The organism is Arthrobacter sp. GMC3 (assembly GCF_002929305.1).
Taxonomy (GTDB): Bacteria; Actinomycetota; Actinomycetes; order Actinomycetales; family Micrococcaceae; genus Specibacter.
This window is the reverse complement of sequence record NZ_PJIO01000021.1, coordinates 1-53,050: the sequence shown is the minus strand read 5'-3', so window position 1 is coordinate 53,050 and position 53,050 is coordinate 1. Positions and strand designations below refer to the sequence as shown.

The 53,050-nt window shown below is 62.2% G+C and carries 48 protein-coding genes; 12 read left to right on the top strand and 36 right to left on the bottom strand.

Translation table 11 applies throughout. The features are described from left to right. The first annotated feature begins 120 nt into the window (after nt 1–120). Complete coding sequence (locus CXQ94_RS20260; RefSeq protein WP_104092403.1) at nt 121–891, top strand: DUF4191 domain-containing protein; 771 nt, start codon at nt 121–123, stop codon at nt 889–891. Nucleotides 892–1,041: 150 nt separating this feature from the next. On the opposite strand, the gene CXQ94_RS20255 is transcribed toward CXQ94_RS20260, so the two are convergent. Then, nucleotides 1,042–1,479, bottom strand: coding sequence for an RDD family protein (locus tag CXQ94_RS20255; RefSeq protein ID WP_104092402.1), 438 nt, complete (start codon nt 1,477–1,479; stop codon nt 1,042–1,044). A 181-nt stretch (nt 1,480–1,660) separates the two neighbouring features. Here CXQ94_RS20255 and glnA point away from each other — a divergent pair, with 181 nt between their 5' ends. Continuing rightward, nucleotides 1,661–3,085, top strand: coding sequence for a type I glutamate--ammonia ligase (gene glnA / locus CXQ94_RS20250; RefSeq protein ID WP_104092401.1), 1,425 nt, complete (start codon nt 1,661–1,663; stop codon nt 3,083–3,085). A 138-nt stretch (nt 3,086–3,223) separates the two neighbouring features. Here the strand turns inward: glnA and CXQ94_RS20245 are convergent, their stop codons facing one another. From CXQ94_RS20245 to CXQ94_RS22740, 5 genes are all read right to left on the bottom strand, one after another. Then, nucleotides 3,224–3,685 carry an anthrone oxygenase family protein gene (locus CXQ94_RS20245; RefSeq protein WP_104092400.1) on the bottom strand — a complete coding sequence of 154 codons (462 nt, stop codon included), beginning with the start codon at nt 3,683–3,685 and terminating at the stop codon, nt 3,224–3,226. Nucleotides 3,686–3,694: 9 nt separating this feature from the next. Beyond that, nucleotides 3,695–3,895, bottom strand: a complete 201-nt coding sequence (locus CXQ94_RS20240) for a transcriptional regulator (RefSeq protein ID WP_104092399.1) — start codon at nt 3,893–3,895, stop codon at nt 3,695–3,697. A gap of 71 nt (nt 3,896–3,966) precedes the next feature. Continuing rightward, nucleotides 3,967–4,503: a GNAT family N-acetyltransferase gene (locus tag CXQ94_RS20235; protein ID WP_104092398.1), complete on the bottom strand. Its 537-nt coding sequence runs from the start codon at nt 4,501–4,503 to the stop codon at nt 3,967–3,969. A 31-nt stretch (nt 4,504–4,534) separates the two neighbouring features. After that, complete coding sequence (locus CXQ94_RS20230; protein WP_104092397.1) at nt 4,535–5,446, bottom strand: glutaminase; 912 nt, start codon at nt 5,444–5,446, stop codon at nt 4,535–4,537. A gap of 109 nt (nt 5,447–5,555) precedes the next feature. Next, on the bottom strand, nt 5,556–5,714 hold the full coding sequence (locus CXQ94_RS22740; RefSeq protein WP_181034323.1) for a hypothetical protein: 159 nt from the start codon (nt 5,712–5,714) through the stop codon (nt 5,556–5,558). 272 nt (nt 5,715–5,986) lie between these two features. Between CXQ94_RS22740 and CXQ94_RS20225 the strand changes: the two genes are divergently transcribed. After that, nucleotides 5,987–7,468 (top strand): arylsulfatase, encoded by a 1,482-nt coding sequence (locus tag CXQ94_RS20225; RefSeq protein WP_104092396.1) that lies wholly within the window; start codon nt 5,987–5,989, stop codon nt 7,466–7,468. Here CXQ94_RS20225 and CXQ94_RS20220 read toward each other — a convergent pair. Then, nucleotides 7,465–10,515 carry a bifunctional [glutamine synthetase] adenylyltransferase/[glutamine synthetase]-adenylyl-L-tyrosine phosphorylase gene (locus CXQ94_RS20220; RefSeq protein ID WP_104092395.1) on the bottom strand — a complete coding sequence of 1,017 codons (3,051 nt, stop codon included), beginning with the start codon at nt 10,513–10,515 and terminating at the stop codon, nt 7,465–7,467. The two genes, CXQ94_RS20225 and CXQ94_RS20220, sit on opposite strands and share 4 nt — an antisense overlap. An 8-nt stretch (nt 10,516–10,523) precedes the next feature. Beyond that, nucleotides 10,524–11,864, bottom strand: coding sequence for a glutamine synthetase family protein (locus tag CXQ94_RS20215; RefSeq protein ID WP_104092394.1), 1,341 nt, complete (start codon nt 11,862–11,864; stop codon nt 10,524–10,526). 166 nt (nt 11,865–12,030) lie between these two features. On the opposite strand from CXQ94_RS20215, the gene panB reads away from it, so the two are divergent. Continuing rightward, nucleotides 12,031–12,933, top strand: coding sequence for a 3-methyl-2-oxobutanoate hydroxymethyltransferase (gene panB / locus CXQ94_RS20210; protein WP_104092393.1), 903 nt, complete (start codon nt 12,031–12,033; stop codon nt 12,931–12,933). 82 nt (nt 12,934–13,015) lie between these two features. Here the strand turns inward: panB and CXQ94_RS22300 are convergent, their stop codons facing one another. Next, nucleotides 13,016–13,186 (bottom strand): SPOR domain-containing protein, encoded by a 171-nt coding sequence (locus CXQ94_RS22300; RefSeq protein ID WP_146070379.1) that lies wholly within the window; start codon nt 13,184–13,186, stop codon nt 13,016–13,018. A 127-nt stretch (nt 13,187–13,313) separates the two neighbouring features. Here CXQ94_RS22300 and map point away from each other — a divergent pair, with 127 nt between their 5' ends. The 3 genes from map (at nt 13,314) to CXQ94_RS20195 (ending at nt 15,817) form a co-directional block, all read left to right on the top strand. Next, entirely contained in the window at nt 13,314–14,192 is an 879-nt protein-coding gene (gene map / locus CXQ94_RS20205) for a type I methionyl aminopeptidase (protein WP_104092392.1), read from the top strand. Nucleotides 14,193–14,259: 67 nt separating this feature from the next. Beyond that, a complete protein-coding gene (ppgK, locus tag CXQ94_RS20200; protein WP_104092391.1) occupies nt 14,260–15,054 on the top strand; it encodes a polyphosphate--glucose phosphotransferase in 795 nt (264 codons plus the stop codon). A gap of 4 nt (nt 15,055–15,058) precedes the next feature. Continuing rightward, the gene (locus CXQ94_RS20195) at nt 15,059–15,817 is read left to right on the top strand and encodes an SDR family oxidoreductase (RefSeq protein ID WP_104092390.1); all 759 of its coding nucleotides are present in this window, start codon (nt 15,059–15,061) and stop codon (nt 15,815–15,817) included. A gap of 23 nt (nt 15,818–15,840) precedes the next feature. Here CXQ94_RS20195 and nrdR read toward each other — a convergent pair whose 3' ends face one another. From nrdR to dinB, 26 genes are all read right to left on the bottom strand, one after another. Further along, a complete protein-coding gene (gene nrdR / locus CXQ94_RS20190; RefSeq protein WP_104092389.1) occupies nt 15,841–16,341 on the bottom strand; it encodes a transcriptional regulator NrdR in 501 nt (166 codons plus the stop codon). A gap of 32 nt (nt 16,342–16,373) precedes the next feature. Continuing rightward, nucleotides 16,374–17,738 carry a histidinol dehydrogenase gene (gene hisD / locus CXQ94_RS20185; protein WP_104092409.1) on the bottom strand — a complete coding sequence of 455 codons (1,365 nt, stop codon included), beginning with the start codon at nt 17,736–17,738 and terminating at the stop codon, nt 16,374–16,376. 95 nt (nt 17,739–17,833) lie between these two features. Continuing rightward, complete coding sequence (locus tag CXQ94_RS20180; protein WP_104092388.1) at nt 17,834–18,412, bottom strand: hypothetical protein; 579 nt, start codon at nt 18,410–18,412, stop codon at nt 17,834–17,836. A 38-nt stretch (nt 18,413–18,450) separates the two neighbouring features. Beyond that, on the bottom strand, nt 18,451–22,020 hold the full coding sequence (gene dnaE / locus CXQ94_RS20175) for a DNA polymerase III subunit alpha (protein WP_104092387.1): 3,570 nt from the start codon (nt 22,018–22,020) through the stop codon (nt 18,451–18,453). A gap of 320 nt (nt 22,021–22,340) precedes the next feature. After that, nucleotides 22,341–23,264, bottom strand: a complete 924-nt coding sequence (locus CXQ94_RS20170; protein WP_104092386.1) for an RluA family pseudouridine synthase — start codon at nt 23,262–23,264, stop codon at nt 22,341–22,343. Next, complete coding sequence (gene lspA / locus CXQ94_RS20165) at nt 23,257–23,784, bottom strand: signal peptidase II (RefSeq protein WP_258067275.1); 528 nt, start codon at nt 23,782–23,784, stop codon at nt 23,257–23,259. Before lspA ends, CXQ94_RS20170 begins: the two co-directional genes overlap by 8 nt. Nucleotides 23,785–23,992: 208 nt before the next feature. Beyond that, nucleotides 23,993–24,664, bottom strand: a complete 672-nt coding sequence (locus CXQ94_RS20160) for a DivIVA domain-containing protein (RefSeq protein WP_104092384.1) — start codon at nt 24,662–24,664, stop codon at nt 23,993–23,995. 147 nt (nt 24,665–24,811) lie between these two features. Beyond that, nucleotides 24,812–25,102, bottom strand: a complete 291-nt coding sequence (locus CXQ94_RS20155) for a YggT family protein (RefSeq protein WP_104092408.1) — start codon at nt 25,100–25,102, stop codon at nt 24,812–24,814. A 153-nt stretch (nt 25,103–25,255) separates the two neighbouring features. Further along, nucleotides 25,256–25,783: a cell division protein SepF gene (locus CXQ94_RS20150; protein WP_104092383.1), complete on the bottom strand. Its 528-nt coding sequence runs from the start codon at nt 25,781–25,783 to the stop codon at nt 25,256–25,258. A gap of 73 nt (nt 25,784–25,856) precedes the next feature. Next, nucleotides 25,857–26,609: a YggS family pyridoxal phosphate-dependent enzyme gene (locus CXQ94_RS20145; RefSeq protein WP_104092382.1), complete on the bottom strand. Its 753-nt coding sequence runs from the start codon at nt 26,607–26,609 to the stop codon at nt 25,857–25,859. 19 nt (nt 26,610–26,628) lie between these two features. Further along, a complete protein-coding gene (locus tag CXQ94_RS20140; RefSeq protein WP_258067273.1) occupies nt 26,629–27,360 on the bottom strand; it encodes a polyphenol oxidase family protein in 732 nt (243 codons plus the stop codon). A 69-nt stretch (nt 27,361–27,429) separates the two neighbouring features. Continuing rightward, nucleotides 27,430–28,605 carry a cell division protein FtsZ gene (gene ftsZ, locus CXQ94_RS20135; RefSeq protein ID WP_104092380.1) on the bottom strand — a complete coding sequence of 392 codons (1,176 nt, stop codon included), beginning with the start codon at nt 28,603–28,605 and terminating at the stop codon, nt 27,430–27,432. A 237-nt stretch (nt 28,606–28,842) separates the two neighbouring features. Then, entirely contained in the window at nt 28,843–30,057 is a 1,215-nt protein-coding gene (locus CXQ94_RS20130) for a cell division protein FtsQ/DivIB (RefSeq protein ID WP_104092379.1), read from the bottom strand. After that, entirely contained in the window at nt 30,050–31,537 is a 1,488-nt protein-coding gene (gene murC, locus CXQ94_RS20125) for a UDP-N-acetylmuramate--L-alanine ligase (protein ID WP_104092378.1), read from the bottom strand. The genes CXQ94_RS20130 and murC overlap by 8 nt, the downstream gene beginning before the upstream one ends. Beyond that, nucleotides 31,534–32,658, bottom strand: coding sequence for an undecaprenyldiphospho-muramoylpentapeptide beta-N-acetylglucosaminyltransferase (gene murG / locus CXQ94_RS20120; protein WP_104092377.1), 1,125 nt, complete (start codon nt 32,656–32,658; stop codon nt 31,534–31,536). The genes murC and murG overlap by 4 nt, the downstream gene beginning before the upstream one ends. After that, nucleotides 32,655–33,971 carry a putative lipid II flippase FtsW gene (gene ftsW / locus CXQ94_RS20115; RefSeq protein WP_258067272.1) on the bottom strand — a complete coding sequence of 439 codons (1,317 nt, stop codon included), beginning with the start codon at nt 33,969–33,971 and terminating at the stop codon, nt 32,655–32,657. Before ftsW ends, murG begins: the two co-directional genes overlap by 4 nt. Beyond that, on the bottom strand, nt 33,971–35,518 hold the full coding sequence (gene murD / locus CXQ94_RS20110; protein ID WP_258067271.1) for a UDP-N-acetylmuramoyl-L-alanine--D-glutamate ligase: 1,548 nt from the start codon (nt 35,516–35,518) through the stop codon (nt 33,971–33,973). Before murD ends, ftsW begins: the two co-directional genes overlap by 1 nt. Continuing rightward, nucleotides 35,515–36,627, bottom strand: coding sequence for a phospho-N-acetylmuramoyl-pentapeptide-transferase (gene mraY, locus CXQ94_RS20105; protein ID WP_104092375.1), 1,113 nt, complete (start codon nt 36,625–36,627; stop codon nt 35,515–35,517). The genes murD and mraY overlap by 4 nt, the downstream gene beginning before the upstream one ends. After that, nucleotides 36,624–38,135 carry a UDP-N-acetylmuramoyl-tripeptide--D-alanyl-D-alanine ligase gene (gene murF / locus CXQ94_RS20100; protein ID WP_104092374.1) on the bottom strand — a complete coding sequence of 504 codons (1,512 nt, stop codon included), beginning with the start codon at nt 38,133–38,135 and terminating at the stop codon, nt 36,624–36,626. The genes mraY and murF overlap by 4 nt, the downstream gene beginning before the upstream one ends. A gap of 6 nt (nt 38,136–38,141) precedes the next feature. Continuing rightward, on the bottom strand, nt 38,142–39,809 hold the full coding sequence (locus CXQ94_RS20095) for a UDP-N-acetylmuramoyl-L-alanyl-D-glutamate--2,6-diaminopimelate ligase (RefSeq protein ID WP_104092373.1): 1,668 nt from the start codon (nt 39,807–39,809) through the stop codon (nt 38,142–38,144). Between the two features lie 30 nt (nt 39,810–39,839). Further along, nucleotides 39,840–41,645 carry a penicillin-binding protein 2 gene (locus CXQ94_RS20090; protein WP_306418921.1) on the bottom strand — a complete coding sequence of 602 codons (1,806 nt, stop codon included), beginning with the start codon at nt 41,643–41,645 and terminating at the stop codon, nt 39,840–39,842. A 66-nt stretch (nt 41,646–41,711) separates the two neighbouring features. After that, nucleotides 41,712–42,371, bottom strand: coding sequence for a hypothetical protein (locus CXQ94_RS20085; protein ID WP_104092372.1), 660 nt, complete (start codon nt 42,369–42,371; stop codon nt 41,712–41,714). Next, the gene (rsmH, locus tag CXQ94_RS20080; RefSeq protein WP_104092371.1) at nt 42,368–43,366 is read right to left on the bottom strand and encodes a 16S rRNA (cytosine(1402)-N(4))-methyltransferase RsmH; all 999 of its coding nucleotides are present in this window, start codon (nt 43,364–43,366) and stop codon (nt 42,368–42,370) included. Before rsmH ends, CXQ94_RS20085 begins: the two co-directional genes overlap by 4 nt. Nucleotides 43,367–43,570: 204 nt before the next feature. Further along, nucleotides 43,571–44,008 (bottom strand): division/cell wall cluster transcriptional repressor MraZ, encoded by a 438-nt coding sequence (gene mraZ, locus CXQ94_RS20075; protein WP_104092370.1) that lies wholly within the window; start codon nt 44,006–44,008, stop codon nt 43,571–43,573. A 515-nt stretch (nt 44,009–44,523) separates the two neighbouring features. Continuing rightward, entirely contained in the window at nt 44,524–44,889 is a 366-nt protein-coding gene (locus CXQ94_RS20070) for a DUF3040 domain-containing protein (RefSeq protein ID WP_104092369.1), read from the bottom strand. Nucleotides 44,890–45,154: 265 nt separating this feature from the next. Beyond that, nucleotides 45,155–46,360 (bottom strand): DNA polymerase IV, encoded by a 1,206-nt coding sequence (dinB, locus tag CXQ94_RS20065; RefSeq protein WP_258067274.1) that lies wholly within the window; start codon nt 46,358–46,360, stop codon nt 45,155–45,157. Between the two features lie 219 nt (nt 46,361–46,579). On the opposite strand from dinB, the gene CXQ94_RS20060 reads away from it, so the two are divergent. Continuing rightward, complete coding sequence (locus tag CXQ94_RS20060; RefSeq protein ID WP_258067270.1) at nt 46,580–47,140, top strand: hypothetical protein; 561 nt, start codon at nt 46,580–46,582, stop codon at nt 47,138–47,140. A gap of 97 nt (nt 47,141–47,237) precedes the next feature. After that, nucleotides 47,238–48,341 (top strand): polyprenyl synthetase family protein, encoded by a 1,104-nt coding sequence (locus CXQ94_RS20055; protein WP_104092368.1) that lies wholly within the window; start codon nt 47,238–47,240, stop codon nt 48,339–48,341. Nucleotides 48,342–48,458: 117 nt separating this feature from the next. On the opposite strand, the gene CXQ94_RS20050 is transcribed toward CXQ94_RS20055, so the two are convergent. Beyond that, nucleotides 48,459–48,812 carry an Rv2175c family DNA-binding protein gene (locus CXQ94_RS20050; protein WP_104092367.1) on the bottom strand — a complete coding sequence of 118 codons (354 nt, stop codon included), beginning with the start codon at nt 48,810–48,812 and terminating at the stop codon, nt 48,459–48,461. A gap of 276 nt (nt 48,813–49,088) precedes the next feature. Here CXQ94_RS20050 and CXQ94_RS20045 point away from each other — a divergent pair, with 276 nt between their 5' ends. The 3 genes from CXQ94_RS20045 to CXQ94_RS20035 all read left to right on the top strand — a co-directional run. Continuing rightward, entirely contained in the window at nt 49,089–50,270 is a 1,182-nt protein-coding gene (locus CXQ94_RS20045) for a LysM peptidoglycan-binding domain-containing protein (RefSeq protein ID WP_104092366.1), read from the top strand. 80 nt (nt 50,271–50,350) lie between these two features. Continuing rightward, the gene (locus CXQ94_RS20040) at nt 50,351–52,498 is read left to right on the top strand and encodes a Stk1 family PASTA domain-containing Ser/Thr kinase (RefSeq protein ID WP_104092365.1); all 2,148 of its coding nucleotides are present in this window, start codon (nt 50,351–50,353) and stop codon (nt 52,496–52,498) included. A gap of 159 nt (nt 52,499–52,657) precedes the next feature. Then, nucleotides 52,658–53,050, top strand: a 393-nt coding sequence (locus tag CXQ94_RS20035; RefSeq protein ID WP_146070378.1) for a hypothetical protein, incomplete at its 3' end; no start/stop codon positions are given.

Sequence of the window (53,050 nt, the reverse complement as noted above, 5' to 3'; positions counted from 1 at the left end):
CCCCGAACACCTCGCCCACATCGCCGACGGCATCGAAGACGCCGGCCACACCCGCCAAGAAGCAGCATCCCTGATTGCAACGCAGTAATTCCCTCCAACACCCGCTAGAATTGAAGTACTATGGCCAAAACCACTGACTCCGGGCACCTCGACGCTGACAAACCCAAGCGCTCACTCTTTTCACGCACCCCTAAGGCCGACAAGCCGAAGAAGGTCAAAAAGCCGAGCCGCATCAAGCAAATGGTGGACATCTTCAAGATGACCCGCCGCCACGACCCCATGGTCCTGTGGCTGATGCTTGGCGCTTTCTTTGGTTTGATCCTTGTCGCCTTGCTGGTGACACTGCTGGTATCCCCCGGCAACTGGATCACCGGCTTGCTCTTGGGCATCCCGCTGGGTCTGTTGGGTGCATTGCTGATCATGTCACGCCGCGCCGAGCGTGCGGCATACGCCCAGATTGAGGGCAAGCCCGGTGCCGCAGGTGCCGCCTTGAGCTCACTGAAGCGTGGCTGGATCTTTGACGAGCAGCCTGCAGCCGTGAATCCGCGCACCCAGGATGTGGTGTTCCGCGCCATCGGTAAGCCTGGCATTGTCCTGGTGACCGAGGGTCCGTCCACTCGCGTCAAGGGTCTGGTTGATTCCGAGCGTCGCCGCCTGAACCGTATTCTGCCCAACGTTACTGTCACCGTCATTGAGACTGGCAAGGGTGAGGGTCAGACCTCCATTGCCAAGGTCACCAAGAAGATGAACAAGCTCAAGGGGGAACTGACCAAGGTTGAGGTCAGCGCCGTCAACAAGCGCATTTCCTCCATGGGAAACAAACTGCCCATCCCCAAGGGCATCGACCCGTACAAAGCACGCCCGGACCGCAAGGCCTCACGCGGCCGCTAACCTCTTCTTAGACAAATAATGCCCGGCGGGATTCTTCCCGCCGGGCATTATTGTTTGACTTCACGACTTCGGCTGGCGTTCGCGTAATCGGCTGGCCGTAGAGCGCCGTCCTTTTGCGCTAGCGCCGGCCGTTCCCGCGATGGGGGCGAATTAGCGCCGTACCAGAACCGTCTTCATGGCCTTGTCATGCAAACCACGATGGTCGGCGTCGACAATGATGGCCGGGATCAGCAGGCACAGGAGCACGGCGCGAACAACGCCCGCGAGCAGGCCGGCCGGCCCGCCGTCGAGCCTTTGAACCTGCAGGCCCATGATCCGGTGCCCGATGCTGTACCCAAGGGTACCCACCAGCACCATTTGTTCGGCGGCGAAGATAGCCAAAATGGCGGTGGGATTCGCGTTGAAAAATGCGATGGCGATCAGGTAGCTGAGCCCCCAGTCAAAGCAGATGGCCAGGATGCGCCGCCCTGCCCTGCCCATGGAACCACGCCCGGATTCGGGTAGCCCCAACCGCTCGCCGGGATATTTGGATATATTGGAAGTGTCTGGCCCGCTGAGCCAGGACCCTATGTCTTTACGATCTACCACGCGTCAAGCCTACCGGTGGAGTATGAAAGTTCCCCCACCGGGGCAAATCAGTGGCACTTGTAACGTGCCGGAAACATTTCTGACATTCTCGAGTAATGGCGTCGACATAGTCTTTATTGAGTTGCAGATGTACCCAAGGCCACGAACCCCCGGCCGGAATCCCGAGCGCCAAGGAGCGTAGATGTTCAAGAACGCGGAAGAAGTCCTCCAGTTCATCAAGGACGAAGATGTAAAGTTCGTCGATATTCGATTCACCGACCTGCCCGGCGTCCAGCAGCACTTCAACGTGCCCGCCAAGACCGTGGACCTTGACTTCTTCGTCAACGGCCAGCTCTTTGACGGTTCCTCCATCCGCGGCTTCCAGGGCATCGCCGAATCAGATATGCAGCTGATCCCGGATCCCACCACCGCATTCGTTGACACGTTCCGCAAGGAGAAGACGCTTGCGCTGAACTTCTCGATCGTGAACCCCCGTACGGGTGACCCGTACCACCGCGACCCGCGCGGCGTTGCCGAAAAGGCCGAGGCTTACTTGGCCTCCACTGGCATTGCCGACACCGCATTCTTCGGTGCCGAAGCCGAATTCTTCGTCTTCGACAACGTCCAGTACGAGTCCTCCCCGCAGGGATCTTTCTACAAGATCGACTCCGAAGAGGCCTACTGGAACACCGGCCGCAAGGAAGAGGGCGGAAACCTCGGCTACAAGACCCCCATCAAGGGCGGTTACTTCCCGGTTGCCCCGATCGACCACCAGGCAGATCTGCGCGACGCCATGTGCATCGAGCTGGACAAGGCCGGTCTTGAGGTTGAGCGCTCCCACCATGAGGTTGGCGCAGCTGGCCAGGCCGAGATCAACTACAAGTTCAACACGCTGGTTCACTCAGCCGATGACCTGCAGAAGTTCAAGTACGTCATCAAGAACACCGCCTGGGCCTGGGGCAAGTCTGTAACGTTCATGCCCAAGCCGGTTTTCGGCGACAACGGCTCGGGCATGCACTGCCACCAGTCGCTGTGGAGCAATGGCGACCCCTTGTTCTACGACGAGAAGGGTTACGCCGGCCTGTCCGACATGGCCCGCTGGTACATTGGCGGCCTGCTCAAGCACGCCGACGCCGTGCTGGCCTTCACCAACCCGACGGTGAACTCCTACCGCCGCCTGGTCAAGGGCTTCGAGGCACCGGTGAACATGGTGTACTCGCAGGGTAACCGCTCCGCCGGTATCCGCATCCCGATCACCGGTTCCAACCCGAAGGCCAAGCGCCTTGAGTTCCGCGCACCGGACCCCTCCTCCAACCCGTACCTGGCTTTCTCGGCCCAGCTGATGGCTGGCCTTGACGGCATCAAGAACCGGATCGAACCCCCGGCTCCCATCGACAAGGACCTGTACGAGCTGCCTCCGGAGGAAGCCAAGGACATCCCCAAGGCTCCCGAGTCACTGGAAGCTGCCCTGATTGCCCTGGAGAACGACAACGAGTTCCTGCAGGCCGGTGGCGTGTTCACCCAGGATCTGATCGACACCTGGATCGACTACAAGCGCGAATACGAGATCAAGCCGCTCTCACTGCGCCCGAACCCGTATGAGTTCGAGCTCTACTACGGCTGCTAGTCCCCACGCCCTCCCAAGATTCAGCCGCTGGCGCGACTGATTCTTGGGTCCCTCGGGCGCGTGGGCCCGGCTTGAACTGACGACGACGGCGGTATCTTGGTGAGTTTTTATGCTGACCCAGGTGCCGCCGTCGTTTGTTTAAAGCACGACGGCGGCGAGGTAGCAGGCGAACGCGATCAGTGCCGCGGAGGATCGGAAGACATCGATCAGCTCCCAGCGGCGAACAAGCTGCTTCCAATTGCCCGGTGGCGCGTCCGCATCCCAGTCATTGACCTTGATATTGATGGGCACGGTTCCCAGGAACGACAGCAGCACGAACGCGATCAGTGCCGCGCTTCCTGCCCAGCGGAACGCGGACCCTTCCCCGGTGCCGCCGGAAATCAGCACCGCGGCGCCCAGCAAAACGGTTGGCACCATGATCGAGGGCACCACAATGCGTAGCCGCCGCACCAGCGCCTGTCTGGCTCGAATACTCGCCGCATCCCCGACCAGCGCACCCAATGCCGGGTGCACCCCGTAGCGGACGATGAACTCCTCCCCCGCCAAAACACCTGCGAAGAATAGCCCGGCAAATTGCAGCCACGAGAATCCTGAACTCATGACCGCCTGCTACCGTTTCCCGTATTTCTTGTGGACGGCCTGTTTGCTCACGCCCAGGCAGAGCGCGATCGCCTCCCACGACAGGCCGGCTGCCCTGGCTCTGGCCACCATCTCGGATTCGGTCCTAGCCAGTTCCTTGCGTAGCTCAGCCACCGCGTAGAGCGCTTCGGCAGGGCCTTTGCCGTCCATTGAGCCAATAAGTGTTTTCATCTCAACACCTCCTGGCGTCAACAATAGTTGACCCTGGCAACTGCGTCAATGAAAGTTGACCGCGATAGGGGCTAGAACGCCCGGTACATGATGTCCTGCGGACCGGACCGTCCACCCAGAAATGTCCCACTCTTGGCGAAACCAGCACGCTCATAGGCACGCCGTCCCACGCCATTGCGCTCGTTCACACCCAAAACCACGCCTTCCGCGTCTAGCTTCAGTGAGTCCGCCAGCTGGCGGGCAAGCGCCACGGCTGCGACTGTGGCCCGCCCACCAAAGCCCATTCCCTGGTAGCGATGATCGACGAGGAATCCACGCAACAACACGGCGCTTTCGTCATCTCTCCACCCCGTCTCGGTGGCCGCTTGGACGTGCAGCACCCCCATGCCGACCACTGCCGCGCCGCCGTCTGTGGCCACTTCGATCGCAAAGGGATGACGCAGGGGATCTGGCAAGGCACGTTCCAGCAAGTTCTCCGGGAAACCAACAAAGTCCTCTTGCCCCGGGGCCAGCTCCAGGGCTAGCACGCCGGCAAGCAGTTCCTCGCGTCGCTCGATCGCGGCAGTCTTGATCGGAACTAAACGCAACTCAGGCGAATTATCTGTCATGGATTAAGCCTACCGGGGCCGCCGCAAGGAATCAGAAGATGGACCAGCCGGTCCTCGTGGTGAACTCGCTCAGGGCAGCAGTTCCGGCAAGGGAGTTGCCGTTGGTATCGAGGGAAGGGCCCCATACTGTGACGGCGCAGCGGCCGGGGACAATAGCCATGATGCCGCCGCCCACGCCACTCTTGCCGGGCAGGCCTACCCTGTAGGCGAACTCCCCAGCAGCATCGTAGGTGCCGCAGGTGAGCATGACGGTGTTGACTCGCTTGCTTTGATTGGGGGAAAGGAAGGGCGCACCGTCGACGGAGACGCCGTCACGGGAAAGGAAGCGAGAGGCCTTGGCCAGATCTTCGCAACTCATTTCAAGAGCGCACTGGTTGAAATAATTCTCCAGCACCAGCTCTACCGGGTTTTCCAGGTTGCCATAGCTGGCCATGAAATGCGCCATGGCGGCGTTGCGGTGTCCATGTTCGGCTTCCGAGGCCGCAACAACAGCATCAATGTCAACGGAAGGGTTGCCGGATTCTTTCCGCAGCAGTCCCCCTACGGCGGCGGCAGCATCCCCCGTGAGGGACAGGAGACGATCAGTCACCACAAGCGCGCCAGCGTTGATGAATGGGTTTCGCGGAATGCCTTTGTCTGCTTCGAGCTGCACCATGGAGTTGAACGGCGTTCCCGATGGTTCCCGCGAGACGCGCGTCCAGATTGAGTCGTAGTCATAGGACATCACCAGGGCTAGGGAGAATACCTTGGAAATACTTTGGATGGAGAATGGTTTCTGCCAGTCGCCCGCACCGTACACGGCGCCGTCGGCCATTGCCACGCACATGCCGAAATTATCGGCGGACACCTTGCCCAGGCTTGGAATGTAGGAGGCCACTTTCCCTTCGCCCGACAACGGCGAAACCAAGGCGACAATTTCTTCCACGGTGCCCTGAATATCCATAACGTCCAATCCCCTGCCGTGACGGCAGCTTGCCGCCCGCATCAATCTACCCGAGCGTGCCAGGTTCCTAGGAAATCGGCCAGCGATAAGTCGCGCCGGCGATTGAGAATCAGTCGGTTTCGGGGCCCCAGCAGTATTGGCACTCGTCGTCGCAGAGCAGGCCGCCATGGGGTTCAACCACCTCAATGACGCGTGCAGCACCCAGATGCGGCGGGGCAAGGCGGCCGGTCCTGGCACCAACTGCGGCGGGGGCTAACGTTTGTGACATGTTCCTCGGTCTCCTTTGACTCATGGACATGGAATGCCGCAGGGGCACTCCTCTACGGTCAAGCCAAGTGACGCTGCCCCGCCGTCGTCAACGGGGCCTGAATCAACCCTAATGTGATGTGCGCCTCATGGATGCTGGCTGACCCAACAAGAAATCCGTCACGTATTTGTGCAATGTTCTAACACGTTCGGGGCCCGGGCTCGCGGGTCCGGGCGGTAGGCTGAGACCGTTCGCGGCCGGAGGCTGCGCCGGAGCAGGAGAAAGTGGAGGCAATGGGCAGGCCCAATGTGATCTTGATTTGTGCAGACGAGTGGCGTGGGGACGCCTTGGGCGCGGAGGGGCACCCCCATGTGCAAACGCCGCATCTAGACGAAATGGCGTCCAAGGGATCCCGGTTCCGGCACGCCTATTCCGCCACACCCACGTGCGTTCCGGCGCGGGTTGCGCTGTTCACGGGCCAATCACAAGAGCGTCACGGGCGGGTGGGCTATGAGGAAGGTGTCCCGTTCGACGCCGTCCATCCGGTGACCCTGCAAGGCGAGTTTCGACGCGCGGGCTATCAGACACAGGCCATCGGCAAGATGCACGTTTATCCCGAACGAAGCCGGGTGGGTTTCGACGACGTGCTCCTCCACGACGGGTTTTTGCACTATGCCCGCAAGGAGCACAAACTCAATTTCAAATACTTCGACGACTACGTCCCGTGGCTGCGCCGCCAACCCGGGGTCGCCGCCGACGAGGAGTATTTTGACCACGGCGCCGGGTGTAACTCCACGGTTGCCCGTCCGTGGGACAAGGCTGAGCGCCTCCATCCGACGTCGTGGGCGGGCACGCAGGCAATCGAATGGCTCTACCGGCGCGACCCTACGGTGCCGTTCTTCTTGTACCTCTCCTTCCACCGCCCACACCCGCCCTACGATCCACCGGCGTGGGCCATGGAGATGTACCTGGATCTGCCTGCCTTCAAGCGCCGCCTGGGCGATTGGGAACACCACTATGAGTCCGTGCGCACCAACGGCAACCACCAGCTGGCCTTCGGCACCCTATCCGAGGCCGTCACGCACCGAGCCCGGGCCGGCTACTTCGGCCTGATGACGCACATCGATCTGCAGCTCATGCGCCTGGTTGAGGCACTGAATGAGTTTGACCTCACCGAAAACACCCTCCTGGCTTTCACCTCAGACCACGGCGAAATGCTCGGTGACCACGACTTCTACCGCAAGGCCGTAGGTTATGAGGGCTCGGCCCGGGTTCCCCTGATCATCACGCCTGCGCCCAACGATCCAGCAGCCATCCACGGTGCCGTCGTGGATGAGGTGGTGGAACTTCGCGACGTCATGCCCACCCTCTTGGACCTGGCCGGATTGCCCGTCCCCGAGTCCTGCGACGGGAAATCTCTGACCAGGTTTGTGCGCTGGGACGGGGCTGTCGCAGAGCAGGAACCCTGGAGGGAGTGGCTACACGGCGAGCACGTGTACTTTGGCCAATCACTGCAATGGGTTACGGACGGTCATGTGAAATACCTGTGGGCATCCGAGTGGGGAACCGAAGAGCTCTTCAATCTCGACACGGACCCGCAGGAAATGCACAACCTGGCGCCCCTGCCCGAACATGCCCGGCTCCTGGCCCTCTGGAAGGGCCGCCTCATCGCGGATCTGACAGACCGCGAAGAGGGTTTCGTCCGGGACGGGGAGCTGGTCACCGGGGCGAAAGTTGTCACCATGCTCTCTCAGGCCAGGGCACTGGTGCCTTAGCCGTAAAAGTGCTTTTCAAAAACCGCCCTGGCCCGGCGGGTGAGCCCCAGGTAATCGTCCTCGAAGGCGGCGGCATGACCCGGTTCGTAGCCGCACCAACGGGCCACGGCTTCCAAATCGCGCCGCGAGGACGGCAACAGATCCGAGGGTTTGCCCGTCCAGATGACGTTGGCGTTGCGGATCTTTGACGCCAGGCACCAGGCGGACTCCAACAACTGTGCTTCCTCGGTTCCAATGAATTCCAGTTCCGTGGCGGCGTGGAGGGCCGGCAAGGTTTCGGTGGTCCGCAACGCCTCGTGATTGTGCGCATGCTGGAGCTGCCACAGCTGAACCAGCCATTCGACGTCGCTCAGTCCCCCGCGTCCGAGTTTGACGTGTCGAGAAGGGTCAGCCCCGCGGGGAAGCCGCTCCGATTCCATCCTGGCCTTAATCCGTTTGATCTCCCTGAGATCGGCCTCAGCCACCACTGTGGGGTAGCGGACGGGATCAATCATGTCCACAAAAGCTGCCGCGAGGTCGTCGGAGCCGGCCATGGGGCGGGCCCGCAGCAGCGCCTGTGACTCCCAGGGCGAGGACCACCGTGCGTAGTACTCCCGGTATGCTTCCAGGGACCGAACGATGGGCCCGTTTTTGCCCTCGGGGCGCAGATCGGCGTCGACGGCGAGTACCCGTTCGGCCTGGATGGCCGGGCGAACCGGTTGCGTCAGCATGGCGGTCAATTTGGCAACGATCGAACGGGCCTGCTGCTGTGCCGCCCCGTCGTCGGCACCTTCAACGGCCCGGTGGACGAAGAGGACGTCCGCGTCGGAGCCGTAGCCGATTTCCCGCCCGCCTTGCCGACCCATGGCCACCACCAGGACGCGGGTCAGAGCGGCTTCCCCGGCATAAACGTCGGCCTCTGCCACCAGAAGTGCGCCCAGAACGGCTGCCCTGTCGGCGTCGCTAAGGGCCGCCGAAACCTGGTGCTGATCCAGCAGGCCCGAACAGTCGGCGATGGCAGTACGAAGGATTTCCCGTTGCCGGATCAGCCGGATGAGCCGGATCGCCTCGGAGGGTTCGGGATGACGCGACATCTTGGATTGAATCTCGGCCCACTGCGCGTCAAAGGACAAGGGGATCAATTCCTTGTCGTTGCCAAACCAGGCGGTGGCCTCCGGGGAAACGGCCAGTAAATCGGTGACCAGGCGCGAACTTGAAAGTACATGGCACAGCCGTTCCGCCGCCGCCTGATGGTCCCGCAACATGCCCAGGTACCAGTGCGAGGTGCCTAGCGCCTCGCTGACCCGGCGAAAGGCGAGCAGGCCCGCATCGGGGTCAACGCCGTCGGCCAGCCAGCCCAGCAACACCGGCAACAGCTGGCGTTGCAACGCCGCACGGCGGCTCACTCCAGCCGTCAGCGCCTCAATGTGGCGCTGCGCCCCGGCAGTGTCGCGGTAGCCCAGGGCGGCCAGGCGTGCGCGGGCCGTATCGGTGGCCAGGGCCATGTCCTCGGCGCTCAGGTGCGCCGCCGTCTCCAGGATGGGCCGGTAGAAGATGCGTTCGTGGAGCGTGCTGACACGGCGCTTGACCTGCGCCCAGTCATCCCAGAGGGACTGCGCGCTGGGACGCTTCAATGCCATCGGGCCCGCGACGGCCCGAGCCAGTGCCCTCAATTGTTCCGGGGCGGTGGGCATCAAGTGGGTGCGGCGCATCTGTACCAGCTGGATTCGGTGCTCCAGAACCCGCAAATACCGGTACGACTCATCGAGGTGGGCTGCGTCAGTGCGGCCAATGTAACCGGCCTTAGTCAGCGCCGCGATGGCCGCCGTGGTGGCTTTCACCCTCAGGGATTCATCATTTTTCGCGTGCACCAACTGCAGCAGTTGGACCGTGAATTCGACGTCGCGCAGGCCACCTTTGCCCAACTTGATCTGCCGGCCTGCTTCGGCGGATTTGATGTTGGCGGTGACACGCCTGCGCATGGCCTGCACGGACGTCACGAACCCCTCCCGCTCCGACGACGTCCAAATCAGGGGTGAAACAGCCTGTTCAAAACGCTCCCCCAGCTCATGGTCCCCGGCAATCACTCGCGCCTTCAAAAGCGCCTGGAACTCCCAGTCGTTGGCCCAGCGGTGGTAATAGCTCAGGTACGAATCCAGGGTCCGCACCAGTGGCCCGTCCTTGCCCTCGGGGCGCAGATTGGCGTCAACTTCCCACAATCCAGGCTCCCGCTCCGGCGCATAAATCGTTTGCGAGAGCGCAGCCGCCAGCGCATTGCCAACAGTCACCGCCTCGGCGTCGCCTCCGCGGCCATCACCCTCCTGCGCAGCTGCGGTTTCGATGACATACATGACGTCGACGTCGGAGATGTAGTTCAGCTCGCGGGCACCGCACTTGCCCATGCCAATGATGGCCAGCTTCACGTGCGCCACGTCTTGGGCAGAAAAGGTCTGCGCCACCTCGGCCCGCGCCACGGCCAGGGCACCCTCCAGGGCCGCCGCAGCCAGGTCCGCCAGTTCGGCGCCCACCAACGGCATGACGTCCTGCGGAGATGCCGCACACAGGTCCCTGATGGCCAGCTCGCACAGGTGCCGCCGGTACCGGGTGCGCAAGGCGATGCGCGCCTCACTCCCTGTCAGGGTGGCAAGCGGCATGCCCGACGCCGGATCCGCACCTACCGCCGCCAGCAGCGAGCAGCGCAGTGCCGCGGGATCGGCGGCGACAGGTTCGGGCGAGGCGGGCATGTCCAGGACATCGACATGCTCCGGGTGCCGGATCAAAAAGTCCACCAACGCCTCAGAGGCCCCCAGCAGCCTGAAAAGCGCCTCGTTGGATTCCGGGTTCCCGGTCGCCGGATCCGTACGCGTCAATTTTCCGTAGACCTCGGGAGCAGCGCTGAGCAACCGCACCAGGGACTGGACGGCGAGGTCAGGATCATTGGCGACCCGCAACGCTGCCAGCAGCTCGTTTTGGTCGATGCTGGCAAGCTCCCGAAAGCCCAGGAACCGCTCACTTTTTTCCAGGTCGGAGAATCCGTGTGTGATCAGGGTGCGGGTAAGGGAACTCATGGTGGGTGTTAGAGCACCCCTAGGTATCGGTTGATCTCGTAGGGGGTGACCTGGAGGCGGTATTCCTGCCATTCGGCACGCTTGTTGCGCAGGAAGTGTTCAAAGACCTGCTCGCCCAGAATTTCGGGCATGAGCTCTGACTCCTCCATGAGCCGAACGGCGTCGTGCAGGCTCGACGGCAGGGGGTCATGGCCCAGGGCCCGGCGTTCGGCGCTGCTGAGCGCACCAATGTCTTCCACCGCCGCCGGGGGCAACTCATAACCCTCTTCGATCCCCTTCAACCCGGCGCCCAACAACACGGCATAGGCGAGGTAGGGGTTGGCTGCGGAGTCGATGCCACGGTATTCCAGCCTGGCGGCCTGCCCCTTGCCCGGCTTGTAGAGGGGAACCCGCATCAGAGCCGACCGGTTGTTGTGCCCCCAGGACAGGTAGCTGGGGGCTTCCCCGCCGCCCCACAGGCGCTTGTAGGAGTTCACGAACTGGTTGGTGACGGCCGTGAACTCGGGGGCGTGTTTGAGGATGCCGGCCATGAATTGGCGTGCGGTCTTGGACAGCTGGTATTCGGCGCCGGGCTCGTGGAAGGCGTTGGTGTCCCCTTCAAAGAGGGAGAAATGGGTGTGCATGCCGGAGCCGGGGTGCTCGGAGAACGGTTTGGGCATGAACGTGGCATAGCTGCCCTGCTGGATGGCGACCTCGCGGATCACCGTGCGGAACGTCATGATGTTGTCCGCCGTTTGCAGGGCATCGGCGTAGCGCAGGTCAATCTCGTTTTGCCCGGGACCACCCTCATGGTGGCTGAACTCCACCGAGATGCCCACATCCTCGAGCATGGTTACGGCCGTCCGGCGGAAGTCCTGGGCCACGCCACCTGGCACGTGGTCAAAGTAGCCTGCCTGGTCCACGGGGATCGGCTTGCCATCGGGTCCTGGCTGGTCTGACTTCAGCAGGTAGAACTCGATCTCGGGGTGCGTGTAGCAGGTGAACCCCATGTCGGCAGCCTTGGCCAGGGTGCGCTTAAGGACGTTGCGGGGATCGGCTGCCGAGGGTTCGCCGTCGGGCGTCAGAACATCGCAAAACATGCGCGAGGTCTGCTCAGTTTTCCCGCGCCAGGGCAGGATCTGGAACGTGGACGGGTCAGGTTGGGCCAGCATGTCCGACTCAAACACACGGGCCAGGCCTTCGATGGCCGAGCCGTCGAATCCAAGGCCCTCCTCAAATGCGCCTTCCACCTCGGCCGGGGCCAACGCAACCGACTTCAGGCTGCCCACCACGTCCGTGAACCACAAGCGGACAAATCGCACGTCGCGCTCCTCGATGGTACGCAACACAAATTCCTGCTGACGGTCCACTCTTGGCCCCTTTTTTTCGTTGCCGCTGCGCTTACTCAAACAGCTTTTTCCCTGGCCCGCCGGCACCGGTTCTTACCGAAGTGTTGGGCCCCTACGTCCATACTCTACTAAGGACTTCTGGGACGCATTGACGAAATTCCCCACCGAGTCGTAATAAGCTCTATTCATGGCTCCCACTAGCTCCCCTGACTCTGCTGCGCCCGTTGCCAGCATGCCCGTTCACAGTGTTCCCGCCGAGGTGAGCGCGCCCTACGGTTCCGGCATTCCGGCAACGACCGCCAGGATCCGCACTCACCATCTGCAAGCAGCCAAGCTCAACGGGCAAAAGTTTGCCATGCTGACTGCTTACGACCAATACACGGCGCAAATCTTTGATGAGGCTGGCATCGAGGTCCTACTGGTGGGCGACTCCGCCTCCAACAACGTCCTGGGCAATGAGACCTCCCTGCCGATCACGCTCGATGAGATGATCATCTTTTCCCGTGCAGTCACCGCCGGGTCCAAGCGCGCACTGGTAGTGGCGGACCTGCCTTTTGGTAGCTATGAGCAGTCCCCCGAACAAGCCATCGCCTCCTCTGTCCGCCTGATGAAGGAAGGCCTGGTGCATGCGGTGAAGATGGAGGGCGGCGCCTACTACGCCCCCACCGTGCACGCACTCACTCAAGCCGGCATCCCCGTCATGGCCCATATTGGTTTCACCCCGCAAAGCGAACACATGCTCGGCGGCTACCGGGTCCAGGGCCGTGGCGACGCCGCCCAGTCAATGATTGACGACGCCGTCGCGCTGGCCGACGCCGGAGCTTTCTGTGTGCTGATGGAAATGGTGCCGGCAAGCACCGCCGTCGCCGTCGAGGCGGCCGTTTCGGTTCCGACGGTTGGCATTGGGGCCGGAAACTCCACCACCGGACAGGTGCTGGTATGGCAGGACATGGCCGGGCTGCGGACCGGGAAAATGGCCAAATTCGTCAAGCAATACGCCCAAATGCGCACCATCTTGGCCGACGCCGCCACCGAGTTTGGCGACGAGGTCCGTAAGGGCGTGTTCCCCGGGCCCGAGCACACCTTCTAATTCCCTCGTCCTCCCTAACCTCGCTTCGCTCGGCCAGGGAACCCTCGGACGCCTGGGCCCAGCACAGCAGAGTTGTAAGGCCCTAGTCTTCTTCCTCGTCTTGGGCGTCGGCGGCTTCGTTGTTGCGGCGCACCTGCTCGAGGGCGGCTTCGGCTTCTTCGCGAGTTTCATAGGGGCCAATAAGCTGGCGCCAACCTGACTGGGCGTCAACTTCAACCTCATGCGTTTGAACGTTGTACCAATACTGCGGCATGGTTTCTCCTTCAGCGGTTTGTGCAAGTACTTGCCATCTTAGGCCTCCCCCGCAGGTGTACTCATGGGGGGATCCGCGCTGGCCAGACTTTTGCGCAACGATGCTACAAAAGTTATAGGATGTGTGTATGTCTTCCACTGTTTCTTCCGCTCCGCTCGGCACCCTGGTACCCGGCATCGTGAGCCCGCATTTGCCCGTCCCGGCGTCGATCCCCCGTCCCGAGTACGTGGGCAAGGCCGGCCCGGCACCGTTTACCGGCTCGGAAGTGAAGGACGCGGAGACGTTGGAGAAGATCCGGATCTCGGCCAAAATTGCCGCCCAGGCCATCGTTGAGGTTGGCAAACACATAGTTCCCGGCGTCACCACCGACGCCCTGGATCGTATTGGACACGAGTTTTTGCTCGATCATCAGGCGTACCCGTCCACCTTGGGGTACCGGGGCTTCCCGAAGTCCTTGTGCTCCTCACTGAACGAGGTCATCTGCCATGGGATCCCCGATTCAACGGTTGTCCAAGACGGGGACATCATCAACATTGACATTACGGCGTTCAAGAACGGCGTCCACGGCGATACTAACTGGACTTTCACCGTGGGCGACGTCGACGAGGAGTCTCGTTTGCTGGTCGAACGGACCCAGGAATCACTCAACCGCGCCATCAAGGCTGTTGCGCCGGGCCGTGAAATCAACGTCATTGGCCGCACCATTGAGTCTTACGCCAAGCGTTTTGGCTACGGCGTGGTCAGGGACTTTACCGGCCACGGCGTGGGCGAGGCCTTCCACACCGGGCTGATTATTCCCCATTATGACGCCGCCCCGGCCTACAACACCGTGCTGGAAGAGGGCATGGTGTTCACGATCGAACCCATGCTCACTTTGGGTGGTGTGGACTGGGAGATGTGGGATGACGATTGGACTGTTGTCACCAAAGACCGCAAGCGGACCGCCCAGTTCGAGCACACCATGGTGGTCACCGCCAAGGGCGCCGAGGTCCTCACGCTCCCCTGACCGGCCACGCCCCGCGTTTCCTGACTTTTCCTCACTGCCTTCGCGTATCTATTGTTTGGAGTCTTGCATGTCTAAGAAGCACCCGCACCTGACCACCGTCATTGGCATCGATATCGGCGGCACAGGCATTAAGGGCGGAATCGTTGATCTGGCCACCGGCGAGGTCCGCGGAGACCGCTACAGGATCGACACGCCGCAGCCGTCAACCCCCCTGGCTGTTGCGAAAGTTGTCAAGGAAATTGTTGACGAGCTCATGACACGCGACCACGCTCCGGCGAAGGACGCACCGGTCGGCATCACCTTCCCCGCCATCATTTCCCATGGCATCGCCTACTCGGCCGCGAACGTTGACAAGTCTTGGATCAATGCCAATGTGGATGAGATCTTCAGCCAGGAGCTGGGCCGCGACGTGCAGGTCATGAACGACGCCGACGCGGCTGGGCTGGCAGAGGCCCGCTACGGCGCCGGTGAAGGCGTCAAGGGCACGGTGCTGGTCATTACCCTCGGTACCGGGATCGGCTCCGCGTTCATCTACGACGGGAAACTAATTCCCAACGCCGAACTTGGCCACCTGGAACTGGACGGCTTCGATGCCGAGTCCAAGGCCTCCGCCAGCGCCCGGGAACGCGATGACCTCAGCTGGGACGACTACGCCGTCCGCTTGCAGCGCTACTTCTCGCACGTGGAGTTCTTGTTCTCCCCGGAACTGTTCATCATTGGTGGCGGTATTTCCAAGCGCAGCGAGGACTACCTGCCGCAGCTTAAATTGCGCACCCCCATTGTCCCGGCCACGCTGGCCAACAATGCGGGCATTGTTGGCGGCGCACTCCAGGCTGCCATGCATTTCAAGCTGACCAAGTAAGCCCGTGAGCGGATCCCAACGGGCCCTGGCCATCGTCACCGGTGCCAGCCGCGGCATCGGCGCAGCCATAGCTGTCAGGGCCGCGGCGGCCGGGTATGCGGTACTCGTCAACTACTCGCTGGATGTGACTGGCGCCGCTAACGTTGTGGAAAGAATCAAGGCCGACGGCGGCACCGCCGTCGCCATCCAAGGCGATGTGAGTGATGCGGACGCCGTGTCCGGACTCTATGACGCCGCAGCAGAGTTGGGGACAGTGCGCGCCGTGGTGAACAATGCCGGCGTCACCGGGGATCTGATTGGGCCCCTGGTTGAGGTGCCCGCGGAGGTCATCAAGCGCGTCCTTGAGGTCAATGTGGCCGGTGTCGCCTACATGTGCCAGGAATCCGTGCGCCGGATGAGCACCCAGAACGGCGGTGCTGGCGGAAACATCATCAACATCTCCTCCACCGCCACCAAGGCAGGATCCCCCGGCACGTGGGTCCACTATGCGGCCTCCAAGGGAGCCGTCGACGTCTTGACTGTGGGTTTTGCCACCGAGGCAGCCGATCACGGCATCCGGGTAAACGCCGTGGCCCCGGGCAGCACCAACACCGGGTTGCACGCTGCCGCCGGCATGCCCGATCGCGTGGCCAGGCTCAACCATTTGATCCCGCTGGGACGCGGCGGCGAACCCGATGAGGTGGCGGCAGCTGTCATGTGGCTGCTCAGCGAGGAAGCCTCCTACGTGACTGGCATTGTGCTGCCTGTCTCTGGCGGGCGCTGAGCCAGCCCGGCACGGGACTGCGCCTAGCTGCGCGCGTTTTCGGCGGCGACGGGGCCCGCCTTTTTCTTGGCCTGTGACGGGTATTCGTTGCGGAGCAATTCGATGGAACGTTCAAAGTCTTCCAGGGAATCAAACGCCTGATAGACGCTGGCAAAGCGCAGGTAGGCCACCAGATCCAGTCGCTGCAGCGGATCCAGGATGGCCAGACCCACGTCGTTGGCATCGATTTCGGCCGCGCCACTGGCACGGATGGACTCTTCGACTTCCTGGGCCAGCTTGGCCAGGTCGTCATCGGTGACGGGACGGCCCTGGCAGGCCTTGCGTACGCCGCTGATGACCTTGCTGCGGCTGAACGGTTCGGCGACACCGGAACGTTTCGTCACCGAAAGGCTTGCCGTTTCCATGGTGCTAAACCGGCGTCCACACTCGGTGCACTGGCGCCGGCGGCGGATGGAGGAGCCGTCGTCGGACAGGCGGGAGTCAACTACCCGTGAGTCGGGATTGCGGCAAAACGGGCAGTACATCCAGGTCCCTTCCGGTAGCGGTTGTCTTCAGTCTAGGCGAAGCGGACAGCGACGGCGTCACCGTGCGCCGGGAGCCCCTCGGCCCTGGACAGGGTCACCACGTGGTCGGCAACTTGTGCCAATGCGGCTTTGTCGTAGTTGATCACTTGCACGGCGCGCAGGAACGTGGTCACGTTCAACCCGGACGAGAACGCGGCCGTGCCGCTGGTGGGCAGCACGTGGTTGGAACCGGCGCAGTAGTCGCCCAGGCTCACGGGGCTGTAGTCCCCCACAAAAATAGCACCGGCGTTAGTGATTTGCGCGGCCACCTCCGGGGCGTTCTCGGTGACAACTTCCAAGTGCTCGGCCGCATAGGCGTTGCACACTGCCACTCCCTGCGCCACGTCATCGACCAGGACAATCCCGGATTGCTGCCCCGACAGGGCCGTCTCGACGCGTTCACGGTGAGTGGTTGCAGCCACCTGGGTGCGAAGTTCAGCTTCGACGGCGGCTGCCAACTCCTCCGAGGCGGTCACCAGCACGGAGGCGGCATTGGGGTCATGCTCGGCCTGGCTGATGAGGTCAGCGGCCACAAAAACGGGGTTGGCGCTGTGATCGGCAAGCACGGCAATCTCTGTGGCACCGGCCTCGGAGTCTATGCCCACAACACCCTTCACCAGGCGCTTGGCCGTGGCGACGAAGATGTTGCCGGGACCGGTGACCACATCCACAGGTTCTAGTTCTGCACCGTCGCCGTTGACCGTGGTACCTGCCGGGACACCGTAGGCGAAGGCCGCGATGGCTTGCGCCCCACCCATGGCATATACCTCGTCAATGCCTAGAAGGGCCGCGGCGGCAAGCACGGTCAGATCGGGCAGTCCACCAAATTCCTTCTGCGGAGGGGATGCCAAGGCCACGGAACCGACACCAGCTGCCAGGGCAGGCACCACGTTCATGATCACTGAGGACGGGTAGGCGGCCAGCCCGCCGGGAACGTAAAGCCCTACGCGGCGCACAGGTATCCAGTGCTGGGAAACCACAGCACCGTTGGCGATGGGCAGGTCAACATCGGCAGGCCGCTGGGCAGCCGCAAATACCTTCGCCCGGGCGATGGATTCCTCCAGGGCAGCCCGGACGGCCGGGTCAAGAGATTCCAGAGCCTGTGCCAGGGCTTGCACGGGGACGCGCGGATGAACCTGGGTGACGCCGTCGAACTTTTGCGCCAAATCGCCCAGAGCGGCAAAGCCACGCCCCCGCACGTCGGCGATGATCTCGGCCACGGCGTTCTCGGCCGTCCTAACGGTGGAGACCGCTGTCCGTGGAACGGCGCTTTTGAGCTCCGCAAGGGTCAGGCTGCGCCCGCGCAGGTCAATCCGGGCGAGGGAAAACGCGGCGTCCTGCCCGGCCTCTGGGAGGATGGCAGGATCGGTGGTCACGGCAGATTCAAGGTTGCTCACAGTAAGCAAGTTTACAAGGTGTTGGTGACCTCGAGCACCGGCGCCGGTACGGCCTACTAGTTGCCGGAGGGGCTGGGGCGGGCCAGGTAAGCCACCAGTCGGTAGAGGAAGACCACCGCGGCAGTGACCAGGGGCCAGAACACCATGACCGAGGGTGAGCGCAGGGAAAACACGATGCTGGGATTGGCCATGTTGGCCGGCGGGGTGGCAAACAGGTCCCCGGCGAACACGCCTATGCGCCAGGCGATGACCGAGCCAAGGACGGCCCCGGCCATGGCGGCCAGGAAACGTGCGGTGGAGTGCTTGTCATAGTCCTGCTTGGCGGCTGCCCATAGCAACAACCCGGCGGTTACCAGGCCGGCCAGCACACCCAGCCCGGCGAGCACCATATCCCGGCCAAACCAGATGGTGTAGTCCTTGCCATCGCCGTAAAACGCCCCGCCGGGTGCTGCCAGCCACCAGGCAAGGCCTACGAGAACACCGGCAGCGGCGGTCAGGAGGAACCAACGCCGCCATGTGGCCGCCGGTGCCTGCGTCAGCTCTGCCGGGACGCTTTGCGCGTAGGCGTTGGGTGGGTACGTTCCCGCAGGGCCGGTCGTGGCTGGCGTGGCGCCCTGGGGCTGGATTTCACTCATTGTCCAACCTTAACGTCTCCGCACGGCAACAGCGCCACTCACCCTTCAAGGCAGGTTGGTCCCAGGAGGACTTTCAGGTCACCAAAGAGGGCAGGAGTCGGGTTAACCCGGTGGTGTAGCGGCAGTTTCATGACCTTCACGCTCCGGGTTCCGCTGAGGTGCATCTTGACCTCGGTGTTTCCCTTGTGAGTGTCCAGCACGTCCTTGAGCGCAATCAGCACCGGCTCGGTGGCCTTGTGTTCGGGCATGTGGATCACCAGCGGACCGGCCAGTCCCTCGCTGAGGTCAGGAACGGAAAGTTCCATGGCGTTGAGGGTGATGGCGCCGTCGTCGCGCTTTTGCAGGCGACCCTTGATCACCACAATGAGGTCCTCCGCCAGGATGGTGGCGATGGGTCCGTAGACCTGGCCAAAGAACATGACCTCAACCGAGCCGCCCAAGTCCTCAACCTCGCAACGGGCGTACGGGTTTCCGCTACTTTTGGCAATACGGCGCTGCAGGCTGGTGATCATCCCGGAGATGGTGATGATGTGGCCGTCTTGGGGGCCATCATCGGAGAGCACCTGGGTGATGGACATGTCCGCGTTCTGGCTCAGGATCCCTTCCAAGCCCTGCAACGGATGATCGGAAACGTACAGCCCCAGCATGTCGCGTTCAAAGGCGAGCTTGTCCTTCTTCTCCCACTCCGGCAGGTCAGGGATCTCGGTGATCAATGCGGAGTCGGGCTCGGCGTCGTCCCCGCCCAAGCCGGCAAACAGGTCAAACTGGCCCACGGCCTCGTTGCGCTTGAGCGTGATGACGGAATCGATGGCTTCTTCGTGAATCATGGCCAGGGCACGGCGGGCGTGGCCCAGCGAGTCGAAGGCACCAGCCTTGACCAGGGATTCGATGGTGCGCTTGTTGCACACCACGGCAGGGACCTTCATCAAGAAGTCGGAGAAGTTCTCAAAGTTCCCCTTCTCCGCACGGGATTCCACCAGCGCGTTGACCACGTTGGAGCCAACATTGCGGATGGCGCCCATGCCGAAGCGGATGTCCTTGCCCACAGGGGTGAAGTTCAAGGCGGATTCGTTGACATCAGGGGCCAGCACCGTAATGCCCATGTGCCGGCACTCATTCAGGTACAGGGCCGACTTGTCTTTGTCATCGCCCACGCTGGTCAGCAGCGCCGCCATATATTCGGCCGGGAAGTGCGCCTTCAGATACGCCGTCCAGTAGCTGATGACGCCATAGGCGGCGGAGTGAGCCTTGTTGAAGGCGTAGTCGGAGAACGGCAACAGGATGGCCCAGAGGGTCTTAACAGCCTCGTCGGTGTAGCCATTGTCCAACATGCCCTGATGGAAGCCCTCGTACTGCTTGTCCAGCTCGGACTTCTTCTTCTTACCCATGGCACGGCGCAAAATGTCGGCCCGGCCCAGCGAGTAGCCAGCCAGCTTCTGCGCAATGGACATGACCTGCTCTTGGTACACGATCAAACCGTAGGTGCCGCCCAGAATTTCGGCGAGAGGTTCCTCCAGCGTCGGGTGAATGGGGGTGATGGGCTGGAGGCCGTTCTTGCGCAGGGCGTAGTTGGTGTGCGAGTCCGCACCCATGGGGCCTGGCCTGTACAGGGCCAGGACGGCAGAAATGTCTTCAAAGTTGTCGGGGCGCATGAGCTTGAGCAGGGACCGCATGGGTCCGCCGTCGAGCTGGAAAACGCCCAGCGTGTCCCCACGGGCCATGAGCTCGTAGGATTCGGCGTCGTCGAGCGCCAGCAGTTCCAGGTCGAGATCAATACCCTGGTTCGCCTTGATGTTCTCCAGGGCGTCGGTGATGATGGTGAGATTTCGCAACCCCAAAAAGTCCATCTTGATCAGCCCCAGGCCTTCACTGGTCGGGTAGTCAAACTGAGTGATCACCTGGCCGTCCTGGAAGCGGCGCATGATCGGGATGACATCGATGATGGGATCCGAGCTCATGATCACACCGGCGGCATGCACACCCCACTGGCGCTTGAGCCCTTCCAAACCCTTAGAGAGTTCAAAGACCTTGGCGGCTTCGGGGTCGCTGAGCAGCAGGGCCCGGAAATCTCCGGCCTCGCCGTAGCGCTTGGCCTTCGGGTTTTCAATGTCGGCGAGCAGGATGTCCTTGGCCATGACGGCAGGCGGCAGCGCCTTGGTGAGCGTCTCGCCCATGCTGAAGGGGTGGCCCAGGACGCGGGAGGAATCCTTGAGCGCCTGCTTGGTCTTGATGGAACCGTAGGTGACAATCATGGCCACCCGCTCGTCGCCGTACTTCTCGGTCACATACTTGATGACCTCATGCCGGCGACGATCATCGAAGTCGACGTCAAAGTCGGGCATGGAGACGCGCTCGGGGTTCAAGAAACGCTCAAAGATCAGCCCGTGCAAGATGGGGTCGAGGTCGGTGATGCGCATGGCGTAGGCCACCATGGAACCGGCACCTGAACCACGACCGGGACCCACGCGGATCCCGTTGTTCTTTGACCAGTTGATGAAGTCGGCCACCACCAGGAAGTAGCCCGGGAACCCCATGTTGATAATGACACCGAGCTCGTAGTCCGCCCGCTCGCGAACCTTGTCCGGAATACCGCCCGGGTAGCGGAACTTCAGCCCGGCATCCACTTCCTTGACCAGCCAGGAATTCTCATCCTCACCCGGCGGGCACGGGAACTTGGGCATGTAGTTGGCGTTGGTGTTGAAGGAGACATCGCACCGTTCGGCAATGCGCAAGGTGTTATCGCAGGCGTCCGGGATTTCGGCGAACAGTTGGCGCATTTCCGCCGGGGACTTCAGGTAGTAGCCGCTGCCGGAGAACGCGAAACGGGAACCGCCGTTGTCGTAGGTCGGCTCGCTGAGGGTGGAGCCGGACTGCAGGGCCAGCAGGGCCTCGTGAGCCTTAGCGTCATGCTCATGCGTGTAGTGCAGGTCATTGGTGGCCAGCAGCGGAATGTCTAGTTCCTTGGCAAGCTTGAGCAAGTCCTTGGTGACGCGCCGCTCAATGTCCAGCCCATGGTCCATGAGCTCACAGAAATAGTTTTCCTTGCCGAAGATGTCCTGGAATTCCGACGCCGCAGCCTTGGCCTCGCTGTACTGGCCCAGGCGGAGACGGGTTTGAACCTCTCCGGACGGGCATCCCGTGGTGGCGATCAGGCCGGGGTGGTACTGGTTGAGCAGTTCCCGGTCAAGGCGCGGGTACTTGCCCATGGGCGAGTCGAGGGAACCCAGCGAGGAGGCCCTGAACAGGTTGCGCATGCCCTGATTGTTATAGCTGAGCAGGGTCATGTGTGTGTAGGAGCCACCGCCGGAGACGTCGTCCTTGCGCTGGCTCTCGTCGGTGCGCCACTTCACACGGGTCTTGTCGGTCCGGGCGGTGCCCGGGGTGACGTATGCCTCCACGCCGATGATCGGCTTGACACCGGCGTCGGTGGCCTTTTGCCAGAAGTCAAAGGCCCCGAACAGGTAGCCGTGATCGGTGGTGGCCAGCGCCGGCATGCCCAGGCGGTTGGTCTCCTCGAAGAGCTCCGTTAGGCGCGCGGCACCGTCCAGCATGGAGTATTCGGTGTGCGTGTGAAGATGGACAAAACTGTCAGTCGATGAGCTAGCCACCGCACCATTCTACGGTGGCCGCCTGAGTGCCCAGACCCAATTTCGGGTGCCACTCCCCACCCACACCCCGTATCACCTTTGGCGCCGTCCAGCCCAACCCGGTATCACCTTTGGCGCCAAACAGCCCAACCCAGTATCACCTTTGGCGCCAAACGGCGGAACGCCCTCCCACCGGGTGAGAAGGCGTTCCGCTTTAAGGCTCCAAAGGTGATACCGCGTCTGCAGAAATCGAGCCAAAAGTGATACGGCGTTGGTCGAAACACGACCAAAAGTGATACGGCGTTGGTCGAAACACGACCAAAAGTGATACGGCGTTGGGGCTAGTGGCCGTCGCGCAGGTGCTCCAGGGCATAACTGAGATCTTGCGGGTACGGGCTGGACACCTCAACCCACTCCCCCGTTGAGGGATGCGTGAACCCGAGTGTTTGGGCGTGCAACCACTGCCGGGTCAATCCAAGTTCGGCCGCAAGGCGCGGATCCGCACCATAGGTAAGGTCTCCAACACAGGGATGACGCAGGGCGGAGAAGTGGACGCGGATCTGATGTGTCCGGCCGGTTTCCAGGTGGACTTCCACCAAAGACGCCTTGCCGAATGCCTCCAGCACCTCGTAGTGGGTCACGGAGGGTCGCCCGCCCTCAATGACGGCGAACCGCCAATCGTGCCCGGGGTGCCTGCCGATGGGCGCGTCAATGGTGCCCTCCAGGGGGTCGGGGAGGCCCTGAATCATGGCGTGATAGACCTTCTTCACGGTGCGTTCCCTAAACGCCTGCTTCAGTACTGTGTATGCGTGTTCGGTTTTGGCCACCACCATGGCGCCGGAAGTGCCAACGTCAAGACGGTGAACAATGCCCACCCGTTCGGGTGAACCCGACGTGGAGATGCCGAAGCCGGCAGCCGCCAGGCCGCCCACCACGGTGGGACCAACCCAGCCCGGTGACGGATGGGCGGCCACGCCCACCGGCTTATCGACGATCACGAAATCGTCGTCGTCGAGCAGGATATTCAGGCCCTCAACGGGTTCGATAACCACGGTGAGCGGGTTGGTTCGTTCGGGAATGGTTACCTGGACGCTGGCACCGGTTTTGAATTTGTCGGACTTTCCAACGGCCACACCATTTTGCAGGACATTGCCCTCGGAACACAGCAGAGCGGCGGTGGCCCGCGAAATTCCCAGCAGCGACGCCAGCGCAGCATCCACCCGCGTTCCGGCTGCTTCCTCGGGGACGGTGAATGTTTCAGTCATTGTCTGTACCAGTTTCGGGGTCGATCTCAAGGGTGGGGCTTGACTCGGCGACGGGCTCAAGCTTTTTTCCGTTCAAGGGCACGCCAACAAGAGTCAGAATACAGATGGTGATGACGCCACCCACCACACCCATGTCGGCCATGTTGAAGATGGCGAAGTTGGGGAAGGAGATGAAGTCAACCACGTGACCCATGCCGAACGACGGCGGACGGAACAGCCGGTCGGTGAGGTTGCCCAGTGCGCCGCCAAGCAACAATCCCAGGCCGATAGCCCACCAGACTGAGCCGATGCGCCGGGCGATCACCACAATGAACACTGCCACGGCGGCCATGATCAATGTGAACAGCCAGGTGAAATTCTCACCAATGGAGAAGGCGGCACCGGAGTTGCGAATGTAGTACCACTGCAGGATTCCGGGGATGACGGGCGTTTTTTGCCCCTCCACCATGGTGGAGGTAACCCAGATTTTGGTCAGCTGGTCGCAAACATACGCCAAAGCGGCGAATCCGGCGAAAATCATGACAAAAGTCCAGCGCCGGGAAGACCGGCCGGTATCGAGGGTGCCGCCGTCGTGCGCAATGGAGGCTGGATCCTGCAAAGAGTCGTCGCTCATAACACTTTCACTTTAGTGGTGGTCTTGCGGTTCCTGGCCCGGCCAAGCACCTTCGTTAACAACAAAGGTCGGCGGTGCGGGAATTCCCACGCCGCCGACCCCCAGTCCGTTGTCCTTAGGACTCGGAACTGCCTTCAGAGAAATCCGGAGCTGCCACGGAACCGCGGACATCCAGATCACGCAACTGGCCTTCGATGTACGTCTTCAGGCGTGAGCGGTAGTCACGCTCAAAGCCGCGCAACTGCTCGACCTTGCGCTCAAGCACCGAACGCTGCTGCTCCAGGGCACCAAGCGTCTTACGGCTCTTCTCCTGGGCGTCGTTGACCAAGGAGCTGGCCTCGATCTGAGCTTCGGCGATGATCTTATCGCGCTGCTCAACACCTGCGTTGACGTACTCGTCGTGCAGTCTCTGTGCCATGGCGAGAACGCCAGCAGCAGACTCTGCACCACTGGCAGCGGCGACCGGCGCCGGGGCTGCAACAGCTTCGACCACCGGGGCGGCCTCTACAACGGGCTCTGCAACTACCGGCTGCTCGGGGGCAACCTTTACCGGCTCTTCAACTTCGGGAGCCTTGGCAAGCAACGGCGATGCGGCTGTCGGAACAGCCCCGCCGTTGGATGCGTATTCCGCAAGCTTCTTGCGCAGGTCATCATTTTCCTGATGCAGTCTGCGCAATTCAACGACGATCTCGTCAAGAAAGTCGTCGACTTCGTCCTGGTCGTAGCCTTCACGGAACTTGGTCGGCTGGAACCGCTTGTTGACAACGTCTTCTGGCGTAAGCGCCATCTAGTCACCTCATTGGTCGTGGCGAGTTCGGAAACGGCACGAGGCCTTCCCCAACTTCGGTACCGAATACATATCTAGCGATCTGTACATAGGTTCTATCGCTTTTTACAATATAACTTTTCGCCGTTGAAAACTAACGGCGCGACGCTAAATTGCCAAATTCCTTGTGAGGCTCATCCCAATACCCACTGCAACCAGCAACAACAAGAAGCCAATGTCTAGGGCCACGTTGCCGATTCGCAGGGGTGGGATCAGCGCCCGAAGCTTGCGCAACGGCGGGTCGGTCAGCCGGTAAATGAAGGAAGCTGCAACCAAAGCTGCGCCTCGCGGACGCCAATCACGGGAAAAAACCTGGATCCAGTCAAAGACCAGCCGGATCATGAGCGTGAGGAAGTAGAGCAGGAGCAGCAGATAGAGCAGTCCAAAAACAATTGGCACGGACGTGTTCACATTCCCTAGACGATGGCTGAGGCGAGGGTTGGGAACCCCAGCTAATTAACAATAACGACTTATTTCGCCGGTACCGTATATAACGCATTGCCCGGACACAAAGTGCCCGGGCAATGCGAATTTGTTCAATAATGACAGACGCTAGCTCTGGTTGAAGAAGCTTGCCTGGGTGTCGGAGAGCTTCTTGTCATCGCCCAAAACCTCAATGTACGACGGCGAGAGCAAGAAAACCTTGTTGGTGACGCGCTCGATGGAGCCGCGCAAGCCAAAGACGAGACCTGCGGAGAAGTCCACGAGCCGCTTGGCATCTGCCTCGCCCATGTCGGTCACATTCATAATGACAGGGATTCCGTCACGGAAGCTCTCGCCGATGATCTTGGCGTCATTGTATGAGCGGGGGTGAACAGTTGTGATTTGACGCAAGCTTGCAGCCTCTTCCCGATTTGATGCGGCACGCTTGATGGGGGTCACCGGTGCCCGGTATTCTTCGTCGCCCGCCTTCGGCGCTACGGGCTCGGCAACAGGTGCCGGCGTTGCTACGGGTTCCCTGTCGTAGTCCACATGGGGTTCTTCGCCCTTGTGAACGCTCGGGGCCTGCTCGGCATCGTAGTGCTCGTCACCATCGGCGAGCCCAAGATAGATCATTGTCTTGCGCAGAGCGCCAGCCATGGTTAGCTCCTCATTAGTCTGCTCTTACGGGTGGGGGTTGCGGGCGTGCATGTTGTTGCCAACAGCTAAAACGCTACCCCACGGCGGGACGGGGGCCGAGTATATCGGAACCGACACGCAGGTGTGTCGCCCCGGCCGCGATCGCCTGTTCCAAATCGTGACTCATGCCGGCAGAGATTCCGCTCGCCTGGGGGTGCTGCTGAACCAGTGAGGCTGAGATGCCGGTAAGGAGTTCGAAAGCTGCGCCGGCGTCCCCTCCCAGGGGGGCCACCGCCATGACACCCGCGAGGGTCAGCCCGCTGGTGGATGCGATGAGGTCCGCCAGTTGGAGCACATCAGCCGGGGCCGCCCCGCCTCGGGCACCTGGCCCAGCCGCCTCGATTTCCGCCGAACGGGGTCCGGTCTCCGAAAGGTCGACTTGGACATAGCATTCCAGCGCCGCCCGGCCGGTGGCTTCCTGCTGGGTGAGCATCGCTTTGCCCAGCGCGGTGATCACCGAGGCTCGATCCAGTGAGTGCACGGAATGGGCGTATTGCACCACCGATTTGGCCTTGTTCTTCTGGAGTTGTCCGATAAAGTGCCAGCGAAGGGCGGGGTCTGACACTGCCAGTGCTTTGGCTGCTGCTTCTTGGTCGCGGTTCTCCCCCACATCTGCCACGCCAAGGGTGCGCAGGCGTATGACGTCAAGTGCCGGGTGAAATTTGCTGACCACGATCAAGGTGGGCTGCTGGTTCCTGCCCGCGGCGGCGGTGGCGCGCTGAATACGGTCGGTGACCTGCTGGAGGTTCGCCTGCAGCTGGAGGGCACGGGCGTCCAGGGTGTTCATCGGTACTTGTCCTTAGTGGCTAACGTACTGGAAGGGCTGGCTGGTGGTCGGGGTGTGCCCTGGCTGCGAATCCCACGAACCGGCCCTCGGTTTCGTGGTCGCGGACCGCGCGTCGGTGCGAGAAGAACTCCGGGTGCTCCAAGGTGCACACGCCAAGGTCGTTGACCGGCACGCCCAAGTCATCCAGTTGACTGACGACGGCGGCTGGCAGGTCTAGTGCCGGAGTCCCCCAAGAGGTGGTGGAGTAGGCTGCCGGCGTCCCGGCGGCGACCTCCGTACGCATTGCCTCGGGAACTTCGTAGCAACGCCCGCATACGCTGGGACCGAGCCATGCCTGCAGCGAAACGGCCCCGGCCTGGCGAAGTTCGGCGACGGTGGCCGCCACGACGCCGGCCTCCACGCCGGGACGTCCGGCGTGGGCGACGCCGAGAACCGCGTCCCCTTGGGCCGTGGTGCCGACAAAGACCAGGGGCACACAATCGGCAACCATCACCGCCAAGCTGGCGGAGCTGCTCACCATTCCGTCCGCGGTTGGGACGGATTCATGCGCATGGTGGGCAGCGGAAGTATCCACCATGACAGCCACCTCACGTCCATGCACCTGGTCCATGTACTGCAACCGCACTGGGGCAGCGGCACCGGCCAACTCCGTGAGGTGCGCGTCCAGCCCCGTGCGCGCGGCGGTGACGCTCTGAGGGTCATCCCCTACGTGAAAGGCCAGGTTGCCGGTGAGGGTATCGGTGAATCCCACCCAAATTCCTGGGCGGACTTCTTCACAAAACCACAGCACTACGCAACCTGGCCAATCATTGTCGAGGGTCTACTTCAGGAAGTCGGGCACGTCCAGGTCATCGGCACGGTGGCCGGTGAGATCGGGCTCAACGATGGCCGGCAGCTCAACGTCAAAACCGCCGTCGTTGGGAACGTTGGAGGTGCTCTGCTGACCCCACTGGTTCAGGTTGGTCACCGTAGCCCCCGTGGACGGCACGGCGGCCGGAACCGGAGGGGCTGCCGGTGCGGCGGCCTTCTCCTTGGTATCGGCGGCTGTGTCGGGAGAATCGAAGCCTGCGGCGATAACCGTTACGCGAACCTCATCACCCAGGGCGTCGTCAATGACGGCACCGAAGATGATGTTGGCCTCGGGGTGGGCCACTTCCTGCACCAGGCGGGCAGCTTCGTTGATCTCGAACAGGCCAAGATCGGAGCCACCCTGAATGGAGAGCAGCACGCCGTGGGCGCCGTCGATCGAGGCTTCCAGCAGCGGGGAGGCAATGGCCAGCTCCGCGGCCTTGACGGCACGGTCCTCACCGCGGGCCGAACCAATGCCCATCAGCGCCGAGCCAGCGCCCTGCATCACGGACTTCACGTCGGCAAAGTCGAGGTTGATCAGGCCAGGGGTGGTGATGAGGTCGGTGATGCCCTGAACACCCGAGAGCAGCACCTGGTCAGCGGAACGGAAAGCCTCAAGGACGGAGACGTTGCGGTCGCTGATGGAGAGCAGGCGGTCGTTGGGGATCACGATCAAGGTGTCAACCTCATCGCGCAGGGCCTCGATGCCGCTGTCGGCGCTGGTGGCGCGGCGGCGGCCCTCGAAGGTGAAGGGGCGCGTGACAACGCCGATGGTCAGCGCGCCCAAGGTGCGGGCGATGCGGGCCACGACGGGCGCGCCACCGGTTCCGGTGCCGCCGCCTTCGCCGGCGGTCACGAACACCATGTCGGCACCGCGAAGCACCTCTTCGATCTCGTCCTGGTGGTCTTCTGCCGCCTGGCGTCCGACGTCGGGGTTGGCGCCGGCGCCGAGGCCGCGGGTGAGTTCGCGTCCGACGTCGAGCTTGACGTCGGCGTCACTCATCAGCAGTGCCTGGGCATCAGTGTTAATGGCGATGAACTCAACGCCGCGCAAGCCCACGTCAATCATGCGGTTCACTGCATTTACGCCGCCACCGCCGATGCCGACGACCTTGATGACTGCCAAGTAATTCTGGGGTGCTGCCACGTTAAGTGTCCCTTGTTCGTATCGTACTTCTAGGTTCTGGTGGGGGTCTTGCCTCGCCGTGCGGGTTCAACCGGTACTTGAACCTTGCCAGCTTAACCTTCAAGTTGAAGGTTATAGTTATGTCAACTAACTCTTCTCAGTGACGTTATGGTGCATCGGAGCCGCATGCAATAACCGGCCCCGCGTGTCGAAAAGAATCCGCTATAAATCCTACTTTAACCACGCCTGGCGACCCCACTAGCGTGTCACAGGATGGCGGGGGGCGCTGACGTCGTACACCCGTACGGGTGCAGGCTCGAGCTTTCCCGGTTCCGCGGTGGGAGCGGGCGCAGTCAGCAGGGCATCCAGGACCTGGGCCTTGAGTTCCATGTCCGAGGCATTTCCCCACACCACCAATCGACCATCGGAAAGCTGAAGCTCCACGGCATCAGGGGAGGTGGCGCTCGCGCTGGCCAACTTGCCCAGCACCGATTGTGGAAGCGTGGCCAACACCGCCGTCATCGCCACAAAGGTGTCCTTGCCAATGACAGCCGTTCCGCCGTCAATCAGGGGCACGGCCACGCTTGTGGGGTCTGCCGTGGCACCGAGCTTCACGCCATCCTGGTCAACCAGAATGTACTCGTCGCCGTTCTTCAACAGTGCCACCGGTATCCGCTCCACAACATGGATCAGCAAGGTGGACGGCGGCCTGGCCTCAATGCTCGAACTCTTGATCTGCGGCACACCGGCGAGCAACGCCGAAACCTCTTTTTGCGTCACTTGTGGCAGGGGCTTGTTGATCAAGGGCGCCACCGCGGCCTGCATGGTGGCATCGGGGACCAGTTTGAGACCGTCAAAGGTGACCGTTTTCACTGCCAGTGCGGGCGAGAATAGCGCCGTTGCCATGATCACAGCAAGTACGACGGCGGTGCCGGCCATCGCGAGCAAAACGCGCTTTCGGCGTCGCTTGTGCAAAGGGACAGGGAACGCCAAAATACGTGCGCCCGCCTCCGAGTCGGGCTTCTTGGCGGCAGGTGCCGTATCCTCGAGCGCCGTCTTCGTGTCCGTTCCGGTAGCACCCTTGGTAAAGGGCACCCGAAAGGACTTCTTGCCCTTGGGCTTGGCAGCCTTGGACTTATTGGGGGCCAAGCCGCCGCCGGTGACCGGTTCGCTAGTAGCCTGCACTTCGTCGCTGGATGGAGCGTCAATGGTCGACACCGTAACCTTTGCGCTGACTCGTTTGGCCGCGGCAGTGGTATCCGCACTAGGCGTTGCCGTGCCTTGAGGCAGGGGCGTGAGCGTGACCTTGCCACTGGTGGTGCGAACCCCGCCCGCTTTGCCCGGATTGATGGCTTCCGGGGTGGGCGTCTGCTGCGAACTAGGTTCCGGCTCCGCTTGGGCAGGCGGGGCTGGTGGAACGGGTGCAGCTCCGGGTCGTGACCGGATGACGCGTGGTCGCCGTGGCTCAGCCATGTGCGCCATCTCCGGCGGCGCGATCGGCGGCAGGAGTGCCGCCGTCGGGGGTTTGGAGTGCTGCGAGAAGTTCGGCCCCATAGTCCGTGACGTCTCCGGCTCCCACCGTGAGGATGATGTCCCCTGAGCTGGCACCGGCGGTCAGGGCATACACGGCCGCGGCCGGGTCCGGTGCGTAACCGATAGGAACGTTCAGGAGCTCGGTGATGAGCGTGCTGGTGACCCCGGGAATCGGATCTTCACGGGCAGGATAGATGTCCAGCACAGCCACGGTGTCTGCCAAGTCCAGTGCCAGGGCGAACTCGGCGGCGAATTCGCGGGTTCGGGAGAACAGGTGCGGCTGGAAGAGGACGTGCACCTTGTGACCTGCAGCTACAGTACGTGCAGCCTTGAGCGCCGCCGTCACTTCCGTGGGGTGGTGAGCGTAGTCGTCAAAGACCCGAACCCCACGCCCCTCCCCCTTTGCTTCGAAGCGGCGCGCGGCACCGTTGAAGGTTCCCAGTGCGGCGAGGGCGGCGTCGACGTCGATTCCCAGTTCAAGGGCGACGGCCACGGCCGCGGCAGCGTTGCTGATGTTGTGCGCGCCGGGTACTTGTAGGTGCAATGACTTGCCGACCGTTGCGGCGGAAGCCCCCGCCCCGGCCGTATCGACGGGGAGGATCACGGTGGTTTCGCTGTGCAGCCCGTCGCCGGAGCCGGCCACCAGTCGGATATCGGCACCCTCGCCGAAGCCATAGGTCACCACACGTTTCCCGGCTACGCGGGCCTTGCGGGCCAGCTCGGCGGATCCGGCGTCGTCGGCACAGGCCACCAGCACGCCGTCGGCCGGGAGCAGTGACACAAACGCCTCAAACGCGGCAAAGACAGCCTCCGCCGTCCCGTAGCGGTCCAGATGGTCGGCCTCAAGGTTGGTAACCACGGCGATCTGCGGCCGGTAGTTCAGGAAGGAGGCATCGGATTCGTCGGCCTCGGCAACGAACACCGGGGCGTTCCCGTGCGCCGCGTTTACGCCTAGGGACTGCACAGTCCCGCCCACGGCAAAGGAGGCGTCAACACCGGATCCATGGAGCATGACGGTGATCATGGACGTTGTGGTGGTTTTCCCGTGCGTGCCGGCGACGGCGACCACCGCATCGGTGGACATGGCGGCGGCCAGTGCCTGGGACCTGTGCAAGATGCGCAGCCCGGCCTGCTGCGCCGCCACAAGTTCCGGGTTGTCGGCCCGGATGGCAGTGGAGACCACCAGGGTGTCGGCTTCTGCCACGTTTTGGGCCGCGTGGCCCAGATGAACCACGGCACCCAGGGCGGCCAGCTCGTTGACCCCGGTGGAAGCCTTAGCGTCGGATCCGCTGACGGGCACGCCCTGGCCCAGCATGATGCGTGCGATCGCTGACATGCCGGCGCCGCCGATTCCCACGAAGTGCACGCGGCCCAGCTCTGCCAAGGTTGGCGCCTCATACGGTGTTGGCGCGTTGCTCATGCCGATGCCTGCTTTCCACTGGCCGCAAATACCATCTCTGCCATGCGTTCGGCGGCGTCCTTGATGCCTAGCCCGGCCGCTTTGGCAGACATGTCGGCCAGCCGCGCCGGATTCAGGCACAGCGGCAGAACATTCTCAACGATCCATGTCGCGCTCAGGTCAGCGTCCGCCACCAGCAGTGCCGCATCCGCGGCCACGAGTCCGGCGGCGTTGCGGGCCTGTTCGCCGTTGCCCACGGGCAGTGGCACAAATACTGCCGGAAGCCCGACGGCGGCCACCTCGGACACCGTCCCGGCACCCGAGCGGCACAACAGCAGATCGGCTGCGGCGTAAGCGTCCTCCATGGCGTCAACGTACTCAAGCTGACGGTACAGCGGGGCGGTGAGCAAACCGCCGTCGTCACCCTTGACGGACTTCCCGTTGCCGGTGATGTGCAAGGTCTGAATGCCGGCCTGCCCCAGAGCGTTCACGGCGCCCGCCACGGCCTTATTCAGGTTGAGGGCACCCAGGGAGCCTCCCGTGACGATCAGGGTGGGGAGGTCGGCGGCAAGACCGAGACGCCCACGCGCCCCGGCCTGGGCTGCGGCCCGGTCCAGGCCGGCCACCGCGGCCCGCATAGGCATGCCCACCACGTGCGCGTTGCGGATCTTGGTCGCGGCAAAAGCCGTGCCCACGAAGTCGGTGTACCGGGCACCAACCTTGTTGGCCAGGCCAGCCTTGGTGTTGGCCTCGTGAATGACGATGGGCACGCCAAGCGATTTGGCCGCCAGGTACATGGGTGTGCAGACGTAGCCACCCACACCCACCAGCACGTCGGCGTTTGCCGTATGCAGGATCTCCTTGGCGTTGGCGATGGCCCGGCGCATGCGCAGCGGCAACTTCAGCAGGTCCACCGAGGGACGTCGGGGCATGGGAATGCGCTCGATCGTGGTCAGTTCAAATCCTGCAGCTGGCACAAGCCGCGTCTCCAAGCCGTCCCTGGTGCCCACTGCCAGAATGGCTGCGTCGGGGCTCTGTGCCCGGATCGCGTGGGCGATGGCCAGCAACGGGCTGACGTGGCCGGCCGAGCCGCCGCCAGCCAGGACCACGGAAAGCGCCGGGGTGTTGGTGTTGTTTGTCATTTTTGAATCGAGGCACTTTCGGGTTCTTCACGGGCAAAGGAGAGGACTACGCCAATGGCGGCCAGCACCACCACCAGGGCGCTGCCACCGTAGGAAATCAAGGGTAAGGGAACACCGATGACGGGCAGGAGCCCGGTCACCATGGCGATGTTCACGAATGCCTGGCCGATGATCCAGGTCAGGATGGAGCCACAGACTACCCGGGCAAAGGTGTCGTTGCGCTTCATGATGACGCGGAAGATCGCAAACGCCATCACGCCGTAGAGGGCAATGATGACCAGGGTGCCCAGCAGGCCCAGTTCCTCGCCGAGGATGGCGAAGATGAAGTCATTGTGAGCCTCAGGGATCCAGCTCCACTTCTGCCTGCTCTGGCCCAGGCCCACACCAAACCATCCGCCGGAGGCGAGGGCATAGAGGCCGTTTTGGGCCTGGTCACACAAACCCAGGTCGGCGCTGCAATTGCCCATCCAGCCGGACAGCCGCGAGGTCCTATTGCCGCTCAAGGCCGCCAGGAGCACGGCGGCAAGCAGGCCACCCAGCACCGAGGGCACCAGGACCTTCATGCTGGCTCCGCCAAAGAACAGCCCCGCACCCACTACCGCCATGACAATGACGGCGGTGCCGAGGTCGTGCCCGCCCAGGATCAGGCCCACCATGATGACGCCTACCGGGACTACCGGGACGATGGTATGCCGCCATTCCTTGACCAGTTCGCCCTTGCGGGAGAGGATCAAGCCCATCCACAGCGCCAGTGCCAGCTTGGCCGCCTCGGAGGGCTGGAACTGGATGCCGGCCCCAAAGTTGATCCAGTTCGTATTACCGCCAACGTTCACGCCCAGGGGGGTGAAGACGACAAGCACCAAGAGCCCGCCGGAAATAATGAGGCCGGGCCAGGCCAGTTTTTTCAGTCCTGCCGGGCGCACAAAGGACAGCGCCATCATCAGCACCAGGCCGACGGCGGCAAAAGTGCTCTCTTTGATGAAAAGCGAGTACGGGTCCACCCCGGCCGAGATGGACTCTGCCGCCGAGGCGGACAGAACTGTCATCAATCCGATGCTGGTCAAGGCCACGGTGGTGCCAATAATCCAGTAGTAGGCGGCACTTGGGCGGCCTGCCAAGGAGTCGACACGCCTCCTGAACCGGTTCCAGCGGCCAGGTTTGCTGCCCTTGCCAACGGTTTCGGGCCCGGAAGGTTCGCTGGCCAGCTGCGGTTCCGCGGTCCGCTTCTCTGCCTTGGCGGCGGAGTCCTGAACGGGACCGGACTTGGTGCCGCGCTTGGCGGATGTTCCGGGTACTGCCGGCGTCTTGGCCACTATGACTCCTTGTTGGCGCTCGCCCGTCGTTCCAACAACTCCCGCACTGCGTCGATGAACGCTTGACCGCGGTGGGCGTATGAAGAAAATTGATCCATGGATGCCGATGCCGGAGCCATGAGGACGGTGTCACCATCGGCGGCAATTTCAGCCGCTGCTGCCACTGCCTGGGCCATAACAGCATCACCAAAGATGGGAGAACTGCCTGCCCCTTCCTTGCCAGTGTGGCCCTTGCCCGTCTCGATGGCCGGCACATTTGGTGCGTGTCGCGCCAACGCACCGGCCAGGGCTGTAGTGTCCTCACCGATCAACACCACGGCCTTCAGCCGCTGCGCGTGGGCCGTAACCAGCTCGTCATAGTCAACGCCCTTTGACAACCCGCCGGCAATCCAGACCACCGGGTTAAAGGCGGAAAGCGAAGCTGAAGCGGCATGTGGGTTGGTGGCCTTGGAGTCGTTAACCCACAGCACACCGCCGGCCTTGGCCACGGCCTGGATGCGGTGATCACCGTTTTCATAGGCCTGCAGTCCGGCCCGGATATCCGCGGCCTCCAGCCCATAGGCGCGTACCAGGGCTGCTGCTGCGGCGGCGTTGGCCACCAGATGCCGGGGAACCAGATCCCCTATGTCGCTGACATGGGCCAGTTCGACGGCGGAGTCCTTGCGTTCGGGGATGAACGCCCTGTCAACGAGAAGACCTTCCACCACACCCACCATGCTGATGGCAGGCATTCCCGTGGTGAATCCGACAGCCCGGCAGCCCTCTTGCACGTCTGCTTCTTCGACCATGCGTTCGGTTTCAATTTGTTCGGCGTTGTAGACGCAGGCAATCTTGGTGTGGCTGTAGATCTTGGCTTTGTCCGCAGCGTAGGCGGCGAAGCTGCCGTGCCAGTCGACGTGGTCCTCGGCCAGGTTCAGGCACACACTGGCAACGGCCTGGATCGATTCTGTCCAGTGCAGCTGAAACGTGGACAGTTCCACGGCGAGGACGTCATAGCCTTCCGGGTCGCGCACGGCGTCCAGGATGGGGGTGCCGATGTTGCCAGCGGCAATGGCACGCCGCCCGGCGGCCTGCAGCATCGCCTCCACCATGGTGGTGGTGGTGGTTTTGCCGTTGGTGCCTGTAATGGTTATCCACTCGGCAGTTTTCCGGCCGGCCTTGGTGCGTACACGCCAGGCCAGTTCCACATCACCCCAAATGGGGATACCCGCATCTGCGGCGGCGGCCAGCAAGGGGTGGCTGGGCTTGTAGCCGGGGCTCGTCACCACCAGTTCGGCCCTTTCACCCTCGACCAAGGGCAAGACGGTGGAGGTAGCCTCGCCCAGGATGACGTCGGCAACACCAACAATCCTCAAGGTATCTGCGGCTTGGCGGGCGGCGTCGTCGTTCGAGGAAGCCACCACCACCACCTTGGCACCGAGCTCCGCAAGGGTGTCGGCGACGGAGAAACCGGTTTTGGTGATGCCTGTGACAACCACCCTCAGGCCCGACCAGTCGGAATCCCAGGTGGTCAGTGATGCCAGACGGTTTGCAGCAGTTTGTGTCACAGTCGAACTATCCATTCAGCGTAGAAAGCACCCAGCCCGAGAGCCACCATGAGCCCGGCGAGGATCCAGAACCTGACAACCACCGTTACTTCCGCCCAGCCCTTGAGCTCAAAGTGGTGTTGCAGTGGTGCCATCAAGAACACGCGTTTGCCCTTGGAGAGTTTGAAGAAGCCCACCTGAATGATGACGGAACAGGTGATCAGCACAAACAGTCCGCCAATGATGAACAGCAGGATTTCGGTGCGGGACAAGATGGCGAATCCAGCGATGGCCCCGCCGATTGCCAGGGAGCCGGTGTCGCCCATGAAGATCTTCGCTGGTGCGGTGTTCCACCACAGGAAGCCAATGAGTGCGGCAAACATGATGACGGCGATCAGGGAAAGGTCCAACGGGTCGCGAACCTCGTAGCAAACAGCCTCCGAGGGGACCTTGCGGGAGCCGCAGGCCTGGCTTGTCTGCCACAGGCCGATCAAGGTGTACGCGCCGAAGACCAGAATGGCGGCACCTGTGGCCAGCCCGTCCAGGCCATCGGTGAGGTTCACGCCGTTGGTGGTTCCGGCAATGATCAGGTTTGACCAGATAACAAAGAGCACTACGCCCAGCCCGGCACCGGCAAAGGCCAGGTTCAGGGACGGAATGTCCCGGGCAAAGGAGATGAACGTACTGGCAGGGGTTCTGCCGTTACTGTCCGGGAACCCGAGTGCCATCACGGCGAAGGCGATGCCGATGACCGCTTGTCCAATCAGTTTCCCCTTGGCGTCAAGGCCCAGGCTGCGTTGGTTGGAAATCTTCAGGAAGTCATCCAGGAAACCAACCAGGCCCTGACCCACCATGAGGAAGATCATCAATAGCCCGGATGCCGTGGGGCCCTCGGAGTTGGGGTTGAGCAGCCAGATAATCAGGTGCGTGATGAAGTAGGAAGCCACCACGGCGCCCACCACCACTGTGCCGCCCATGGTGGGTGTGCCGCGCTTGACCTGGTGCGTGGTGGGGCCGTCATCCCGGATGATCTGCCCGTACCCCTTCTTGACCAGGAACCGGATAAACAGCGGCGTCCCAATCATGGCAAAGGCCAGGGCCAGACCGGCGCCAATAAGCAAAGCGATCATGGCTGTTGGGTCCTTTCACCAGGGTTGGAAGTTTGTGAGTTCTCGTGCGTGCTCTTGGAAGGCAATGCTATCCGATCCCCTAGGAACCGCAGTCCGGCATCCCGAGAGGACTTAACCAGGACGATGTCGCCAGGGGCAAGTTCCCTCTCAAGCAGTTCGTAGGCTGCCTGAACATCCGGGACAAACATTGATTCGTCCCCCCAGGATCCTTCCATGACGGCGCCCACATGCATGGCACGCGCCGGTGTCCCCACCACGATGAGCCGGGAGATGTTAAGCCTGACGGCCACCCTTCCCACTGCGTCGTGTTCCAGAATCGAGTTCTCACCCAGTTCGAGCATCTCCCCCAGCACAGCCCAGGTGCGTCGGGTGCCGCCTGCCCCCAGCTCTGCCAGTGTGCGCAATGCCGCACGCATGGATTCCGGGTTGGCGTTGTAAGCGTCGTTAATCACCGTGACGCCATCGTCACGTTCGGTGCGTTCCATCCGGTACCGGCTCACGGCACCCTGATTGTTCAGTGAGGCCACGATCTGTTCCGGGGTTGCCCCTGCCGCGTGGGCCGCCGTGGCGGCTGCAAGCAGGTTAGTCACGTGATGCAGGCCCAGGAGCTTGCTGCGGACGGGATATGTGTCAGTTTCTCCGGGGAAGATCAGGTCAAACTCCGGGTTGCCGTCCGTGGTGCGCACATTGCGGGCTTGGACGGTGCGGACCGTGGCGGTTTCCTGAGCGTCGGCACTTGAGAAGTAGGTGACCGGTGCGGTGGCGCGGGCAGCCATGGCGCGTACCCGGGAGTCGTCGAAGTTCAGGATGGCTGTTCCGGCGGCTGGCAGTGCCTGGACAAGTTCGCCCTTGGCCGCAGCGATGTTGTCGATGGAACCGAATTCTCCGGCGTGGGCGCTACCCACGCAGAGGACCACGCCGATGTCGGGTTCCACCAGCTGGGAAAGGTAGGAGATGTGTCCGATCTTGGTGGCGCCCATCTCAATGACGAGGTACCTGGTGTCAGCGTCGGCCCTAAAGACCGTCAGTGGCACACCCACTTCACCGTTGTAGGAGCCAATGGGTGCCACCGTGGGACCCAGCGGTTCCAGGATGCCAGCCAGCAGGTCCTTGGTGGTTGTCTTCCCAGCTGAACCGGTGATGCCGATGACGGTCAGCGGGGAATGGGCGCGGATGCGGCGCACCACGGCTGTTGCTAGGGCCCCCATGGCAAGGATTGCGTCCTCGACGATCACGGCGGGATACAGCGCAGGGGACGGGGCGCTGCCCTGATCGAGGGCCACCTCACGTTCGGACAGGGCCAGAACGGCACCTGCGGCGAAAGCCGCCGGGATGAAATCGTGCCCGTCGGCGTGCTCCCCCGATTTCGCCACGTACAGGGCGCCGGGAACGCTGTCTCGAGAATCAGTGACAATCTTGGCCACATCAATGAGGGTTTCGGGGTTGGTGCCGGTGGAAAGCCGACCATTGCAGAGCGTGGCGATTTGTGCCGCTGAAAATTCAATCATGTCGGTTTAAGACTCTATCCTGCTCGCGGAAGCAATCGGGAATCCAAAACGTGTGAGGGCACGGCGTAGTTCTTCCCGATCGTCCAGGGCGATGTTGACACCCATGACCTCTTGGTAAATTTCATGGCCGCGCCCGGCCACCAAAATGGTGTCATCGGGGCCGGCAAGCTCCACGGCCCGCACAATGGCGCTGGCGCGCAGATCAAATTCTTCAATGACCCTCCCTAAACCGAGACGTTCATTGGCTTCACGGGCACCGGCCAGGACGTCGGCCCTGATGGCGGCGGGGGCCTCATTGTGAGGATCATCGTCGGTGACAATCACCACATCGGCACCCTGGACCGCAATGGCACCCATGATGGGGCGTTTGGTGGCGTCGCGCTCCCCCGTGGCCCCGAAGACTACGATGACACGCGATCCTGGCGTCTCGGACCGGACGGCCTCCAGTGCCCGGGCCAGTGCGTCCGGGTTGTGGGCAAAGTCCACCACGGCGACAGGGGAAGCGCCGATGAGCTGCATGCGGCCGGGCACGTCAACGGTGAAGGGGTCATGCGCGGCAAGAACCTGCGCCAAAGTGGCCAGGACCTCACCGCGGGGTGCGTTCACAAATCCCTGCTCGGCGACCATGACCACGGCCAGAGCGGCGTTGGAGATGTTGAAGTCACCCGGGAGGCCCGTGCGCACCCGCAAGAGGGCACCTTGGGGGCCGTGGAGTTCAAACCGGGAGCCAACACCGTCGCGCTGGATGCCGCTGACCTGCCAGTTCGGGGCATCGTGTTCGTTCCCGGTGGAGGGCGTGTCACTGGGCCGGGTCACTAAGGTTACCGTGGGGACGGTTGACTCTGTGGCCAGTCGGCGGCCCCAGTCGTCGTCGACAGTCACCACGGCGTGGCGGCTCCGTGTTGGAGTGAACAACTGTGCCTTGGTGGCAAAGTATCCTTCCATGCCCCCGTGCAGGTCCAGGTGGTCCTGGGTCAGGTTGGTAAAGCCGGCCATGTCGAAAACGACCGAATCGACCCTGCCAAAAGCCAGCGCATGCGAGGAGACCTCCATGGAGGCAGCATCCAGGCCGCGCTCGGCCATGAGGGCCAGCAGCGCATGAACATCGGTGGATTCGGGCGTGGTCAGTTTGCTGGGAATGGGCTCATCACCGGCCAGAATCTCAATGGTGCCAATCAACCCGGTGGTTTTGCCCATCGCCTGCAACAAAGAGTTCAAAAAGTACGTGGTGGTGGTCTTGCCGTTCGTCCCCGTCACCGCGAAGAGCGGCATGGTGGTCTCGGCCGTGCCGTATATCAGGGACGCAACAGCCCCTGTCACTGCCCTCGGGTCCGCGCAGCTGAGCACAGGCACGGGGAGGGAGTCAGCCAAGAGGTGAGCGCCGTCGTGGTCAGTCAGGACTGCAACGGCACCGGCAGCAATGGCGGCGGCGGCAAAACGGGCGCCGTGTGTGTGGGCGCCGGGGAGCGCAATATACAAATCCCCGCCCACGATGCTGCGTGAATCCAGGCTGACACCACTGACCTGCGGGTTGGCGGGGGTTCCGTTGTTCACGGCACCGGAGAGGGCCAAAACACTCTCAAGTGCGACGGCGTGATGCTGGGTGGGGCGCGGTTGGCTCGCGGTCAAGGGCGTGGAATCTGAGCCGGTCGCTGGCTGTTGCACTGAATTCATTTCTTTCATGTAAGTATCCGGCCGGCGGCTTTACTTATAAAACTTAGGCAGCATGACGGACGGGGTGGTGGACGGTGGGACATCGAAGGTGCGAAGTACCTGGCCCATCACCTGATTAAACGTAACGCCTTGGGTAATCCCGTAAATATCGCCCTGAGGCCGTTGGACAGTGATTGCCACAACGTATTTGGGATCATCCATGGGTGCCATGCCGATGAACGATGACGTGTACCCGTCAAAGCCCACGCCGTTGTCGGCCGGAGCTTCCGCGGTGCCGGTCTTGCCGCCAACGCGGTACCCCGGTATGCCAACCACTTTGTAGTCGGCCATGGTTACCACGCCTTCCAGCATATCGCGGGCGGACTGCGCCGTCTCGGGGCTGATGACTTTCACCCCGGGAGCCTGCGGTACTTTCGTCTCCACGCCGTCGGCGGCAGTGAACGAATCCACAATTTGCGGGGCCAGCCGGACACCATCGTTGGCAACCGCTTGGAACACGTACGCGGTTTGCAGTGGCGTCTGGGCTACGCCCTGTCCGAACAGGACCGTGTACCGCTGGCGGCCGTCCCACTTCTTCCAGTCTGCGAGGATGCCCGGGCTTTCGCCGGGCAATTCGATTCCGCTCTTTTCCCCTACACCGAACTTGCGCAGGTAGTCGTAGCGCTGTTGCATCGATAGCCGGGATCCTGCCATGACGGTTCCGGTGTTCATGGAATCGGCAATGATGCCGGCAAGGGTGCGCTGTTCGGTCCCGTGGTTGAAAGCGTCCGAGAAGGTTTGCCCGTCAACGGTCAAGGTGGGCGGCACCAGGAATTCACTCATGGGGGTGGCGAGCCCCTCCTGGATCACTGCGGAGGCCGTGATGATCTTGTCCGTGGAACCCGGTTCAACCACGGAGGAGACCGTACGTGAACCGATGTTGCTCGGATCGGAGGCACCTGGGTTATTGGGATCGTAGGAATCCGAGTCGGCCAAGGCGATGACCTTCCCGGTTTTCACTTCGGTCACCGTGATGCTGGCCCACTGGGCACTGTATTGCTGCTTTTGCTGCTGGGCTGCCTGCTGGGCGTAGTACTGAATGTCCTGGTTGATGGTGAGTTTGACGGTTTGGCCGTCAACGGCTGCCACGGTCTTCACGGGCGCGGTGGGGATGATGATGCCGTTCTTGCCCGCCTGGAAGGTGCGGGTTCCATCCGTTCCGGTTAGTTTGTCATCCATGGTCTGCTCAATGCCTGCCAGGGGCTTGCCATCGGAGCCAAGGAAGCCGACTATGGGTCCGCCCACAGCACCCATGGGGTAGACGCGTTTGGTAACGGGCTCAGAATAGATGCCGGGCACGCCCAAGGCCGATACCTGTGCCTCAACGGCCGGACTCACATCGCGGAGGATGTAGTTGAAGTCCTTGGTTCCGGTGGCGTTGGTCTTGACGTCCTCAAAAGGCATTCCCAGGACCGTGGCCAGCTTTTGCAGCCCCTGGTCGCGGGTGAAAGTGTCGAGCTTCTCGGTGGTCGCGTTCCTATGCTTGTATTCGGGCATGGCGTTATTGACTTGGGAGACGGTGATGTCATAGCGCAAAATACTTTCGGCCAGGACCTTGCCGTCCGCGTCCACGATCTTTCCTCGGACGGCGGGCAATTTTTGCACCACTGTTCGTTGGGTCTCGGCCGCTTCTGCCATATTGCCCACATCCAGGCCCTGAATCATGATGAGCTTGCCGCCGATGACCAGCAGAAACACCAGCATGACCACGAAGCCGATCCGCATTCGTCCGCGTCCAAGTTTGTTCAACCGCAGTGCCGAGGGGCCCATTTTGGCCTTGGAGGAATCTTGTGCCACTGCTTGTCCTAACCTTGTGCCGCGTTCGTGGGCGACGACTGGCGCGCCGCCCACATTTTTCAAGCTTTAGTTCGTTTTTTGTCCCGGTGCTGGGATGGTGCCGCCATTGAGGTCCGGCGCCACTTCCACGGGAACCACCGGTGCAGGGGGCGTATCTTTGGCTAGCGACTTTTGGTCCTTGGCCACCGTGGCGGCCGGGCTCTCCACCGGCACCTTGATGGGCTTGTTCACCTCTGCCGGCGGGATGGAGACAAGACCCTTGGTGTCGGCCTTGGCGGGTGTCGGGTTACCGGTGACTTTCTGGGTGCGCACGTCAATTTGTCCGGTAGTGCCCGCCGGCACCATCCCCATGGCGGCGGCCCGTGCAACCAGGCTTTGTGGGGCCTCGTTGGTCACAAGTTCAAGTTCGTGGGCCTGGTTGGCGTTGGCCAGCTCGGTTTGCTGGGCCTTGAGGCCCACCAGTTCGTACTGCCCCTGAGAGACGGAGACACTCATGATCAGTACGGCAGCCAGTGCCCCAACCAGCAGCAAGAACAAGACCACCAAGGGGGTCTTGTTCTTGGTGGGTGTGAAAGATACCAGCGCAAGCGGCGTCCGGGGCGCCTTGCTTTCCTTCAAGGGCAGTGGCAGGCCACCATCAAAATCCGGCTCCGCGCTCGAATAGGCAAGTGCACGGGCATTGTTACCCACCGTTGCCGGGGCAATGCGGGACGCTCGCTGACTCATGCCTGGCTCCTGACTTTGACTTTTTCAACTGCCCGCAGCCGCGCCGATGCGGCCCTGGGGTTTTCTGCAATTTCTTCTTCGGTGGGAATCTCGGTTCCCTTGGTCAAACGTTTAAGGGTTGCCTTGTGCTCTTCAAGTTCCACGGGGAAACCTGCCGGAGCAGAGGAACGCGAGCCAGCAGCGAACACTGCCTTGACGATCTTGTCTTCGAGGGAGTGATAGGACATGACAACGGCGCGCCCGTGCAGGACAAGGGCGTCGACGGCGGCCGGAACCGCTCGCTCCAAGACGCTTAGTTCCTCATTGACTTCAATCCGCAACGCCTGGAAGGTCCGTTTGGCGGGGTGGCCTCCAGTGCGCGCAGCGCCGGCCGGGACCACATTGCGGATGATCTCTACCAGTTCCCCCGTATGGGTGAGTGGCTGGCGGTCACGGGCAGCGACGATGTGATTGGCGATGCGCCCGGCAAACTTCTCCTCACCCCATTTACGGATGATCCGCACCAGATCTTCTTCCGAGTACGTGTTCACGATATCTGCGGCGGTGGGCCCACGGCTGGTGTCCATGCGCATGTCCAGGGGTGCGTCAAAGGAGTAGGCAAAGCCGCGCTCACGCTCGTCCAATTGCAATGAGGACACACCCAGGTCCATCAGGATGCCGTCGATTCCAGCAACCCCCAGGTCATCCAGGACTGTGGGGATTTCGTCATACACGGCGTGAACAAGGTCGGTACGACTGGCGAAGGGTGCAAGCCGCTCCCCCGCCAGGCCGAGTGCCTCGGTGTCCCGGTCAATGCCAATGAGGTGCAGGTCGGGGAAGCGCTGAAGCATCGCCTCGCTGTGCCCGCCCATGCCCAGCGTGGCGTCAATGACGATGGGGGTGCGTCCGGCTTGGCGGGCCACTTCGAAGGCGGGGGCCAAGAGGTTGATGCAACGATCTTTGAGAACTGGCGTGTGGCGGGCGGACGTGGGTGGCGTGGGGTTCTCCGACGTCATCACGCCTCCTGCTCCGTTAGGTACTAGTGGTGTACTACATGGTTGACGTTCTTGGACCAGATCCCCCTCCGCGCCGAGCAATGTCCTGCCTGGCTCCGGGGAAGTGAGCCAGGAATGACGGTGCTGGGCGGCTGGAGATCTCGTCTAAGAACAGTCCGTGCCGCTCACCCTTGCCTGGACACTTGCATGCCCATTCACTGGTGCTTATTTCTGGGTATTTCCAGGAACTGCGTCCTCATCCATCTGTGAGAACGCTTGCTCCTGCTCTTGCAGGTACTTCTCCCACGACTGCGCATTCCAGATCTCTGCCCTGTTCCCGGCGCCTATGACCACCAGTTCACGATCGAGTCCTGCATAGCTGCGTAGTGGTGCCGGTATGGTCACCCGCCCCTGTTTATCCGGCACTTCATCCGATGCCCCGGAAAGAAAAACACGGTTGTAGTCGCGGGCTTGCCTGCTTTGCATTGGCGCGCCCACCATGTCCGCATGAACCTTTTCAAACTCGCGGGCACTGAAGACGTAAATACAGTTTTCTTGACCTTTTGTCAGGACAAGTCCACCGGCTAGTTCCTCTCGGAATTTAGCGGGAAGGATGATGCGGCCTTTTTCGTCAAGGCGCGGTGAATGTGTTCCAAGAAACATCCCCCACCGCCTCGAACACCGGGGATAAATGCGTTCCCCGTGACCATTTCCCTCTTACGCGCTCCACATTACTCCACAATCCTCCACCGTCAACGCGTGAAGGCCAAATGTCGCGGGCGTGTCGTCGATCACACCGCGCAATTACAGGGAATATCGAGGTGGAGGGAACTTGTTGGCACCGCCAAGTTTCGGGCGCGCCGCACCCTGCCGGCGAATCAAATACCCGAAGAAACAGCCAGAAATGGGCCCACGAAGGCCAGGATGGCACTGCGGTGGTGGGAAGTGGAGCACCCAGGGGTGGGATGTGGAGTGCCCAGTGGTGGGAAGTGGAGTGCCCAAGGCACCGGGGCCGTTAACCACGAAAAGGCCCGCGGGGCGGGCCTTGATTCGGGACTGTGTCACTTTGACCGTGCCGTGGGCGCAACGTGATGAATCACGGTCGCACATCGCAGCATCGGGGTATCCGGAACGGTGATTTTCAACCACCGCAGGCCACCCCTAAAGGCTAGGGCAGCTTACTGTTCGTGGCGGCGCTCTTCCCAGCGTTCCTCAAGGCTGTTCATGAAACCGCTCTTTTGCTTCGATCCGGCCTTTGTAGGGGCCGCGGGACCACTATCGAATTTGGGCCGCAACATGGCCAAGTAAACTCCGGCACCCATGACTAGAAAACCAAGGACCCCGATGACAATAATTTTGGTCGCGACACCCCCCAACAAGATCATGAGACCGGCGATCACAATTAGTACGCCGATCACAATGCGGCGGGTGGACAGCGAGCGTACAGGATCCGAGGCCAATGCGTTGGCAAATTTCGGATCTTCGGCATGCAGTTGCTGCTCCAGCTGGTCAAGCAATCTTTGCTCGTGCTCGGAGAGGGGCATGACGACCTCCTTCAGGTCAGGGCCATGGGCGTCTTGACTCGTTTAACGGCTACAGTACTTGCGTTAGTTCCCTCAAGCTGAGAACCATACTTTAACACCGGTTGCCAGCAGGGTACCAATCAATTCTGAAGTCGCTTCGAGAGAACTCCTGCTACTAACAATAGGCTTGATTTTGCTGAACTGAAACCCATCAGGGGGTCCTCACAGGAAGGGCCCACCAATGTCCCAGCATTTGTGGCAGGTGAGCCCACTTACACCTCCACTTTCAGCTGTTTTTCGGGGACTCCCGGTCGCCTGCCGCCGGGCGCAGCAAGCGCGCCGGGACGATCTTGGCGCTGCCAAACCTGGCGGCAATGGCATCCCCCACCACTTCGGCACTGCGCCCGTTGTCGTCGCGACGGTCCAGGGTGAATTGCAGAGGGGCAGAATCAATGGATTCCAGTGATTCGACGCGCACCCCTATCAGCCGAACGCTTTGCGGTCGCGGCCCCAAGGCCCGCAGTAGTCCCACGGCCCCGGCGTATATTTGTCCCGCACTATCAATACCGGCCCCCATGGCCTTGGAGCGGCTGATAGTGGAGAAATCCGAGTACTTGATCTTCAGGGCCAAGGTGCGCCCGGCCAGCTGCGCTTCCCGCAGCCTGCCAGCCACCCGGTGCGATAGGCGCAGAAGTTCGCGAGTGAGGATCTCGTCGTCGAACGTGTCAACGGCAAAGGTCTCCTCGGCGCCAATACTCTTCTCTACCCGCACCACAGAAACCGGCCGCGGGTCAATCCCCCACGAGAGCTCATGCAGTGCCCGGCCGCTGGCCCCGAGGGTCTTGGTCAGGACTGTCACGGGGGTCGCGGCCACGTCAGCGACAGTGAATATGCCCAGGCGTTGCAACACCCCCAGCGTCTTGGCCCCCACACCCCACAGTGCCTGAACGGGAAGTGTGTGCAGGTACTCCACCGTCCTGTCCTTTTCAATCAGCAGCATGCCGTTGGGCTTGCAGCGGGTGGAGGCGATCTTGGCAACAAACTTCGAGGAGGCAATCCCCACCGAGGCCGTGATCCCCAGCTCCGCTTCCACCCGGCGTCGGACCAACGCACCAATCTCCAGGGGCGAACCCAGACGGCGTAGGGCACCGCTGACGTCAAGGAACGCCTCATCAACGCTGAGGGGCTCCACCTTGTCAGTAACCGAATTGAACAAAGCCATGAGCCGCCCGGAGACTTCGCGGTATGCATCGTGCCGCGGCTCAATGACGACGGCGCGGGGCGCCATCCGCATGGCAGTCACCATGGGCATGGCGGAACGGACACCAAAGGCCCTGGCCTCATAAGAGGCAGACAACACCACGGACCGACCCTCTGGGTGGCCCACAATCACGGCCTTTCCAATGAGCTCAGGCCGTTCCCGCAACTCAACGGCAACAAAAAACGCGTCCATGTCCACGTGGAAGATGGTGCATCCGGACTGGTCCAACACCCGCTCCGGTGATTGCCGGGCAAGGCTGACGTGCGTGCCGTTGGGCACGTGCCTGTCGGGGCGCGCTGGAAGTCGCCAAGGTTCCTGTTCCACAATTCAAGTCTAGTTTCCGGCACCGACAAAAAGGCGCGGGATTCCCGCGACGGGCAAACTCGAGCCAGCCCATGGGTAAACTGGAGTGGATCCATTGCACCGCCACCGGCAGCTAAGGAAATCGTGATGACCAGCTCCACTTTTCAGCGTTTGCATCAGCCTGGCGCCGTGCTTTCCCGGCGCGCATACCGTCCGGCTGCGACGGCCTTGGCTGCAATCCTCCTACTGTCGGGATGTTCCGGTGCGCCGTCGCCGACTCCCAGCACCACGTCGTCGCCCGTCACCACGCAAAGCAGCACCGCCAGCGCGCCACCGTCGACCGCCAGTGCCACTCCAACAGCTGAATCGGCGGTCAAGGAGTTGGTTGCCGGCTTCCCCACCCAGCTCATCCCGTTAATGCCTGGCGCCACCGTCACAAGCTCAAGCCTGCAACGCAGCACGCCGCTGTCATCGGCGGCCCTGACGGCCACAATCACCGCCACATCAGCTGACGTGTTGACGTACTACACCAAGGTTTTTACCGATCAGGGCTTCACCGCCCAACCAGGGGATGCGGTGGACGGCCTGCCGCTGAAGACCTTTGTGCGAGCCGATGGCCAAGAAATTGTCACTGTTTCCGTTGTCCAATCCGGTGAAACTGCCACGGCAACTATTGGGGCCAATGTTTTGCCTGCATCACTAAAATAGAAGAACTGCGCTTCAGTTCAGCATTTGGTGCCGGCCCGCTAGTCCTCACGTGTGACGCCGTCCCATTTTTCATTCGCATAGCAAGGACTCACCCAGCATGACCGCATCACCGGCCTCAACGGATCATTCGATCGCCTTGGAACAAGAAGCGTTTGTCGCGGCAGTAGCAGACCAGCTCAACGCCTTCCTCTCCGAAAAGCGCACCCTGATGGCAAGCATCTCCGCAGACACTCTTGTCCTAGTGGATTCCATCAAGTCCCTGGCCACCGGCGGAAAGCGAATGCGTGCCTTGCTGTGCTACTGGGGCTGGCGCGGTGCTGGCGGGGCGCCCGACGCGCCGGAGGTGGTTATTGCCGGTGCCGCCCTTGAACTCTTTCAGGCGGCGGCACTGATTCACGACGACATCATCGACCGATCCGACACACGCCGTGGCGGTCCCAGCGTCCACCGGGTGTTCAGCAATCTGCACACCGAACGCCGATGGGCCCTTGACGAGGAACGCTTCGGCCATGCCGCAGCCATCCTCACAGGGGATCTTTGCCTGTCCTTTAGCGAAGAAATGTTTGCCGCGATCGGCGCCGACGCCGGTAGCCGCGCCCGGGCCGTTTTCAACCTGATGCGCACAGAGGTCATGGCGGGGCAGTACCTGGACATCCTCGAAGAGGTATCCGGCCCGAGCAAACCGCATAGCACAGCCGTATCCCGGGCTTCTGCGATCATCCGCTACAAGAGCGCAAAGTACTCCTCCGAACACCCGCTGGTGCTGGGCGGGGCCCTGGCAGGAGGCAGTTCCGAACTCCTTGAGGGCTACAGCGCCTTTGCCCTGCCCTTGGGCGAGGCGTTCCAGCTTCGCGACGACGTTCTTGGAGTGTTTGGCGACCCCGCGCAGACGGGCAAGCCTGCCGGCGATGACTTGAGAGAAGGCAAACGGACTGTACTGGTGGGGCTGACCATCGATTCCGCCAGCGATGAGGATCGCGAGTTCGTCGACACCCACCTGGGCCGCCAGGACCTGAGCGAGGAACAGATTGCAAAGCTCTGCGCCGTCATGGTCGAATCCCAGGCCCTGGCAGGAACGGAAGCCATGATCGCCGAACTCAGCGGCACAGCCTTTGCCGCCCTTTCAGAACTTCCCATCGCCGACGACGTTCGTGCCGCACTGTCCAGCCTGGGCCAAGGAGCCGTTTCCCGGACGTCATAACCGCCTCAGGCACCGCGAATGCAGCAAAAAATTGCCGGTCAAGAAGAAGGTCCCCGTAGCGCAGTGAAGCGCTACGGGGACCTTCTTTAGTTCAAACGGCCAAGGTGGCGTCTCGCGCTACCAGCCCAAGGCGGAGGCGCGACGACGGATTTCGGTCTTTCGGCCTGCGTGCAAGGCGTCGATGGGGCGCCCAGGCAGGGATTCGTCGTCGGTGAAGAGCCAGACGATTGCTTCCTCGTCCTCAAACCCGGCGTCGTGCAGCACTGAAATGGTGCCACGCAGGCTCTCGATGACGTGGTCGTCGATAAAGAATTCGGCCGGCACGGCCCGGATGGAACGCTCACCTACGCGAGCAGCCAGCAAGGAACCATCCTTGACGAGGGCATGCACTTTGGTGATCGAGACGTTTAGCTTTTCGGCTACGTCGGGCAGGGGCAACCATTCACTGACAACATTTTCAACTTTACTCACATGTAACAGGTTCCCACATTCTTCATATCTCCGCACACCGTTGACGGTTTTGTGCTGTTGTCATTCCAGAAATAGGGGCGGCTCGCTACCTTCATCCGGGCCGCGTAATAGCTGGCTTTTCAAATAGTTGCGGGATATTGCACGTTGCGCGCGGCAAGTCGCTATTGATAAAAGATTCACGTTAGGTAGATTTAGTGTAAATTCACAGTAGTCACACAAGAAACACCAGTCACATCTGCATCGAGACCAGCCCGAAAACCAGAGGATTGCCCCCCAATGACTTCCAACAGCCCCTCTCGTACTGCGTCAACTAGCGCCAAGCAGCTGGCTGCCGTAGCTACCGCGGCCATCCCCGTGGTGATGCTCTCCTCCATGGCCATGGCGCAACCTGCTGCCGCTTCGCCCGTCGCGACGGGAACCAAGATTCTCCCCGCAGTGATCACCGCAAGCGGGATTGCCACGGAAGCAAAAGCCAGCAAGATTGCAGGCATCCCTACGGCCGTAGTAGCCGGATCCATCCCCACCCGCATGGCAGTGCAGACGGTCGCCACCCCGCAGAGCCACACGGTAGTTGCCGGCGACACCGTCTCAGGCATCGCGGCCCAGTACTCGCTGTCCACCGATGAAATCCTTGCCGCCAACGGCATCACCGCAGACACACTCATCTACCCCGGGGAACAGATCAGCCTAGGCGGTAGTGCCCAGTCGGCACCCGAGGCGACTGCAACGCCGTTGAGCTCGAGCGCAGCTTACGTCATCGCGGCTGGCGACACCCTTTCGGCTATCGCCGCCAAGCACGGCGTCGACGTGCAAGCGCTGGCCGGGGCCAACAACATGGGAACGAACGCGACCATTTACGCGGGCAAGACGCTTAGCATCCCCGGTGTCGGTGCCGCCTCAAGTTCCATCACCCCGATTGCCCCTGCCAGCCCGTCGGCACCGGTAGACCCCTCTGCCCTCACGCCGGACCAGCAGGTACCCAGCACGTTCCTGCACTACACCTACCCCGATGCCGTGGTCGCTGATGCGAATCAGAACAAGGCCGCACTGATGAGCGCACCCGTACCAACACGCGCCCAGATGCAGGAGATGGTAGCCAGCACCGCCGCCAGCATGGGCGTTGATCCTTCACTTGCCCTGGCTGTTGCCCAGCAGGAGTCCAGCTTCAACCACCAGTCGGTCTCCCCCGCCAATGCCATTGGCACCATGCAGGTCATCCCCGACGCCGGCGAATGGGCTTCGGGACTGGTTGGGCGCCAGCTGAACCTGCTCCAGCCTGAGGACAACGTTGTAGCCGGAGTTGCCATTATCCGGGCACTGCTTCAGGGCGCACCCAGCGAAGACCTGGCTATTGCCGGGTACTACCAGGGCCAGTACTCCGTCAGCGTCAACGGCATGTTCGCGGACACCGTAAATTACGTTGCCGGCATCAACGCCAAGCGGAATTCCTACCGCTAGATTCACCCCACTATGGGACCGTGGACCGTCAACGAGTGTTGTTGGCGGTCCACATTCGTTTCACCCAATAGGATTGAAGGGTGGAAGATGCGCCTAACGACCCCTTGATCGGGTCAACAATCGATGACCGCTACCTGGTGCTATCCAAGGTGGCGCGCGGAGGCATGTCCACCGTCTATCTGGCCAAGGACGTGCGGCTGAACCGCAATATCGCCTTGAAGATCCTCCACCCCCACCTCGCCACCGACAACGCCTTCATTGAGCGGCTGCAGCGCGAGGCCTGGAGTGCCGCCAGTCTCTCGCACCCCCACGTGGTGGCGATCCATGACCATGGCGCGGGAGCTGCCCACGCCTATCTGGTCCTGGAATACATCGATGGCCATACACTGCGTGATGTCATCAACAAAGACCATGCCCTGACACCGCGGCAGGCCCTTGACCTGCTTGATCCCATCGTGGAGGGCTTAGCGGCCGCCCACGCAGCCGGTCTGGTCCACCGAGACGTAAAACCCGAAAACGTACTGATTTCACGTAGCGGCTGGGTCAAGATTGGTGATTTTGGCCTCTCACGCGCCGTCACCACGACGACGAACACGGGGACATTGCTGGGCACAGTTGGGTACATTGCACCTGAACTGGTCAATGGCGACGGAGGCGATGCCCGGAGCGACATCTATTCCGCTGGCATCATGCTCTACGAACTGCTGACGGGCGAGCAGCCCTTCCGCGGCAATGTTCCCATTGCGGTGGCCATGGCTCATGTCCGTGATGCGGTTCCGGCCCCCTCCTCTATTGTGCCGGATCTGCCGGCCGAAATGGATGAGCTGGTCCGGTACATGACAGAGAAGGACCCCGACAACCGCCCGGCCAACGGAGCCTCCCTCTTGGAGGACCTGCGCCACATCCGGACTACCCTGACACCGGCAGAGCTCAACTCCGGCGGCTCAAAGGCCATCGGTCAAAAGGACAGGGCTGCCACCGCGGCCGAACAGTTTACAAACCCCGTGCCCAGTGTTGACACCGGGGCACTAACTGCGGCAATTGGCGGACTCCCGGAAGCCTTTGGGGAAACCGCCCACATCGCTTCATCCAGGGAGCCATTGGCGACAACCGTCATCGCCGCACCCAACTACCCCACTAGCGTGATGCCCGTCGGCAACCGCCTGTACGTGACGGAGTCGGACTCTGTTGCGCCCGTCGTCGGCCCGGATGAAGAGTTCATTGAGGACGACGACGACACCTCCGAGCAGGCCTTGTCCAAGCGCGAAGCCCGCGCCCAGGCCAAGACCCGCGCCAAGGCCGCAGCCCAGCCGACTCGAACCCTAGGCACCGGAAATTCGCGACGCCGCGCCATTATCTGGGTGGTGGTGGTTGTAGTCCTGGGCATCCTGGCGGCGGCGGCTGGCTGGTTCCTGGCATTGGGCCCCGGCGCCTTGGCCACCATTCCCGATGTTCAGAGCAAGACTGTCGTCCAGGCGCAGAAGCTGCTGAACGAGCAAGGCTTTGACCGAATCCCCATAACCAACGTCCATGACGAACTGGTTGCCGCGGGATTGGTGGTGGACACGGACCCTGCCGCAGGTACGTCGCAACGTAGGTTTCTCGGTGTGACTCTGCGCGTCTCCCAGGGACCCGTCCTGTACAAGGTCCCCGCGGTGACCGGAAAAACGTTGCCGGACGCCACCACCGCCCTCACAGGCGCCCACCTGGCTCTTGGTACCACTACAGAAGTCTTCGATGAAAAGATTGCCGCGGGCACCGTCCTAGGTCAGGACCCTGGCGCCGGGACCGAATTCCGCGCCAACACCAAGATCAACGTGACGGTTTCCAAGGGACCCCAGCCGATCCCTGTCCCCTCCGTGGTCGGTAAGACGTCCGACGCCGCCAAAGCTGCACTCAAAGATGCGGGCCTCGCAGCGGCCATCGCACCTGAACAGGTCAACAGCGCCACCGTTCCGGCCGGTTCCGTGGTCTCTCAGACACCCGAATCGGGCAATCTTACTGCCGGTGGTACCGTCACCCTGACCCTGTCTAAGGGTCCCAAGATGGTCAAGGTTCCGGACATGGTGGGCAAGCAGGTTGGCGCCGCCACGTCCGAGCTCAAAGCGCTGGGCTTCAACGTCACGGTTGAGAACCTTCTGGGCGGGTTCTTTGGAACAGTCCGTTTCCAGGACCCTCAGAGCGGGGAAGCCGCCGAAGGCAGCACCATCACCCTGAAGGTCATCTAAGGGCAACGAGCTTGAGTATGGGCGCGACTTTTTTCGCTCCTCATTCCTGCAGGACACTTCGCCTCAACACCCCTCCACAGCGTAGTAATCTTCGAAGCCTATCCACTTTCTCGTTAGAAGATTCTAAGAGTGTCGGTGTCTCCTCGTAAAATGAGGGGTATGGAAACAAGGGCAAGGACGCCGGGTAATCCTGGCTCCACACGCAACGGCACGGGCCGTGGTGGGCATATTCACCGCTTGCTGGCTCTTGCCACGGCGTTGGTCAGGGCCGCCGCGGAGCCCGACGCGACCGCCACCGACGGACTCCGGGCCACCCCAAGGACACCGTTCGGTCTTGACCTGGGCTCGTTGCCGGACGCGTCGGTTGTTGACTGGGCACAATCCCTGGAGCACCTGGGCCGATTCTTGACAGGTATGAGCGTGCAGGTCGCCGGTGAACTCGCCGACCGGGTCAAGGCCGGACGCTTCGATCGGGACGGCATCAAAACACCCGTAGAACTACTCACCACCTCACTGATGCTCAGCCGGGGCGAGGCCTACCGCCGGATCCGC

Bases quoted from the DNA above. Each gene is read 5' to 3' on its own strand.
- map (WP_104092392.1), top strand. From the start codon at position 13,314: ATGTCTTCCACTGTTTCTTCCGCTCCGCTCGGCACCCTGGTACCCGGC.
- CXQ94_RS20160 (WP_104092384.1), bottom strand. From the start codon at position 24,664: ATGGCGCTTACGCCAGAAGACGTTGTCAACAAGCGGTTCCAGCCGACC.
- CXQ94_RS20260 (WP_104092403.1), top strand. From the start codon at position 121: ATGGCCAAAACCACTGACTCCGGGCACCTCGACGCTGACAAACCCAAG.
- CXQ94_RS20230 (WP_104092397.1), bottom strand. From the start codon at position 5,446: ATGGATATTCAGGGCACCGTGGAAGAAATTGTCGCCTTGGTTTCGCCG.
- nrdR (WP_104092389.1), bottom strand. From the start codon at position 16,341: ATGTACTGCCCGTTTTGCCGCAATCCCGACTCACGGGTAGTTGACTCC.
- mraY (WP_104092375.1), bottom strand. From the start codon at position 36,627: ATGATCGCTTTGCTTATTGGCGCCGGTCTGGCCCTGGCCTTTGCCATG.
- murG (WP_104092377.1), bottom strand. From the start codon at position 32,658: ATGACAAACAACACCAACACCCCGGCGCTTTCCGTGGTCCTGGCTGGC.
- mraZ (WP_104092370.1), bottom strand. From the start codon at position 44,008: ATGTTTCTTGGAACACATTCACCGCGCCTTGACGAAAAAGGCCGCATC.
- CXQ94_RS22300 (WP_146070379.1), bottom strand. From the start codon at position 13,186: ATGCCGCAGTATTGGTACAACGTTCAAACGCATGAGGTTGAAGTTGAC.
- CXQ94_RS20170 (WP_104092386.1), bottom strand. From the start codon at position 23,264: ATGACTGAAACATTCACCGTCCCCGAGGAAGCAGCCGGAACGCGGGTG.
- murC (WP_104092378.1), bottom strand. From the start codon at position 31,537: ATGAGCAACGCGCCAACACCGTATGAGGCGCCAACCTTGGCAGAGCTG.
- CXQ94_RS20235 (WP_104092398.1), bottom strand. From the start codon at position 4,503: ATGACAGATAATTCGCCTGAGTTGCGTTTAGTTCCGATCAAGACTGCC.
- CXQ94_RS20245 (WP_104092400.1), bottom strand. From the start codon at position 3,685: ATGAGTTCAGGATTCTCGTGGCTGCAATTTGCCGGGCTATTCTTCGCA.
- lspA (WP_258067275.1), bottom strand. From the start codon at position 23,784: ATGATTTTCGCCGGATTCGCCGCTTTGGCGTATGTTTGCGACCAGCTG.
- CXQ94_RS20220 (WP_104092395.1), bottom strand. From the start codon at position 10,515: ATGAGTTCCCTTACCCGCACCCTGATCACACACGGATTCTCCGACCTG.
- CXQ94_RS22740 (WP_181034323.1), bottom strand. From the start codon at position 5,714: ATGTCACAAACGTTAGCCCCCGCCGCAGTTGGTGCCAGGACCGGCCGC.
- CXQ94_RS20150 (WP_104092383.1), bottom strand. From the start codon at position 25,783: ATGGCTGGCGCTCTGCGCAAGACAATGATCTATCTTGGGCTCGCCGAT.
- ppgK (WP_104092391.1), top strand. From the start codon at position 14,260: ATGTCTAAGAAGCACCCGCACCTGACCACCGTCATTGGCATCGATATC.
- CXQ94_RS20055 (WP_104092368.1), top strand. From the start codon at position 47,238: ATGACCGCATCACCGGCCTCAACGGATCATTCGATCGCCTTGGAACAA.
- CXQ94_RS20045 (WP_104092366.1), top strand. From the start codon at position 49,089: ATGACTTCCAACAGCCCCTCTCGTACTGCGTCAACTAGCGCCAAGCAG.
- CXQ94_RS20145 (WP_104092382.1), bottom strand. From the start codon at position 26,609: ATGAACACCCTGGACGCCCGTGCCCTCCAGCTGCAGGCGAACCTCCAG.
- CXQ94_RS20095 (WP_104092373.1), bottom strand. From the start codon at position 39,809: ATGAATTCAGTGCAACAGCCAGCGACCGGCTCAGATTCCACGCCCTTG.
- CXQ94_RS20240 (WP_104092399.1), bottom strand. From the start codon at position 3,895: ATGAAAACACTTATTGGCTCAATGGACGGCAAAGGCCCTGCCGAAGCG.
- CXQ94_RS20060 (WP_258067270.1), top strand. From the start codon at position 46,580: ATGACCAGCTCCACTTTTCAGCGTTTGCATCAGCCTGGCGCCGTGCTT.
- CXQ94_RS20070 (WP_104092369.1), bottom strand. From the start codon at position 44,889: ATGCCCCTCTCCGAGCACGAGCAAAGATTGCTTGACCAGCTGGAGCAG.
- rsmH (WP_104092371.1), bottom strand. From the start codon at position 43,366: ATGACGTCGGAGAACCCCACGCCACCCACGTCCGCCCGCCACACGCCA.
- panB (WP_104092393.1), top strand. From the start codon at position 12,031: ATGGCTCCCACTAGCTCCCCTGACTCTGCTGCGCCCGTTGCCAGCATG.
- CXQ94_RS20085 (WP_104092372.1), bottom strand. From the start codon at position 42,371: ATGAGTCAGCGAGCGTCCCGCATTGCCCCGGCAACGGTGGGTAACAAT.
- glnA (WP_104092401.1), top strand. From the start codon at position 1,661: ATGTTCAAGAACGCGGAAGAAGTCCTCCAGTTCATCAAGGACGAAGAT.
- CXQ94_RS20225 (WP_104092396.1), top strand. From the start codon at position 5,987: ATGGGCAGGCCCAATGTGATCTTGATTTGTGCAGACGAGTGGCGTGGG.
- murF (WP_104092374.1), bottom strand. From the start codon at position 38,135: ATGATTGAATTTTCAGCGGCACAAATCGCCACGCTCTGCAATGGTCGG.
- CXQ94_RS20130 (WP_104092379.1), bottom strand. From the start codon at position 30,057: ATGGCTGAGCCACGGCGACCACGCGTCATCCGGTCACGACCCGGAGCT.
- CXQ94_RS20180 (WP_104092388.1), bottom strand. From the start codon at position 18,412: ATGAGTGAAATCCAGCCCCAGGGCGCCACGCCAGCCACGACCGGCCCT.